This is a genomic window from Bartonella quintana, assembly GCF_009936175.1.
GTDB lineage: Bacteria > Pseudomonadota > Alphaproteobacteria > Rhizobiales > Rhizobiaceae > Bartonella > Bartonella quintana.
The window spans coordinates 519043-576713 of the sequence record NZ_AP019773.1 but is presented as its reverse complement, the minus strand read 5'-3'; the positions used below and the strand labels follow the sequence as shown (position 1 = coordinate 576713).

Sequence of the window (57671 nt, the reverse complement as noted above, 5' to 3'; positions counted from 1 at the left end):
ACCAGCGGTATTCAGTTTTAAAGGAAGATGTGACATATCACCTTGAAATATCTGGTTACCAACCTGACGTTTGGGATACTGAATAAGGATGCGCCGTTGTGCACGTTCTACAAAGACAATAACTGCGATAACAGAAATCGCAATAAGAACGATTATTGTTAACAAAAAAGTTGATAAATCAGCTTGGCTATGAGCAGTCAAAAGTTGAGCAAAAGTAGAAGGAAGATTAGCCACAATACCTGTAAAAATAATAAGAGAAACCCCATTACCAACACCGCGTGACGTGATTTGTTCGCCAAGCCACATTAAAAACATCGTCCCACCAACAAGTGTAATAACAGAAGAAATACGGAACATGAAACCGGGCTCTACAACAATTTTAAGCCCTATTCCTATACCCGTTTCAAGAGCAACCGCGATACCAAATGCTTGCAAAACCGCCAGTACCACTGTTACGTAGCGAGTATACTGATTAATAATTTTACGACCTAATTCACCCTCTTTTTTGAGAGATTCCAACGAAGGGATAATTGAAGTTAGCAATTGTACAATAATTGACGCAGATATATAAGGCATAATCCCTAGTGCGAAAATTGCCATGCGCCCAACAGCACCTCCAGCAAACATATTAAATAACCCTAAAACACCAGATGCATGATGTTCAAATGTTTGCCGTAAAGCATCGATATTAATACCAGGAAGAGAGATATATGTACCAAAACGATACACAAGAAGTGCTCCTAGAGTAAACCAAATGCGCTTCTTTAATTCAGTTGCACGCGAAAAAGTACCGAAGCTCATATTGGAAGCAAATTGCTCTGCCGCTGATGCCATAAAACGTCTCCAGTTCTTTAACTCACAGAAGTATAACTCTAAAAATTGATACTATCATACATAATAAATTGCAAAACTTAAACACTTCTCCAAAAAAAGATATCTTCGAACGAAGCCCATCCCCTTAGATTATCATACAGCTTCAGGAACAATAACGCGACCACCAGCTTTTTCAATCTTAATACGAGCAGCTTTAGAAGTATAAGAAACATTAAACGTAATCTTTGCTTTCAATTCACCATCAGAAAGAAGACGCACTCCATCTTTCAGACGACGAATAATACCAGCCTCTTTCAGTACAATAATATCAACAGGCTTTCCAATATCTAACTTACCTGTATCAACTGCTAACTGAATACGTCCCAGCGAAACTTCGTTATAATTCTTGGCAAAAAAATTCCTAAATCCACGCTTTGGCAAACGACGATAGATAGGCATTTGCCCACCTTCAAAACCATTAAGCGAAACACCAGAACGCGACTTTTGCCCTTTAACACCGCGGCCACTAGTTTTACCAGTACCCGAACCAATACCACGCCCAACACGTTTACGATTTCTTGTTGCGCCTTTACAATTACCCAGTTCATTGAGTTTCATATTTCAACTCCCGCAACCTTTAACCTTCATCTATAACCCGAACAAGATGCCGAACCTTAGCAATCATACCCCGCACACAAAGTGTATCTTTCAAAACACGCCGACGACGCATTTTATTCAACCCAAGCCCCTTCAAGGTCGCATGCTGAATCCGTGAATTCCGAATCGGACTCCCAATTTGCTCTACCATCACAGTTTTCCCATCCTGAGATTTTCTTTGAACCATTTCTTAATTCCTTTTCTGATAATCTCAGAAATTATCCTTCCGCATCAACCAAATACTGACGACGTGCCTGCAAAATTGAATATTTAATACCGCGTTGAACCGCAATATCTCTAGGATGCATTTGATGTTTTAATGCATCAAAAGTTGCACGTACCATATTATAAGGATTGGACGACCCTAGTGATTTTGCAACAACATCCTGCATACCAAGAGTTTCAAAAATAGCACGCATCGGTCCCCCAGCAATAATACCGGTACCAGCAGAAGCTGAACGCAACAAAACACGGCCAGCTCCGTGACGACCTTCAAGATCATGATGCAATGTACGACCAGAGCGAAGTGGAACATAAATCATTCCACGCTTTGCAGCTTCTGTAGCTTTACGAACTGCCTCTGGCACTTCACGCGCTTTACCATGACCAAAACCCACACGCCCCTTTTGATCTCCAACAACAACAAGAGCAGCAAAACCAAAACGCCGACCACCCTTCACAACTTTAGCGACACGATTGATATGAACAAGCCTATCGACAAATTCACCATCACGCTCATCTCGCTCACCACGTTCTTTCTGTGCCATTCCTCATTCCTTCTTCTTTTCCGGAAGCACGTTAACAAAGTTCCATTATTAAACCAAAGGAACCCAAACGAAATACCCTAAATCTCCTTACTCAAATTCCTAAATAAGACGCTTTAGAAGTTTAACCCACCTTCACGAGCAGCTTCAGCTAAAGCTTTTACTCTACCATGGTAAACATATGCGCCACGATCAAAAACCACTTCATTAACACCAGCTTTCTTTGCACGCTCAGCAATTAATTTACCAACAGCAAAAGCAGCCTGTTTATCAGAACCACTTTTTAACGATTTTTTTAAATCCCCTTCAAGAGTAGACGCAGAAACAAGCGTACATCCACGCGAATCATCGATAATCTGAGCATAAATGTTTTGATTCGAACGATAAACACTAAGCCGCGGACGATCATGAGAAACCATTTTGATTCTACGGCGAACACGCAGTGCACGACGTTGGATAATATCCTTAGATGAAACCATGATGCAAAGTCCTTATTTCTTTTTACCTTCTTTACGAAAAATGCACTCATCTGCATGCTTAACGCCTTTGCCTTTGTAAGGCTCAGGCCTACGATATTCGCGAATCTCTGCCGCGACTTGCCCAACTTGCTGCTTATCAATTCCAGAAATAACAATTTCTGTAGGCTTAGGAACTGTTACAGTAATACCCGGTGGGACTTTATAAATCACATCATGTGAAAAACCTAATGACAACTGAACATCCTTACCCTGCAAAGCAGCACGATAACCAACACCGTTGATCTCCAGCTTCTTTTCAAAACCATTTTTCACACCACAAAAAATATTCTCAATCATTGAGCGTGACATACCCCATTTAGAGCGTGCATCTTTTGATTGATCTCGCGGCGAAACCGATATAACATTTCCCTCAAACTTGACTAAGACCTCATCATTGACGATGTAATTCAATTCACCTTTCGGACCTTTTGCCTTAACCAGCTGACCCTCAACAGTCGCAGTAACCCCCGAAGGAACTGAAATGGGCTTTTTTCCAATACGAGACATTGTTCTAACCTATTTTTCTTCTGTTTTCTTGACGTAATTTAGAAAACACGACAAAGGAGCTCTCCACCAACATTCTGTTCACGCGCCTCATGATCCGCCATGATTCCTTTAGGAGTTGATAAAATCGAAACACCAAGACCATTTGCCACTTGAGGAAGCGATTTAGCAGAAACATACACACGACGACCAGGCTTTGAAACACGTGAAAGCTCACGAATAGCAGCCAATCCTTCAAAATATTTCAACTCGATTTCAATTTCAGACTTCCCATCACCTAAATCAACTTGATTATATCCACGAATATAACCTTCCGACTGAAGAACATCAAGAACGCGCGCACGAAGCTTAGAAGCAGGCGTAACTAGTTTACCTTTTTTACGAGCAAGCGCATTACGAATACGCGTTAACATATCACCAAGAGGATCTGACATAGACATTGAGTAATCTCCTCTCACCAACTAGACTTAATAATGCCGGGAATATACCCCACAGAACCAAGTTCACGTAACGCAATCCGGGACATTTTTAATTTACGATAATAAGCCCGCGGACGTCCTGAAACTTCACAACGATTACGAACACGAACTTTTGCAGAATTACGTGGCAACTCCGCTAATTGAACAGAAGCTTTAAAACGTTCTTCAAGCGAAATTTTCTGATCCATAACTATCGCCTTCAAACGTGCACGACGCGCAGCATAACGCGTTACCATCATCTTACGACGCTTATTTTTCTCAACGGCACTTACTTTGGCCATAACCTTACCTCACTACATTTGCCGTTACGAACGAAAAGGAAAATTAAAAGCACGCAACAACTCACGTGCCTCATCATCCGTTTTTGCTGTCGTACAAACGATAATATCCATGCCCCAGATTTGATCAACTTTGTCATAGTTGATCTCGGGAAATACAATGTGCTCTTTAATACCCATAGCAAAATTGCCACGACCATCAAAGCTTTTTGGGTTTAGACCACGAAAGTCACGAACCCGTGGAAGTGCAATCGTAACAAGACGATCCAAAAACTCAAACATACGATCTCTACGCAATGTAACCTTAGCCCCAAGTGGCATCCCTTCACGAACCTTAAAGGTCGCAATAGAATTACGCGCACGAGTAACGACAGCTTTCTGACCTGTTATTAGCCCCAAATCTTCAGCAGCAAGAGATGGTCGCTTGGAATCGATAGTTGCTTCACCAATCCCCATATTAACCACAACTTTATCAACCCGTGGAATTTGCATCGTATTTTTATAATTAAACTTCTCTTGAAGCGTTTTACGAACCACTTCAAAATAATGCGTTTTCATGCGCGGGGTTTGTTTTTCCTCAGCCATTAATCAACTCTCCCGAACGCTTGGCAAAACGAACCTTATTACCATCTACATTCATACGAAACCCCACACGTGTAGGCTTACCATCTTTAGGATCAGCAATCGCCAAATTAGACAAATGAATCGGAGCCTCTTTAGAAACAATTCCGGCTTCTTGCTTTTGCGTCTGACGCTGATGTCGTTTAACCATATTAACGCCACGAACAAAAGCTTTATTTTCCTTTGGATTCACTTTAATCACTTCACCACTACATCCTTTATCCTTACCGGATAAAACAACAACCTTATCACCTTTTCGAATCTTTTGCATTACATCTGCTCCTTACAATACTTCAGGAGCGAGCGAGATGATCTTCATATGATTCCTACCACGAAGTTCGCGAGGAACTGGACCAAAGATACGTGTACCGATCGGCTCTTTCTTATTATCCACTAAAACAGCAGCATTACTATCAAAACGAATGACACTACCGTCTGCGCGACGAATATCCTTAGCAGTACGAACTACTACAGCTTTCATCACATCACCTTTTTTAACACGGCCACGAGGAATAGCATCCTTGACCGAAACAACAATAATGTCGCCGACCGAAGCATATTTACGCTTTGAACCGCCTAACACCTTGATGCACATAACACGACGGGCACCGGAATTATCGGCAACGTCGAGGTTCGTTTGCATCTGAATCATGACTGGCCACCTTCTCTTAACGTTTATATCCGGTCGTGCCTTTAACACACCCGGATTTGCCTGCCAAAAACGATAAAGCTATTGCCTTAAAATCTATTAACGAAAATAAATCCATTGTTAAATTTTACAACAATAAACCTAGTTAACTACGCCACACTGTCTCTAACAACAATCCAACGCTTATCTTTCGAAATGGGTTTAGATTCCTGAATAGAAATCTGATCCCCAATCTTGAACTGGTTGTTCTCATCATGCGCCTTATACTTTTTAGACTGTCTAACAGTTTTCTTGAGAAGTGGATGAGAATAACGACGCTCCACCTTGACAACCACAGTCTTATCGCTTTTGTCGCTCACGACAACACCCTGCAAAATGCGTTTAGGCATCTCTTATTTCCTTAAACTTTACTTTCTTTTATCTTCTGACGAAGAAAAGTTTTAACACGCGCAATATCACGACGAACCTGCCTAACACGTGCAGCCTTTTCCAATTGGCCCGTCGCCTTTTGAAAGCGCAAATTAAACTGCTCTTTCTTTAACTTTGCCAATTCATCTTTCATTTGGTCGAGTGTTTGCGCCCGTAATTCTCTGGCTCTCATCGCTTAACCTCTTTATTCAGCAAGACGCTGGATGAACCGCGTCTTAATAGGCAATTTTGCAGCACCTAATCTCAGTGCTTCACGTGCCACATCTTCAAGAACCCCATCAATTTCAAATATGATTCGCCCAGGTGCAACACGAGCCGCCCAGTACTCCACACCCCCTTTACCTTTACCCATACGAACTTCGGTCGGTTTAGATGTAACCGGAAGATCCGGAAAAATACGAATCCAGACACGACCAGAACGTTTCATATAACGTGTAATCGCACGACGCGCCGCTTCAATTTGGCGAGCAGTAATCCGCTCCGGCTCAACAGCTTTCAAACCATAAGCACCGAAATTTAGATCCGTACCACCTTTCGAAACACCGTGAATACGACCTTTGAATTGTTTACGGAACCTTGTGCGCTTTGGCTGCAACATTGCTCTCTACTCCAAAATTCAGTTCAATCACAAAAACTAAGCATTTTCACGACGACGATTCGATGAAGACCCGGAATGATCAATTTCTACAGAACGACGTTCTGAAGCTATCGGATCGTACTCGAGAATCTCGCCCTTAAAGACCCAAACTTTAACACCACAAATACCATAAGCAGTCTTAGCCTCTGCTGTACCGTAATCGACATCAGAACGCAAGGTATGAAGTGGAACACGACCTTCACGATACCATTCCATACGAGCAATTTCAGCACCACCAAGACGACCAGAACAATTGATACGAATGCCTTCTGCGCCAAGACGCATAGCTGATTGAACTGCACGCTTCATGGCACGCCGAAAAGCAACACGACGTTCTAACTGCTGAGCAATTGACTGCGCAATAATTGTTGCATCAATCTCCGGCTTATGAATTTCCACAATATTCAATGAAGTCTCAGCATTTGTCATTTCCGAAAGCTTACGACGAAGCTTTTCGATATCAGCACCTTTCTTACCAATAATTAGACCAGGACGCGCTGAATAAATCGTTACACGACATTTCTTATGGGGACGCTCAATAATAACTTTAGAAATAGCAGCTTGCTTCAATTCTTCAAGCACATATAAACGGATGCTCAAATCCTCATGAAGAAGACGTCCATACTCACCACTATCAGCATACCAGCGAGAATCCCAGGTCCGATTAACTCCAAGACGAAGTCCTATTGGATTGATCTTCTGACCCATTATGCGGCCTCCACTTTTTCGGTAACTTCACGAACAATAATAGTAAGATGTGAAAATGGACGCTCAATCCGACTAGCACGTCCACGACCACGAACATGAAAACGCTTCATCACTACCGATTTACCAACATAGGCTTCTGCAACAATAAGCGAATCAATATCAAGATCGTGGTTATTCTCTGCATTTGCAATCGCTGATTCAAGAGTTTTTTTTACAGTCCCAGCAATACGTTTACGTGAAAACGCTAAATCAGCAAGTGCCACACCAACTTTTTTACCGCGAATCATTGCAACAACCAAATTAAGTTTTTGCGGACTAACACGAATTGTCCGAGCGACAGCTTTCGCCTCATTATCTTTAAGCTGACGCGGAACTTTAGCTTTTCCCATCCCTATTTCCTCTTCGCTTTCTTATCGGCACCATGCCCATAATAAGTCCGGGTGGGAGCGAACTCACCAAACTTATGTCCAACCATCTCTTCCGAAACAGAAACAGGAATATGCTTATTGCCGTTGTGAACACCAAAAGTCAAACCAACAAATTGTGGTAAAATAGTAGAGCGACGGCTCCATATTTTTATAACTTCATTACGCCCACTTGAACGTACCTTCTCTGCTTTCCCAAGAAGATAGCCGTCAACAAACGGACCTTTCCAAACTGAACGAACCACTTCAGACTACCTTTCTCATTTCTTGCGCTGATGACGCGTATGCATAATAAATTTATCAGTGGCTTTATTAGAGCGCGTACGCTTACCTTTTGTAGACTTACCCCAAGGAGACACTGGATGACGCCCTCCTGATGTACGACCTTCACCACCACCATGTGGATGATCAACTGGATTCATAGCAACACCACGAACGTGCGGACGCTTGCCACGCCAACGTGACCTTCCTGCTTTACCATCATTAATATTTGCATGATCAGGATTTGAAACAGCACCAACAGTTGCAAAACAACTACCAGATACCAACCGCTGTTCACCAGAATTAAGACGAAGAATAACCATTCCCTGACCCCGTCCAACCAACTGCGCATAAGTGCCAGCTGAACGGGCAATTTGACCACCTTTTCCAGGTTTCATTTCAACATTATGAATAATCGTCCCCACTGGCATGTTGCCAAGAGGCATGGCATTTCCTGGCTTAACATCAACATTTGAACCTGCTATAATAGAATCGCCAACATCAAGACGTTGTGGTGCAAGAATATAACTTAATTGCCCATCTTCATAACGAATTAAAGCAATAAAAGCAGTGCGGTTTGGATCATATTCCAAACGCTCAACTTTTGCAAAAACACCACGTTTAAGACGTTTAAAATCAACAAACCGATAACTGCGTTTATGACCACCGCCCTGAAAACGAGCAGTAACACGACCATGATTATTACGTCCACCTTTCGATGACAAACCTGCAGTTAAAGCTTTTACAGACTTCCCCTTATAAAGACAAGAACGATCTACAATAACAAGCTGACGCTGCCCGGGCGTAGTTGGATTAAAGTGCTTAAATGCCATTATTCTTTATCTCCACATCTCTTTAAAGACCTGTAGAAACGTCGATAGACTGACCACTCGCCAGCGTCACGATCGCTTTCTTGACATCACTCTGCCGACCGACAATACCTTTGAAACGCTTCACTTTACCCTTACGGATTATCGTGTTAACTGCCTTAACTTTAACGCTAAAAAGCGCTTCAACAGCAGCCTTAATTTCAGGCTTTGTCGCTTTCGGAGCTACATTAAAAGCAACTTGATTATACTCAGAAATCATAGTCGCCTTTTCAGTAATGACTGGACTGATAATTATATCATAATGACGAAGATCTTTCATTTAAAACGCTCCTCAAGAGCCTCGACAGCTGCTTTTGATAAGACAAGTTTGCTGCGACGTAAAATATCATAAACATTAATTCCTTGAATTGGTAAAATATCAATATTAGGAATATTAGATGCTGCACGAGAAAAATTAATATCAATTTCTTTGCCACCAACTAAGAGAGCATTCTTAAACCCAAGCTTAGAAAAACAAGAAACAAGCATTTTGGTTTTAGCTTCCTTAACATTGAACTCATCAACTATAATTAAATCATTTGCCTTTAATTTTGCTGACAAAGCAAGACGCAAACCAAGCACACGAATCTTCTTAGGGAGATCATGCGCATGACTACGGACAACCGGACCATGGGCCTTACCACCACCTCGAAACTGCGGCGCGCGAGCAGATGAATGCCGAGCACGTCCAGTGCCCTTTTGTTTAAACATCTTTGCCCCTGTACGTGACACATCAGATCGGCCCTGCGAGTGATGGGTCCCCTGTTGATGACGAGCAAGCTGCCAACGAACAACACGTTGTAAAATATCCTCACGCGGAACAAGACCAAAGATACTCTCAGAAACCTTTAATCTACCAGCTTCATTACCATCAAGGGTTCTAATTACAAGATCCATTATTCGGCCCCCTCAGCTTCAGAGGTTTCTGTCACCGGAGTAACCATTTCCGTTTTCTCCTTCGCAAGTTGGCGAATACCAGCAGGCCTCGGTACATTATCAGGAAGCGGTCTCTTTACAGCATCCCGCACCAAAATCCAAGCACCTTTAGAGCCCGAAACAGCGCCACGCACTAAAATCAAACCACGCTCAACATCCGTGGAAACAACTTCAATATTTTGCGTTGTTACACGCACCTGCCCCATATGGCCAGCCATTTTTTTACCTTTAAACACTTTACCGGGATCTTGACACTGTCCTGTCGAACCATGAGCACGATGTGTGATTGAATTACCATGTGAAGCACGATGTCCACCAAAATTATGCCGTTTCATAACCCCAGAAAAACCTTTACCGATACTCGTACCCGTTACATCAACCCTCTGTCCTGGAACAAAATGTTGAGCTGTAATCTCCGTACCGATATCAAGAAGATTATCAGGACTAACACGAAATTCTGCTATTTTAGCTTTTGGCTCCACAGAAACCTTAGCAAAGTGTCCACGAAGAGCTCGCGAAGTATTCTTAACCTTGGCAAAACCTACACCTAATTGAACAGCAGTGTAACCATTTTTTTCAATTGTACGCTGAGCAATGACTTGACAATTCTCCAAACGGAGTACTGTTACTGGCACATGTTCACCAGCATCATTATAAACACGGGTCATGCCCAGCTTCTGTGCTATCACACCTGAACGCATCGGGTTTGTTCCTTCTGTTCTCAAACCTTAGAGCTTAATCTCAACATCCACGCCAGCAGAAAGATCGAGCTTCATAAGCGCATCCACTGTTTGCGGCGTTGGATCAACAATATCAAGAAGACGCTTATGTGTACGCATTTCAAACTGCTCACGGCTCTTCTTATCGATGTGCGGCCCACGATTGACCGTAAACTTCTCAATCCGCGTTGGAAGCGGAATAGGACCACGGACATTGGCGCCAGTACGCTTAGCCGTCGACACAATCTCACGCGTCGATGCATCAAGAATTCTGTGATCAAACGCCTTCAAACGAATGCGGATATTTTGACTGTTCATGCTCTTTATTTCCCTGTTATGCAAAGCGCCTTTAACAACAAAGGCACTCTTCAACAACCATTATTTATTCAATGATCTTAGAAACGATACCTGCACCAACAGTACGCCCCCCTTCACGAATAGCAAAGCGAAGTTTTTCTTCCATTGCAATCGGAACGATCAAAGAGACATCCATAGCGACATTATCGCCAGGCATAACCATCTCTATACCTTCTGGAAGCGTAACAATTCCGGTCACATCCGTGGTACGGAAGTAAAACTGAGGACGATAATTCGTAAAAAATGGAGTATGACGCCCACCTTCATCTTTCGTTAAAATATAAGCCTCTGCTTTAAATCTAGTATGAGGGGTAACCGAACCAGGCTTCGCCAAAACTTGACCACGCTCGATCCCTTCACGATCAACACCACGAAGCAGTGCACCAATGTTATCACCGGCTTGACCTTGATCCAAAAGCTTGCGGAACATCTCAACCCCTGTAACTGTCGTCTTAGACGTTGGACGAATGCCGATAATCTCAATTTCCTCACCAACTTTAATAACACCACGCTCAACACGACCAGTCACAACAGTTCCACGACCGGAAATCGAAAAAACATCTTCAATCGGTAACAAAAACGGTTGATCAACAGGACGCTCAGGCGTCGGTATATAATTATCAACTTCACTCATTAAAAGACGAACCGCATCTTCACCAATGCTTTTATCTTTATCTTCAAGTGCCGCCAACGCAGATCCTTTAACTATTGGGATATCATCTCCTGGAAAATCATATTTTGATAAAAGCTCCCGAATCTCAAGCTCAACAAGCTCCAAAAGTTCAGCATCATCAACTTGATCAACTTTATTAAGAAAAACAACAATTGCCGGAACACCCACCTGACGCGCAAGCAAAATATGCTCACGAGTCTGAGGCATTGGACCATCAGCGGCAGAAACAACCAAAATCGCCCCATCCATCTGTGCCGCTCCCGTAATCATGTTCTTCACATAATCCGCATGCCCAGGACAATCAACATGTGCATAGTGCCGCTTCTCTGTCTCATATTCAACATGCGCCGTAGAAATAGTAATTCCACGTGCACGCTCCTCAGGTGCCGCATCAATTTGGTCATAAGCTTTAAATTCACCAAAATATTTCGTAATCGCTGCTGTCAATGAGGTCTTCCCATGGTCAACGTGACCAATCGTACCAATATTAACATGCGGCTTCGTACGTTCAAATTTGCTCTTTGCCATTTGAGCTCTCCATTTTTCGTCCAAACCAAGGACTAAGTTAAAAATTAATTATGTAATCTAAAATTACGCGTATTTCTTTTGAATCTCCAAAGCAACAGCGGAAGGGACAGGCTCGTAATGATCAAACTGCATTGTATACTGTGCACGTCCCTGACTCATCGAACGAAGACTGTTCACATAACCAAACATATTTGCCAAAGGAACCATTGCATTCACAACTGTTGAAACAGAACGCGCCTCAGTTCCTGAAATTTGACCTCGGCGAGAATTCAAATCACCAATGACATCACCAACATAATCTTCTGGCGTAACAACCTCCACCTTCATGATCGGCTCAAGAAGCTGCGCGCCTGCCTTTTTCGCCCCATCTCGAAAAGCCGCACGGGCAGCAATCTCAAAAGCCAAAACAGAAGAATCGACATCATGATAACCACCATCGACCAATGTAGCTTTTACACCAAGCATAGGAAAACCTGCAAGAGGACCTGACCCCATAACGCTCTCAATCCCCTTCTGAACACCCGGAATATATTCTTTTGGAACAGCTCCACCAACGATTTTTGACTCAAAGATGAAATCATCACCATCATGAGGTTCAAAAATAATTTTCACACGAGCAAATTGCCCTGCACCACCAGATTGCTTCTTATGCGTATAGTCAATCTCTGCAGCTTTTGTAATCGATTCACGATAAGCAACCTGAGGCTGCCCAATATTAGCCTCAACCTTAAACTCACGTCGCATACGATCAACAATAATATCAAGATGAAGCTCACCCATTCCAGCTATAATTGTTTGACCTGATTCCTCATCCGATTTAACACGAAACGAAGGATCTTCTGCTGCTAAACGATTAAGCGCAATACCCATTTTTTCCTGATCCGCCTTTGTTTTTGGCTCAATCGCAATTTCAATAACAGGCTCCGGGAACTCCATCCGTTCTAAAACAACAGGCCTTAAAGGATCACAAAGAGTATCACCTGTTGTCGTCTCTTTAAGTCCTGCGAGAGCAACAATATCACCCGCAAAAGCCTCTTCAATATCTTCACGAGAGTTTGAATGCATTTGAAGCATACGGCCCAAACGCTCCCTCTTCTTCTTCACAGTATTCTCAAGAGAAATACCTTTTTGAACTTTACCAGAATAAATACGACAGAAAGTCAACGACCCAACAAAAGGATCATTCATAATCTTAAAAGCAAGCATAGAAAGTGGAGCATCATCTGAAGATTCACGTGTTACTTCATCCTCAGTCTTCACATCAATACCACTAATTGCAGGAACATCAACCGGAGAAGGAAGATAAGAAATAACAGCATCCAAAAGTGGTTGAACTCCCTTATTTTTAAAAGCTGTACCACAAAGGACTGGATGAAACTGAACCTCTATGGTTCCCTTACGAATGAGAGCAACAAGCTGTTCATCGGTTGGCATCACACCTTCCAAATAAGATTCTGTTGCGGCTTCATCAACCTCAACTGCCATCTCAATTAATTTTTCGCGATATTCTTCAGCCTTCTCCTTCAAATCTGAAGGAATTTCACTAACCGTCGCTGGAGCACCGATAGAACCATCCCATCTTAATGCCCTCATATAAACAAGATCAACGACGCCTTCGAAATCATTTTCAGCACCGATTGGCAATTGCAAAACGAGTGCTTTAGCCCCCAATCGCGAACCAACCATTTCCACGCTACGATAAAAATCAGCACCTATTTTATCCATTTTATTAACAAATACCATGCGCGGCACACGGTATTTTTCAGCTTGTCGCCAAACAGTCTCTGTCTGAGGCTCTACACCAGCATTTGCATCCAGCAATGCTATTGCACCATCAAGAACACGCAAAGAACGCTCAACTTCAATTGTAAAATCAACATGCCCTGGCGTATCAATGATGTTAAAGCGCCGCTTCCGACCATCAGGCCCTTTCCAAAAGGTTGTCGTCGCAGCAGATGTAATGGTAATACCCCGCTCCTGCTCCTGCTCCATCCAGTCCATCGTAGAAGCACCATCATGAGTCTCACCGATTTTATGATTCTTACCAGTATAGAACAAAATACGCTCAGTCATAGTGGTCTTACCGGCATCAATATGCGCCATAATACCAAAATTACGATAATCTTCAATTTTATATTCGCGAGCCATTGCACTTGCCTTAGTTTTCAAACATATCTACCAGCGATAATGAGAGAATGCACGATTAGCCTCAGCCATACGATGAACATCCTCACGCTTCTTCACTGCAGAACCGCGATTATTAGCAGCATCCATCAATTCACCAGCAAGACGATTAATCATTGTCGTCTCATTACGTCCACGTGCCGCCGTAATTAACCAGCGGACAGCAAGAGCTCGACGACGATCAGGACGAACATCAACAGGAACCTGATAAGTGGCACCACCAACGCGACGCGAACGAACCTCGATATGAGGGGCAACATTCTCCAGCGCCTGATGAAACAAAACCACCGGATCTGACTTCACCTTACTTTCTACAACATCAAGCGCACCATAAACAATACGCTCAGCAACGGACTTTTTACCATCAAACATAATGGCATTCATAAATTTCGTAATGACCAAATCACCAAATTTAGGATCTGGATTAATTTCACGTTTTTCTGCTCTATGGCGACGGGACATTGGCTCTGTCTCTCAATATTATTTTGGACGCTTCGCGCCATACTTTGAACGACGCTGTTTACGATTCTTGACACCCTGCGTATCAAGCAACCCACGAATAATGTGATAACGAACCCCTGGCAAATCCTTCACACGACCACCACGAATCACCACAACAGAGTGCTCTTGAAGATTATGCCCCTCCCCAGGAATATACCCAATCACTTCAAATCCGTTTGTCAAACGGACTTTAGCAACTTTACGAAGAGCAGAATTAGGCTTCTTCGGTGTCGTTGTATAGACACGTGTACAGACACCACGTTTTTGCGGATTTGATTGAAGGGCAGGAACCTTATTACGCTTAACTGGCGTAACACGCGGCTTGCGAATCAATTGGTTTACGGTAGGCATGCAACCTTCCTCTTTAGTCTATCTATGTTCGTCTCACCCACTTGGGTTTTTTCTATTTTCATCTTTTCCGACAGAATCGGAATGAGTACCTAAGCTTACACGCAAAATCGGGCATACCTGTTAGAAACAGTTTACCCGACTACACGCAGAGAAGGCAACAGCCTCTTGCACTGGCATTTGTTTGCTTTTAATCTTTCACAACAAACCCTGTTCGAATGACCCTTTGGATTAAACACTCCCAAAGCACGCACATCACTCTTACACAGCTGTAATAGTCTCTATTAGCGAGAACACATACATTCGTCAAGAACTAAACATCAGAAAGTTTTTAAAAATGAAAATAAATTAAATTGTAATATGTCAAATTTAGCTTTTAGTAGGAGCTCTTGATAAATCAGATTACCATAGTAATATCCCCCCTACATAATAACAAAGAGCCGCGATATATCGGGGCATTTATAGAACACTTTAACGTAGTTATTTGAAGAAACTGTACATGTGGCATTAAACGCACACGTAATATTTAAGATAAGCGCCATGAAAATAGTAACGTGGAATATTGCTGGAATAAAAGCACGACATGAAATATTATATCAATGGCTACAGCAAAATCAGCCTGATATAGTCTGTCTACAAGAAATTAAAAGTACCGATGAGAATTTTCCATGCGATGCGATTGAAAGTCTAGGCTATCACATAGAAACACACGGACAAAAAAGTTTCAATGGTGTTGCGATTCTCTCTAAAAAAACACCCGATGAAGTTATCCGCCGATTACCAGGTAATAACAATGATGAACAAACACGTTACATTGAAGCCGTTTATTCAACAAATAAAGGTGTTATCCGTGTTGTATCCCTCTATTTGCCGAATGGAAACCCTGTCAAAAGTGAAAAATATTCTTATAAAATGGAATGGATGGAGAGGTTGTACGCACATGCAAAATCATTGCTCGCATATGAAGAACCCCTTGTCCTAGCTGGTGATTATAATGTCATCCCTACCCCATTAGATGCAAAGAATCCTCAAAAATGGAGTAATGACGCCTTATTTCTTCCACAAACAAGAAACGCATTCCAACGCATTGTTCATTTAGGTTTTTATGACGCTATTCGGAATGTGACAGATACCCCCTCATTCAGCTTCTGGGATTTTCAAGCCGGTGCATGGCACAAAAACAATGGCATTCGCATTGATCACTTGCTCTTATCACCAGAAGCGGTCGATCAGCTTATCTGCGCTTATAGCCAAACAGAGGTAAGAGGATACCCAAAATCATCAGATCATGCTCCCGTTTGGATTGATCTTAATTTCAATTAACAAGCTATAATACCTGTTTCATTGGGATAACAAAAAAAATATCCCACCTAGAATAATAAATATGTTACATAGCCTATGGAAATCTTAAATAAAGAATAAAAAATTGTAAATGCATCGAGGAAATAATGAAAAAATCACTTTCAATATTCACTGCAGTAACTGTAACCGTTATGGGACTGATAGGTATTGCAAAAGCCGAAAATGATACACTTGAAAAAATTAAAAAAACAGGAGAAATTACTCTAGGTGTTCGCGAATCATCGGGTTTAGCTTATGCTCTTGGAAATGGGAAATATGTGGGATTCCACACAGAAATGGCAGAGCGTATCATTGATGACATTTCAAAAAAAATTGGTAAACCCATTAAAATTCATTATCTCCCCATTACATCACAAAATAGAATTCCTCTTTTGAAAAACAGCACTTATGATTTTGAATGTGGCTCAACAACAAATGATGTTTCCAGCAGTAAAGAAGCAGCATTTGCTTATACCACTTACGTCGAAGACGTTCGAATTGCCGTAAAGAAGAATTCTAATATTAAATCCTTTGACGATCTAAATGGAAAAACAGTCGCAACCACAACCGGTACGACATCTGTTCAGATTATCCGTAAAAATCAACGTTCAAAAAACATTAACTTTAATGTTGTGAAGGGAAAAGATCATGGAGATAGCTTCTTATTATTAGAATCTGGCCGTGCAGACGCATTTATTATGGACGCTTCAATTCTTGCTGGGCATATTGCCAAATCAAAAAATCCATCTGATTATATCATTCTTGATACTGTGCTTTCAGTCGAGCCCATCGCTTGCATGCTCAGATTAAATGACAAAAACCTCAAACAAGCAATCAACGATAGTATAGTACGTCAAATTAAAGATGAATCGCTTAAAAAGCTTCATGATAAGTGGTTTATGAAACCAACTCCGCCTGCTAATATTATTATTAATCTTCCTTTATCTGAAGCAACAAAATACGCTTGGGAGCACCCAAACGATAAACCTCGCGAAAACTACACAGAAAATAATTTGTAGAATTTGAAAAAAAGAATAACTACACTCTTTGAAAATTGAGTGTGGTTATGTTTTAGTTCATGTCTTCATAAATTCAGCATGTGTAAATATAGCCATTTATTATTCTGTTTTGCGGATGGCTAAATTTAGGAAATATCAATTAATGGACTTTTCTTTTCTTTGTACAGATGATCTTACCCAAACACTCGTAACTGGGTGCTTTGGAACCCCTGGTGTCAGTCATACCTATTTAGATACACTGATTGATGGCTTTAAAAATACAGTTATATTATCCGTCTCTTCACTAATCTTAGCTGTATTTTTTGGTATCATTATAGGAACAATGCGCACTTTACCAAATACTTCCATAATCCGTTGCTTACTTCGTGCTATTGGCGGTATATGGGTGGAGATCATGCGGAATATCCCTCTTCTTGTACAGGTGTTTTTGTGGTATTTTGTTGTGCCTAAGGTTTATCCACTAGCGATGAACTTTTCACCCATTCTTTTAGTAACATGTGCCCTAGGTTTCTTTACATCTGCTCGCATTGCAGAACAGGTACGCTCAGGTATTGAAGCTATTCCTTCTGGACAGCGTTATGCAGCAATGGCAATGGGATTTACAACCTATCAAACTTATCGCTATATCATATTACCACGTGCTCTACGTATGATCATGCCTCCACTTACTTCAGAAGCAATGGGCATTGTGAAAAATTCATCTATAGCATTCGCTGTTTCCATCTATGAACTGATGCAATTTCAATACCAAACAATTGAAGAAGTAAGTCATGTTTATGAAAATTATCTAATTGTTACTATTCTTTATATTTTTATAGCTTTATGCATATTCATCATTATGACAATAATTGAGAAAATGCTCAAAATTCCTAATTTCCAAACAGAGGGACACTGAAGATGATAAATTTCATAACCTCCCAGTTTGGATTTTCTTCTCTTTTCAATTTTTTAGACTTTGATTTTTCATTTTTTACTTTTGATATATTTTGTTCTTACATTCTTTCAGGTTTACTCTTTAGCGTTTTTCTAACTCTTTTTGCAACGATATTGGGACTTATTTTTGGCACGCTTTTAGCGATGATGCGGCTTTCTTCTATGAAACTACTCTCTTGGCTTGCAGTAATTTATATAATTGCCATGCGCTCAATACCGCTTGTTATGGTTATTTTATGGTTTTTTGTGCTTTTACCTTTCCTGACTGGCACGTCAATCGGTGTAAATAAATCAGCACTCATTACCTTTACTGCATTTGAAGCTGCTTATTTTGCTGAAATTATGCGTGCTGGCATTAATTCTGTTTCACAAGGACAAAAACATGCGGGACAAGCTCTTGGAATGACATATTGGCAAAATATGTACATTGTAATTCTTCCCCAAGCTTTTAGAGACATGTTGCCAGTTTTTTTAACCCAAGTTATTATCCTCTTTCAGGATACAACGCTTGTTTATGCAATCAGTGGGAATAGCCTTTTGAATGGTTTTGATATTGTTGCTAACAATTTTGGTGTGAAGCAAGAAGCCTACATCTTGGCAGCTATTTTTTATTTTGTTATTTGTTTTACACTATCGCAGATAGTTTTATATCTACAGAAAAAAATATCCATTATTCGTTAAAAAATATCCGTTATTCTAATCGCTAACAGGAAAAAAATGTCTACTAATATGATTGAAATAAAAAATGTCTCAAACTGGTATGGCGAAATTAATATTCTTAAAAACTGTACAACCAATATCAATAAAGGAGAAGTTGTTGTAGTTTGTGGGCCATCAGGTTCAGGTAAATCAACGCTCATTAAAACTATTAACGCTTTAGTACCTTTCCAAAAAGGTGAAATTTGGATTGATGGAGTACCGGTTCATTCGAAAAAGACAAATCTGTCTAAATTGCGTAGCCACGTAGGGATGGTATTTCAACATTTCGAGCTTTTCCCTCATTTATCTGTCACAGAAAATTTAACAATTGCACAAATCAAAGTTCTAAAACGTAGCAAGAAAGAAGCACTTGAACGCGGCTTGTTATATCTTGAACGCGTTGGACTTACTGAACATAAAAATAAATATCCCGGCCAACTTTCCGGAGGTCAACAACAACGTGTTGCGATTGCACGCGCCTTAACTATGGATCCACTCGTTATGCTTTTTGATGAGCCAACATCTGCTCTAGATCCTGAAATGGTAGGTGAAGTACTAGATGTCATGATCAGCTTAGCAGAAGAAGGTATGACAATGATTTGTGTCACGCATGAAATGGGATTTGCTCAAAAAGTCTCGGAGCGTGTTATTTTCATGGATCAAGGAAGAATTCTCGAAGACTGTTCATCCAAAGAATTCTTTTCTGTCCCACAAGCCAGAACACCACGTGCCCAAGAATTTTTGTCTAAAATCCTCAACCATTAATTATGACAAAAAGCTCTCTTTATTGCAGGACTATAAAAGTTCATGAGATTTGGACGCCAAAAGAAATGCTGTAGTAAAATATTTAAAAACTATTATTTTTAAATATCATCGACCAGCGACATTATCGTTCATCGCTCAAATTCATTACAAATGGTAAAAAGCATGCTCTTGCATAGAACCAATCTAATCTCGATCTTTTACGTTAGCTTTTTTATAGATCGCATTTAACATCGCTACACTGCAAACTGTTTTTCCTGCCTAAAAAGCATATTTCCAAGCATCGCTTGAGCAACAGAATTCCCTTTTTTGCTGAAAGCTGAAACCATCGTGCTGCCTGTACAAAATTTTTTTCTCTCCCCTCTGCCTTTAAAAATATTTTTTCCAGATGGTATTTGAGCTTTAGGAGTTCATAATTCACCACAGCCTGCTAAAAACTAGCAGAAAAAAATTAGGTTTTACAGGTGAAAGAGGGAGGCCTTTTTTATATACTGTGCAAGTTCAACTAACGCATCAGAAACATAGCTTTCATTCTCTTAACCAAGATCAGCACCTTTTTCAACGATATATGCGAAAAAGTTCTACGCTTTATAATCATCTTCAGAAACACCATCATCCTCTGTATAAGATGTTAACAAGTGTCCAATTCGCACCAATATGGCCCATATTGGCTACACAACGGAATGCTAAAATAACCTGATTTATTTGTCCATTTTTATAGACAGTACTACGTTTCAAAAAATAAAATGAATTATCAGAAGCTTTCCACAAGCTATTTACATCTATTCTATAAGCAGTAGAAAGAGATCCTCCCAAAGTAGTAATAATTGCGGCTTTTTTTCCATAGCTTCAGCCTTTTGACTATCTAAAGTTTTCCCTCTTTATTTCAGCTTTAATCGTTTACATCTGCTACAAATTTCTTTGTATGCATTCACAATCTTCTTCTCAGTAAAAACAAGATATTTCAAAACGAGTATTCTAACAGAAAAGGAGAATAAATGGAAATCGTCAAAAATCCTCAACCAAAAGAATCTTTTACTTTTTCGTGCAAAAAATTGATTCTTCAGCATAAATCATTAGTCTACATTTTCGATCAGATTCCTTGATATCATACCTGGTTACTTCAAATATCTTTATTATGAATTCAGCAAAACTGTTCAATAAAGAGACATGTGTATTGAAAAACAGTTTTAGAATGGATAGCTCATGGAATGAGCGAACCACTTAAATGTGAAAACCGTAAGCAATATTAAAGATAGGCAATATACAACAATGGTGTTAATTAACTATTTCGTAAACGTAAAAACACTGGAGCTCAGTGCACTTTTATAGCATTTATGAGCAACCTTAGGAAATGAGATTAGAAGAAAGAGAAAATTCTCTTTAAAAAATCTATAAAATGGTCTGGGATTATCCATGAAAAAAATAGAATGGTCGGCAATTACCCCAACCGCTCTAAAGCAATAGATATTTTCTTCTGTGCAACACGGAATTCTAAAATCTTGTTACGCTCAGCCTCAACAATTTCTGGTTTTGCATTTTCTACAAATTTGGGATTGTTTAGTTTAGCCGATATTTTTTCAATATCTTGTTCAATTTTACTGACATTTTTCACCAAACGAGCACGTTCAGCTTCCAAATCAATCAACTGCCCCAATGGTAAACAAAAAATTGCCTCTCCTAAAACCATTTGTGCCGATAAAGCTAGTACTTTATCAGAGAAATCAATTGTTTCAATACGTGCTAACTTTTTTAAAAGAGCCCCATAACGCTGAATACGTTCTCGCGTTATTTCCCCCGCTTCTACAATAACAAGAGGAGCAAGCTTACCCGCCGGAATATTCATTTCGAAGCGTACAGAACGAATCTCAGTAATAACATCAATAAGCCAATTAATATCGGCAGCAGCTGCCTCATCTAAAAACGTTATTTCTGGCCATTGTGTTAAGGCCAGCATATCTTTACGCTGCATATTCGGTGTTTCTGTGAGGCACCATAACTCTTCTGTCATATGAGGCATAAAAGGATGAAGAAGCTTATAAACTTCATCCAAAACCCAAGCAGTACATGCCTGAGCTTCATTTTTAGCCTCCCCATTGAAACTTTGAAAGACAGGTTTGAGAAGTTCCAGATACCAATCACATAATGTATTCCAAATGAAGCGGTAAAGTGCATCAGCAGACTCATTAAACTTATAGTTTTCAATACCGGTAGTCACTGCCGAAACAGTTTTAGATAATTCTGTTAAAATCCAACGGTTAAGTGCAAGCTTGACTTTTTCTGGCTTAAAAGCCGGATTATGCTTAACGCCGTTTATCTTTGCAAACCGAGTAGCATTCCACAATTTTGTAGCAAAATTACGGTATCCTGCAATACGGGAAGGATCAAGTTTTACATCACGGCCTTGTGCCGCCATAACAGCCAAAGTAAAACGGAGCGAATCTGCGCTATATTGATCAATAAGCTCTAATGGATCAATAATATTGCCCTTCGACTTTGACATCTTTGCCCCTTTTTGATCACGCACAAGAGCATGTACATAAACCGTTGGGAAAGGAACCTCACCCATAAAGTGAAGCCCCATCATCATCATGCGAGCAACCCAAAAGAAAATAATATCAAATCCCGTAACCGATAAAGATGTTGGATAAAAAGTATCTAATTCAGTCGTTTTATTGGGCCAACCCAGCGTTGAAAAAGGCCAAAGAGCTGATGAAAACCACGTATCTAAAACATCCTGATCACGAGTTAATTCAACTTCTTCACCATAATGAGAGAAAGCTACCGCTAAAGCCTCTTCTTCACTTTTTTCAACAAAAACCATACCATCAGGACCATACCAGGCTGGAATCTGATGTCCCCACCATAATTGACGAGAGATACACCAAGGTTGAATATTTTCCATCCAATTAAAATAAGTTTTTTTCCAGCTATCTGGAACAAATTGTGTTCTTCCTTGACGAACCGCCTCTACCGCTGGCTTAGCTAATTGTTCAGCACGAACATACCATTGATCTGTCAAAAACGGCTCAATAGGCACCCCACTACGATCCCCATGAGGAACGGTATGTGGATGATCATCAACGGCTGCTAAATACCCCCCTTCTTCCATCAAAGAAACAATTTGATGACGTGCGACAAAGCGATCAGCTTGATCTAAATTTTCCACTAATTTCTTTAATTCATCGGATAAAGTTAAACCATCAAAAAACGCTTCATTCTTATGCAAAAAAATTTCAGCTTTTTGCGTAAAAATATTGATCAAACGTAAATTGTTGCGCTTTCCAACCTCAAAGTCATTAAAATCATGCGCTGGTGTAATTTTCACTGCCCCGCTTCCTTCGCTAGGGTCAGCATAACTATCAGCAACAATTAATAACCTCCGACCAACAAGCGGCAAAAGAGCACTTTGACCTATAAGATTTTTATAACGATCATCTTCGGGATTAACCGCAATCCCCGTATCACCAAGCATTGTTTCCGGGCGTGTTGTTGCCACTGTTATAAAAGTTGTAGGATCACCAGGATCAAAAACTTTACCTTCAAGAGGATATCTAAAATGCCACAAATGACCTTTAATTTCTCTTTGCTCAACTTCAAGATCAGAAATAGCCGTTAATAATTTGGGATCCCAATTAACGAGACGCTTATCCTTATATATCAACCCTTGCTTATAAAGCGTAACAAAAACCTCACGAACAGCGTGGGACAAGCCTTCATCCATTGTAAACCGTTCGCGTGACCAATCACATGAAACACCAAGGCGCCGTAGTTGATTGGCAATAATTCCACCAGTCTCATGACGCCATTCCCAAATACGCTCAACAAATCTTTCTCTGCCCATTTCTTGACGTGTTGGCTCTTGGCACTCTGCAAGCTGACGCTCAACAACCGTTTGCGTAGCAATCCCTGCATGATCCATGCCAGGCTGCCACAAAACATTCTTGCCACGCATCCGCTCAAACCGGACGACAATGTCTTGAATTGTCGTATTGAGTGCATGCCCCATATGAAGTGAGCCTGTAACATTGGGAGGCGGAAGCATAACACAAAAAGGTTCTGCACCACTTTTTGCGCCCATTCCTGCTTTAAAAGCACCACGAGCTTCCCACCTTTTTGCAATCTTTTGCTCTATGGAAGCAGCATCATAGTTTTTTTCTAACATTCTATTCACCCATAACGCTGCTGCCGGAAAGCGCAATGTACGATCTAAAATTTGATCATATTCCCCGCACCCCCCATTTGTTCACACAGAATCTGCAAAACTGCAAACGAAACTCTTATAAAAAAATGAGAACTACAAGAAAATAATAAAAAACAAAAAGTTAAGATGACTTCTTAATTGCCTTAACGATCTCTTCACGTAAAATATCTTCAAACAAAACAGGTAATTTACACTGTAACCATTCTGCTATAGCTGGACGCAACACGTCCTTTGCAATCTTCTCCGCAGAAGAAATACAATATGCAGGCAGTTCTAGTTCTACATGGCCCGCAGTTATATTTTCTGGCTGTGATATAAATGCCTTATCACCATATTCTTTTGTTTTATGAACAGAGCGCTGTTCTTCAGAAGAAAGCTTTATTTTTTGCATATCTACGCCGACCGTATTGTTTTCTGCCTCTGTATTATCTTTGTCTTGCATTAAAGGAAAATCCTGGTTTTCAGAAGAAAGACCGATACGATCAGCGAGAGCTTTCATCGCATCATCAACTGATAAGGTTGTATCATAAATACCTTCTGAGGGCCCTGTTGAACACTCTGTAGAAGCATTCACCGTAACGCCTTGATTTGAAAAGTTATTAGGATGAACTGCATTCTCCTCGATTATTTCGCGAATAGATGTCAAAATTTCATCCATACTTGGCTCACGTAACACGCTCGAACTCTGTACCATACTTAAAGACCTCTCAAAGACGCAACAACAAACAGAATCATATTCTTAGTGTATGCAAAAGAATCATAAGATCAACATACCTCTTCTATATTTTCAAATATGATTGTCATGAAGATGATTCTACACACAACTTTCTTTATTTATAAAAATAATATTTATACACTCTATTTCCCAACATGCTGATATCGATTTATCGATCTTTTAAAGATTAAACCTAGTTCAGCAGATAGAGAGCTATTTTTATGTTTTATCGGGTATGCTTAACCGTTTTTAAGCCTAAATAATTTGCAGTTAATTTACCAACAGAAGATTGAACACCATAACTTGCAACAACAGCATTACGTTCTGCCATCGCAAGAGCAATTTGAGCATTAATCAACTGCGTACGAGAATTTAAAACATCTAATGTCGTTGCCTGCCCGACACGATTTTCTTGAATACGGCCTTTAAGAGCAAGTTCAGCAGCACGAACACTCTCACGGTAAGCAACTACAGATGCGCGTGCACCCTCTAACTGAAACCAAGCAGAAGTAAGTGCCTGTCTTATATTACTATAAGCCAAATCAAGCTGGAGACGAGCCTGCTCAAGCTGTTCTTTTGATTGGCGAATCTGTGCAGACGTACGCCCACCTTCAAAAATTGGAACACTCAGTGACAATCCAATTGATTTAGAAACTGCATCCTCCCCAGGACCACTATAAATCTGAGTATAAGATGCAGCTGCAGAAAAATCAATTTTAGGAAGTAACGTGCCTTCTTTTGCCTTTACATTATACAAACTAGCATCGACTAAATATTTCGCATAAAGAATTGCTGGATGCATAATAACGCTCATTTGGTAAGCAGCATCAAGATTTACAGGTAAGCCTTTTGCCACTGGCGGATGTTTTAACTTTTCAGGATCAGAACCAATAACTTGTCGATAAACTGCCTCTGCTGCCTTTACATCAGCACGTGCAAGACTAAGCTCTGAAACAGCCAAGGAACGTGCAGCTTGTGCTTGAGAAAGATCAACACGCTCTCCCTCTCCCACATCAAATTTTGCTTTATTCGAACGAACTTGCTCTTCAAGAGCAGCCAGATTTTCTTTACGAAGATCGGCAACACGACGTGCTTGATACACATTAGCATATGCTGTTACAGTATCCAGAAAAATATTTTGCTCAGCATTACGAAGATATTCACGCTGCGCCTGTAGCTTAACCTGAGCTGAAAAAAACATATTTTGCGTGATAAAACCGTCAAATAATCTTTGATTTAATCTTATCCCTAGAGATCCAGAAGTACTATAGGGACCTATAATCGGCTTATTCCGCCCATAATTTCCAATTCCTTCAATTTGTGGCAACAACCCCGACCGTGCAATGACTACATCATCACCTGATATACGCAAAGCCGCACGTTCACTATTCAACTTAGCATTGTGTGTATAAGCTTTAGCAAAAGCATCCATCAACGTCTCAGCACAAGCCGATCCTGATATAAAAACGCTCAACACCAGAAAGAAACATGTCTGAAGTTTCTTTTTCATTTTGAATATAAAACACACAACAGAAAACCCCAAGTTAAACATAAAACCATCTTTTCTTCACAAACAAACAAGCACTAAAATATAAAATCTGGTGCTTTTAAAAAACCAGGAAGACGTTTTACAGCAAGATTAAAAGCACGACGCGCCGAAATAATTCCATCTTCTTTCACATAAATTCTTGCAACACCGGCATTACCGTGTCCTTCAACCACCACAAGCCGTCCACCATCTTTCATTTGATTAAAGATACCCTCCGGGATAAAATCTACAGAACCCTCGATAAAAATCATATCATAAGGTCCCTCAACAACATAGCCCTTCTCCAATGCTCCATGAACCACAACCACATTGTTACATTGATTAAGCTTTAAAGTCGAAGTAGCTCGTTCGAAAAGAACTTTATTATCTTCTAACGCAATCACAAACCCTGCAAGCTTTGAAAGTAACGCTGCACAATAACCACTATTGGTACCAATATCTAACACGATATCTGATGATTTTACAGCCGCAAGCTGTAGTAATTTTGCTAAAGACGCAGGCCTCATCAAATAGCATCCAGGTAACTGATTTTTGGCTGGATATACAAGAATATCGGTATCAAGATAACTAAAAGCTTTCATATCTTCCGGTACAAAATCTTCACGGGATACCGTTAAAAATGCTTCAAGAACTGATAAATCCGTCACATCTACTGTACGAATTTGATTGTCGACCATTTTGCGGCGAAGCTCTGCAAAATCTGCAACCATAATGACTCTTCTCTACTACATACAACAAAAACCACAAAAAACAGGAACAATGAGGATCTAAAACCTTTTACTGTAGCTGTTACAAAAAAGTACGCGACAGTCAACAATTAGATTCTAACCGCACTATTTTTCATGTAAAAGCGTCGTTTTTACCATAGAAGGAAGCAATTTACTTGCTTATATTATCTCTAAAGACCATTCTGTTTAAAATTGGTTGGAGGCCTCGCCCGGAATCGAACCGGGATACAAGGATTTGCAGTCCTCTGCGTAACCATTCCGCCACGAGGCCTCGTTAACAAACATAAAATGTCAATAAGGGAAGGTAACGCATCCGTCAAGGTATAGAAATTTTCTCTAACCTTTTTTCCTCTTCATCATGTAATTTCTGACATTTTTTTAAAAAAAGCAATTTTACCCTTTGCAAATCAGTATTGCTTTGCTATAGCCCTTGCAGTTGGGTAATTGGGCGCTGTTCCCCGGTAGCTCAGTGGTAGAGCAACCGGCTGTTAACCGGTTGGTCGCTGGTTCGAATCCGGCCCGGGGAGCCATCTTTTTCTTACAAATCTATTGTTTTTATTAATCTTTTTTAAGGTGAGAGATTTGTAAATTAAGGGATGCATAAATAAAGATCAGAGCATAAGATTCTTACAGTAAGGCAAAGTGAAACATTCCATATCAGATTGTTTTTCGCAATGAAAACAGAGAATCATCATCCTTGTTCAGCCACTATACAAGATTTTTCCTTTCTGATTAATTGTTAAGAAACGCAAAAGTTATATCATTCTTTATCAAGGTATGATGCTACCAGATAGTAGTATGATTGTTTCAAATTGCGAATCATAACTTCTTTTTGAGAAAAAGTTATTTATGCACCAATAACCCAAAAAATTTCTTACCACTTTACTTTGTACAGCTCGGTACAGCTCGAAAAAAATTATTTCTACTAAATAAAGCTTAAACTCAACGAACTGCTCCCGAAACAATCATTTAGAAATATTAAAGAACAAGGAGCCAAGGTCGTATCATCAGATCTTATTTCTCATACGACCAAAATAACAAAAAATTTCTGTAGCTAAAAAACTATTGATATAAATTGAAGCTTTAAGCATAATCTTTATCTCAATTTCAAAAACCTAAAAATATAAACCACATCGCATTCCAGTGCGCTCTTAAGATCGCAAGGAGCGTAAAACTTCATTATCTTATTGCTAGACACGCAACAAATGACTTCAGCTCAATTTGCAAGGTTACTAGAAAATCTTACCAGCCAAAACGTTTTTTCTCTTATAAATCAACATATCAGAGACAAAACATATCCTTTGTTATTTTATTTTTTATTCACATCTTTAAAGATGGAAGGGGGGGTAAGCAAATAAATATAAGGAGACGGAATTTTCAAAGTTGCTTCCACAAACTATCACCAATGATAACTTCTTTTCAAAATATTTTTTTAACGACACAAGAAATCCAAAATGTTTCCACTTCTAAAAATTGAAACTTTTGAAAAGACCCTTCTTTATCTTTATAGTAAGATCATTGTTTTTTTCTCTTGCTCTCATTCAAACTAACAAGAAATCGAAAAGAGAAACATATTCTAAGCGCACAATCTTATCTGAATATTTTACTCAAGCTGCCTTCTTTGCTGATCTGCAGGAACAAAAAGACTTGACACTCTTTGCTGCTGCTTTTGCTTTTTTATATCTTTCATTTGAAGACGAAGAATTTCTACCCTGTGACTGTGCAGCATTATCTTTGTGATCCCTAAACCGTTTTTGACCTTTCGATTTTCTAAAATATAGTTCCTGAGCATTTCAGCCATTTTAGAACAAACATGATTCTCAGGAACCGTAATGATAGAATCTGGTGAAAATTACTTTAGCATCGTGTAATTTAACGCACCAATTTCAGCTACAGCAGCACCATCTACAAATGTATTAATATTTTCAAGTTTGACATGTTTTCCACTCTTCAAACAAGTGAGCAAGCTTGCAGCTCAACAAAACGAAATCCCCTTTTCCGCCCATATTCACGTGAAAATTTGCTCACACCACTGGCCAGCCCACCTCCACCGACAGGGATAATCAAGTCTAGCTCACTCTCTCCATTAAGTTTTTTCCATTGCAAAACAGTCTCGCACAGGATTGTCGCCTGCCCCGTAATAATTAATGCGAAGGTGCCATCAGACCGACCAGCACCCTGTATAATGAAAGATTGTGCAGCCGCATGACATTGATCAAACGTTTCACAAACTAAACTGGATAATCAATAATCTATACCAAAAATGCGTGTCTTATCAATTTTCTGTTTCGGGGGTCATCACAGGTATAAAATCACACCTCTCCGTTTAAAATAGCGATAAACAAAAAACCCCTTGCGTGTAATCCCCCCCCTGACACACAAACGAATGCAGCATCTTGAGATATCTCACCAAGCATTTCATGCTTCGTTAATATTATAGAGACTCCTTCCAGCTATAAAAGCAAGCATTGTCAGTCAAAAATTGAACAAAGAATAAAAAGTTTTTCTCTTATCATTAATTCTTGATTCAATAAAAGATATAGCTTATGAGAGAACTCTTATCGCGGACGTGATGAAATCGGTAAACATAGCAGACTTAAAATCTGCCGGTCTAAGACCTTGCGGGTTCAAGTCCCGCCGTCCGCACCAACTTCTGTAAATTTTCCTTTATTTTACAATAAGTTTTTAAAACCATAAATAAACCACCTCTCAAACTCCCTTTCATAATGCTGTTATGACGTTATCAGGCGAAGCTAAATTATTAAAAATTACGAATCAAAACTTCTTTTGAACAAATGTTTTAGCTGCGCTCATGATCCTAAAAACTTTTATTTTTAAAAATCGGCATCTAAGGCAATTCTTCTTCATCTTATAATAATCAAAATTAATGATCTCTTCTTCACCATAAAACAGTATTTTGTACAAAATAAAAAAGCAAAGGTCCTATCAAGGATAGGACCTCTTACGCTAATTTAATTTTGCAAAAATTAGAATTTGTAAGCTACACCCACACGGAAGTCATTGGTCTTATAATTAAGCTCAATCTGTTCGTGCCCTTTTTGAAATTTCTTTTTACCAAAATCTGAGTAACGATATTCCGCGCGCACAATAAAATGATCTGTCATTGCAAAGTCAACACCACCACCAAGAGTGTAACCAATCATCGTCTTTGTATCATCTAATGTAGTAGAAGCGGCATCTTCTCCAGTAATTGACATGGAGAAAATATTTTGAAACTGCCCATAAGCAATACCACCAGAGACATAAGGCATCATACGTTCAACAGGAAAACCAACTCGCACCCGTGTGGCACCAGTCCATTTTTGTTTCAAAGTACGACTAAAAGTTAGAAAATTTCCTTCTACTTGTTTCAATCGAGAAACTCCACTGAACTGATCTAGACTATCCTCCTCTGTACGCCCATCAGTTTCCCCTTTCGTACCCTCTAAAGTTATCTTTTGATCAGATTTATCGGAAAAGACGACAGTCTTTGTATCCTTTCGTCTAGACAGCAGTATATCCGTATCAACCCCCAAGATAAAACCATTACTAAGTTCGAGATTAGCACCTGCATACACCCCCCCTATAAAACCAGAGAGCTTAGGCATATATTTTTTGTCAACCGAAACCCATTTTTTATTCTTACTTTCCTCATCAGGAAAGAAAAGATTATCAACATAAGGCGAGGTGATGTCAGGAATCGTTGCAGAAATTTTACTCGAAAAACCACCAATTTGTCCTCCAAAATAAAAGCCCGTCCAAGAAAAAGAAGGAGAAGCAATAACTGGTGGAATAACCCGTTCTGACTGCTGAGGAACTATTACATCTGCAGCCTGTGCCACAGAGGCTGGAATGAAAGCAAAAACGGATCCTATTATAAATTTCATGTTCATAAAATTATACCCCTCATATTCATAAAATTATACCCCATTGCTATTGTTTAAATTAATGTTTAAATAAAGAATAACATTTTTAAAAAAACAAAGTACTGCAAATTTTATGCTTAAAAACTAACTATATTTTTTATAATAATAAAATTTAATTTTAGCAAATAAATTTTAATTATTTTTCTTCCATAAACCATAAACAAGCTTTTATCAATCATAAATAATTGAAAATATGAAATTTTACGAAAAATAACGGTATTTTTACTTTAAAAGAATGAAACTTTAATACTCGTCTCATCCAAACTCTCTCATCAAATTCCAAAACTGGATTATGCAGCAACCTATTTATGTGAAGCATTCTCTGAAAAAGAATACAGATTATTCTAGCATATCGACATTTATTATATAATAAATAAATGATATGAAATATTGGATGATAAATTAATATCAAATAATATATTAATAATTTTATTCATAATATCTTATAATTCACTAAATTATTTAATAAAAATAAATTAAACAATAAAAATTAAAAGAATATAAAATGAAAATAAATTTTTATTCGGAAAATTCTTATCATATTATTTAATTTTATTTAACTATATGTAATAAAAATTTGATAAACTTCTTCTTTTAAAGACGTTTTATTCTTCCAGAAATTTCATTCAAAAATCGGAATATATCATTGAATTAAAACAAAATAATATCATCTATAAACCACTTTAATTACAGCTCTTCGAAAAGAAGAAAACTTCTATACGTATTTTCAATAAAATTCATAAAGAAAAAAATAATCGAAGTTTACCTTAATTAATTAACTTTGATATTACAGAACTCAGATCTTACAAAAATATTTAAGGATCATTATACTGAAAACATGTATTTTAGATTCTGCATACTTTCAGAAAAATCTCGCTTAACTTTACTAACTGAATACTCAATCTCACACTGAAGTTACACCTTTTCATCAGCTACTCTTTAATAATTGATCTTATTAAAGAAGGCAAAGATGATATTTCGTTCTGCAAAATTTTTATCTCATAAAAAAAATCTGAAACCATTTTATTTAAAAATCGCTCTACCCTCGCTGATTTTTATATTATCTTCTGCCTTTACTGCAAAACGGTCTTTATTAGGAAAAGTAACAAAACAGCCCTTCATACAAATTGTAACTGTTTGATGAGGATTTAAAGAAACATTTGAAATCGCACTCCCTTCAACGATGGTGAGAGATTGTATCTTTAAATCAGTATTCTGCACAGTTGCTGCAAAAGCTGTTATAGTCAAAATATTCAATAGCATAACTGCAAAAAAAACGTGAACATATTTTAGCATTCCAAAATCCCTTCTTCAACAAAACGTTTATACAATACAAAGCGAAGAGCATTGGTCACCTTAGAAGGTGAGGTGATGTTAGGCACATAAATAGCCAAAGTAAATGAAAATTTTTTACTATCAAACGCAGTGAAACTCACCTGCGGGACAGGATTTTTTAAAACCCCCTCTGTCGCAGAAGCAATCTCTAGCAAAATTTCAACAACACGCTCTGGAGCAATGTTAGAGGAAACAACAACAGGGACATCAACCCGCCCCATTTTGCTCCCTCGAGTCCAATTACTGACATTATTATTAATGAGGCTTGAATTAGGAATAATAATCGTCTTGCGCTGAAATGTTTCAAGTTCAGTTGCACGCACACTGATACGTTTAACAATACCAGCTACTGATCCAGATTCTATATAATCTCCCAATTTAAATGGTCTCCCAACCAAAATAATAAGCCCAGATACAAAATTTTGAACAATATTTTGCAATCCAAAACCTATACCAAGCGAAAGCCCACCAGCGATGAGCGCAAAATTTTTGAGATCCAAACCTGCAGTTGAGAATCCTATCAAAGCAGATACAACAATACCACCATAATTTATGATTGTTTTGATAGAATTACGGACACCAAAATCAAATTCCCCATGCCCCAACACTGTGCCATCCAGCCAACCGATAAATCGGCGGATAAGAAACCAACAAGCAAAGAAAGCAATAGTTCCTGTTGCAATAGAAATCAAAGAAATAGACACATTGCCAATTTGAAAACCAGTCACCAGTTGCCATAACATTGCTTGCAAATCAGAATACGAAAATCCAAATTGCCCGGCAATTGGCATAGCACAAAATATGATCACAACCAAATTGAGGAAAACACCTATAATAATCCCCAATTGATTCATCGTTTTCTCTTCTAAATGTAACCATTGCATCAAACTATAACCAACGCTCGTTTTCATAAATTGGCCTTTAGATCCAAGTGCTTGAGCGCTTTGTATCCCTAAATACATGAGAACCAAAAATGCACCACCAACCACAATTTGCTGCATAATAAAACGCGCCAAACCAACATACCCTAAAAAATCCATCACAATGAGCAATAATCCCAAGATAATAAGGGAAATGCGTATATAAAGTGGACAAAATACCCGCTCTCCTTCTTCATTTTGAGAACGCCTACCTTTAAACCGCAAAGGCACAAATGAAATTATGAACAACAATATCGCTACCAGAAAAACAGCAATAAAACTTTTCGCGATTGTCAAAGAAAGAGAGGCTAAAACAACTTGATAAACACTATCAAGAACTGCATCAAATGCCAAAACGCTCCCTAAAAAAGTAATCAAAATTACCAATTGGTATGCTGCCGACGGCGCAATATTGAAAAGGCGCCCATGGAGTATATTCGATGTTAAAAGAACAACGGCTAAACGATTTATCAAAAAAACTAAGATAATTTGATGCCCGATCGTATAAAATATCGTTGTAAGCTTCCCAGAATCCAAACCAAAACTACGAAACAAAAAAAACACGAAATAAACGCAAACAATACACCCAAGCAAAGGCAGAAGAATTGAAATAAAAGCAACCAATAAACGCTGTAAATAAGATATTTCCTCATTCAGCTTGGCAAAACGGCACTGTAATTGCGCAAGAACCCTACGAGAAAAATAAAGAAGTCCAAAAGCAACAAAAAGTGGAATTAAAAAGGAAAGAAAAAGCTGTAATGACTTGTAATTAAATACAAATTTCCACCAAGAACTGAACAACAAAAGAAAATCAGAGGAAGCCTCTTTTGTTTGCTCAACGAGATGTTTGACCATCGGTATCGAAAATTCAAGCCTGTGCGTAAGTGTATTTTTAAAAAGCTCTCGAGACTGAGAGAGAGAAAGTTCGGCTATTCTATTTGTAGCCAAAAAGATTTCTTCAAACCGAAGCACTACATCATTAATCTGAGCTCTTTTTTCTATCAGACGAGAACGTTCCCTACTTTGGCTTTTAAAGTTTTTGGGATCATCATAGAGTTCTGTCAACTGATCAAGAAGCACGTTAATATCATTAAGAGGAGCACGCAAAACAAATGCTGCTTCTAGGGCACGTTCACTAATATCTCGCGCCCGCAACCGCAGCTCTGCCAAAACACGTTCGTCGTTTGATTCTCTTGTAAAGTCTTTTTCTAAAGTTTCTGTTTTTTGTCCAAGTATTTTAATAATTTGCTGTTGTTTTTGAATAATTTCATTAATTGAGTGAGAAATTATCGACTGTTCGATTATTACATTTTGTGATTCCAAATGCCCCCATACACAAGAGATCGATACAACGATAATCCCAACAATGGAAAAAAGAATGCATAATTTTTTTTGAAAAAATGAACACATATCGACCTTAGGTATCAAGATGAAGAATCACCCCCTTTAAAATATGACATGAGACAAATATTTTCAACTTGTGTAGAATAAGCTTATAAAAGCTTCCCCTCATTCTATAATACTGATAAAAGAGTGAATATAGCAAGTTGAAATCAAATAAGACAAAGAGAGCATCCTAATATGTTTTTTTTGCACCTCCATCGCAAAAAAGAAAAATTTTTCCCTTTTACGGCCTCGCTTCTTCTTTCCAGTTTTGGCATATTATTAATGAATAGTTTTCTAGGAGTTTACGCTTATTTTATTGCCCAATCACATATTAATAATGTCATTACATTTAATCCACTTGATTCAGAAAATAAGTATGATCAATTGAATGTTACAAAAGCTGCAAATAAAAAATTTATAACACTCCATAGAGATTATGTTTTACCTTTCATCAGTGCTTTTCAAAACATCCCAGCACTGAATGTCTCTTTAATAGCTCCCGTAGTAATTGTTTGCATACGGCTTTATAATTTTCAAACACAATGTTTTGCAAACAAACGCGCCCCCCCTCTTGCTTGAACTATGAAACCATCATCCTATCTTACTCCTGCGTTTAACTCTAATAACCATTAGATTAGCCTATTAGCGGAATATATTCATGCGCACACCCGGTTGGTTGACTACTCTTTATTGTTTTATCCTTTTAAGCAGCATTTACATTGCCTTGCCCAATTTATTTTCGCAAGAACAAGTTAAAAATTCAAGATTCTTAACTGATACCCGTGTGACACTTGGACTTGACCTTCAAGGAGGATCTTCTCTCCTCCTCGAGGTCGAGGCCAAAACACTAAAAAGGGATCAACTACACATGCTTCTAAGCAATGTGCGTAACACACTGCGTGAAAAGCAAATCCGTACATCGAGCATTCGTGTCCTCGAAGATAGCGTAGTTGCTCTTATTTCCGATCCAAAAGAAAGTGAAAAAGCACTCTCTGCTTTGAAGACATTGATCACACCTATACACAACAGCTTTGGAAGTAAAGCCAATGATATCACGATCAGTGCTCAAGATAACACTCTCCGTATAATGTTAACCGAAGCTGGTATGAAAGAACGTATCAGTAATGCTATTGAGCAAAGCTTGGAAATCATCCGTCGCCGTATAGATCAGGTTGGTGTTACTGAACCAGCCATCCAAAAAGTAGGAACTGATCGTATTATGGTTCAATTGCCTGGTCTACAAGACCCAAAGCAGTTACGCGATCTTTTAGGAACAACCGCTAAGATGACCTTTCATCTTGTGCCCTCCAACGTGGATATAAATAACTTACCCGCAGGTGTTTCAATCCTTCCTGGATACACTGATAAGACACAACGTTATGCAATTTATGACCAAATCGCCTTGGATGGCAATGTCCTAAAAGATGCCCGTGCAGGTTTTGATCCGCAAATGCCAGGACGTTCTATTATTTCATTCACCATGAATTCTATTGGTTCAAAAATATTTGCGGATATAACACGACAAAATATTAACCGTCCTTTTGCAATCGTTCTTGATAACAAAGTTTTGACTGCTCCTATCATCAACAGTGTTATTCCCAACGGACAAGGCCAAATTACAGGAAATTTTGATCCCAAAGAAGCATCAACTCTGGCTGCTCTCCTGCGCGCTGGTTCCTTGCCCGCCCCACTCACGGTGATTGAAGAGAGAACTGTAGGTCCAAATCTTGGTGCTGATGCTATTCAAATGGGACTTTACACAGGCATTATTGGCTTTGTTCTTGTTACAGTTTTTATTTTTCTTCTCTATGGAATTTGGGGTATCATTGCGAATATAGCGCTAGCATTACACACTATTTTAACATTTGCCGCGCTAAGTCTTCTCGGTGCTACACTCACACTACCGGGTATTGCTGGTATTATTTTAGGTATCGGTATCGCCGTTGATGCCAATATTCTAATCAATGAGCGTATCCGTGAAGAAAGCCGTAAAGGTATCAGCGCCTTTGCTGCCTTAGATCGTGGATTCAAACAGGCTTTCGCGACCATTGTTGATGCTAATATTACTGCAATTATTGCAACTATTTTATTGTTTTGGTTTGGCACCGGTCCTGTTCGCGGTTTTGCTGTAACAATGTTACTTGGTATTATCATCTCCATGTTCACGAATATTACCATTGTGCGCATCATGATGATTTGGGTCGTTCGTAAATGGAAAATTAAAACTCTGCATTTTCGCTCTATTTTCAATATTACCCCACAAAATACAACTTTCCGCTTTATGAAAGCGCGCTTCATTGGTATTAGCGTCTCAATTATTTTATCACTTGTTTCAGTTTTTCTGTTTTTAAAACCTGGCTTGAATTTCGGAATTGATTTCATTGGCGGCAGCCAAATGAGTATCACCACGAAAGCTCCAGCAAATTTAGCAACCTTACGTTCAAAGCTTTCTACCCTTAACATAGGTGAAGTTACGCTACAAAATATAGATAATGCAAACACCGTGCTGATCCGCATTCAGAAACAAAGTGGTGGTGCAACACAACAAACCGCTGCCATTGACAAGGTCAAAACAGCAGTACAAAACATTTATCCCAATACTACATTCGATCAAATAGAGGTTGTTGGCCCCAAAATTTCAGGCGAACTTGCTACAGCTGCCTTTACTGCTGTTATTCTCGCAGCAATTGCCATGTCCCTCTATATATGGTTACGCTTCGAATGGTTTTTTGCAGTTGGAGCAATTGTAACGCTCATCTTAGACACCACAAAAATGATTGGTTTTTTTGCTTTGTTTCAATTTGATTTCAATTTAACTGCCATTGCCGCTCTTTTAACGATTGTTGGTTATTCCATAAACGATAAGGTTGTAGTCTATGATCGAATGCGCGAAAATATGCGCCTTTATAAAAACATGCCCTTGCGTGAACTGATTGATTTCTCAATTAATCAAGTCCTTATACGCTGTCTCTTTACATCAGCAACCACAGTTCTCGCTATGCTCCCTATGGCGATATGGGGCGGAAGTGCTGTCCATAATTTTGCAGTTCCTATGGTCTTTGGAATTATTATTGCAACATCATCTTCGATCTTTATCGCCGCTCCTATTTTACTATTACTCGGAAATTGGTGGCGTAAACGAAACAACCGTACAAACACTAAACTAAAATGAAAATGCCATGTTAATTCATATGACGTACCAATCCTATCTTCTCATAAAAAAATTATAAGCTCTTAAACTCATTCATTTTTTTGAAAAAATTGTAAATATTATGCTCCATGATACACCACTTATTACAACAATTGTAGCAGGTTTATGCTTAGCATTTCTTTTGGGAATGGTTGCGAGTCGTTTGCGTATCTCACCCCTCGTGGGATACTTGTTAGCTGGTGTTCTTGTAGGACCGAACACAGGCGGTTTTAGGATAGATTCCAGTATTATTAACCAACTCGCAGAAATTGGTGTCATTTTGCTGATGTTTGGTGTTGGACTGCATTTTTCATTAAAAGATCTCTTATCCGTCAAAGCTATTGCTATCCCTGCTGCCCTTGCACAAATGGCATTTTCTACTTTTCTGGGCCTATGCCTCGGACTGATTATGGGATGGGGATTCAGTAGTAGTTTAGTCTTCGGTTTAGCTTTATCAACAGCAAGTACTGTTATTCTGCTGCGTGCTTTGCAAGAACGCCATCTTATTGAAACAGAAAAAGGACGTATTGCTGTTGGTTGGTTGATTATTGAAGATTTAGCGATGGTTCTTATACTTGTTCTCATACCATCATTGGCAAATATCCTTGGCAATACGAAAAAAGAAGCGATTGATCCTGTTATTAAATGGTTGGACCCAAGTATTTGGGGAGTTTTTGGTCTCACCATCCTAAAAGTTATTGTATTTATCATCCTCATGCTCGTGATTGGCCGACGCATTATCCCGTGGTTATTAAAAGTGAGTGCACAGTCAGGATCACGTGAATTATTTCGTCTGAGTGTCTTTGCTACTGCATTAGGAGTAGCTTTCGGAGCTGCTCATTTATTTGGTGTTTCTCTTTCTCTTGGTGCCTTTTTTGCAGGTATGGTTATGAGCGAATCAGAATTGAGCCATCGTGCAGCGGAAGAATCCTTACCTCTGCGAGATGCATTTTCTGTTCTCTTTTTTGTTTCTGTAGGCATGTTATTTGACCCAGGGAAAATACTGAGTCATTTTTTTCCTCTCTTAGCAACATTATTAATTATTATAATAGGAAAATCTGCTGTTGCCTTTTTTATCGTTAAAGCTCTTCGCCACTCTAATGCGATAGCTTGCACCATTTCTGCCAGCCTTGCCCAAATCGGAGAATTCTCTTTTATCCTTGCAAGTTTAAGTTTAAACCTTGGATTCTTAAATAACGATGCTCATGACCTTATCCTTGGAGGTGCAATTCTTTCCATTTTACTCAATCCCCTCGTTTTTATTGCCTTTGACAAAATTAAAAAGCATCTAGAAAATTTTCTTACAAACCCACAAGACGTACAAACAATCATTGATATTGATCTGAAGGATCCTGACCAAGAGTTTTTACCAATTACCTCAAAAACAAACCATATTGTAATTATCGGTTACGGCCGTATTGGTAAATGTGTTGCATTATCTTTAATAAACAAAGGTGAACTTGTAGTGATCGTGGAAGAATCAAAACGCCTTGCTGATAAAGCAATTGCAGATGGTTTAGAGGTAATTTGCGGCAATATCATTAAACAAGATATCATGAGTGCCGCAAATATTAGCAATGCCTACAAAGTTGTTATTACAATGCGGAGCACTATTGAAGTAGGAGAATGTATAGTGAATATACGGAATATGAAGAAGGATATCCAGATAATCACGCATGCATTATCCGATGTAGAAACGGCTTATCTCATTGATTTAGGTGCAGATATTGTAGTAACTGATGATGAAGAAATCGCAAATGGTATTATCGAGTATATAACTGGACAGAAATCTGTAAAAAATATGCACAATTATGAATTAAATTTACAGAAAACATAAATGAAAACAAAAAAACGGATACAACAGCATGAAAATGAAGCAATTGATATGGCCATTTATCGGTATCTTAGCAATGCTAGTATCTATCCGCATTCTTTATATAAAGCTCTCTGCCATTTCTTTCGGTGATGTACTGGAGCGCCTAAGCAATTTAAATGCACAACATTGGCTATTAGCCTGTTTGTGCTCTCTTTTAGCTTATGCTGCTCTTGCTGGATATGACCGAATTGCCTTGCAGCATCTAGGTCATAAGATCTCTTGGTTTTTTATTGCTCTATGTTCGTTTACTACCTATGCACTTTCCCACAATATTGGTGCTTCCATTTTTTCTGGTGCAGTCGTACGCTATCGCGCTTATAAAATGAAAGGATTAAGTGGAACAGAAATCGCGATATTAGTCGGTTTTTGCTCTTTTACTTTTGTAATAGGCACAATCTTACTCTTTGGGATCGTTTTGATTTTACAACCCGAAATCATCACTCTCATTCATGACGAGCTTCCTGAATGGCTTGGAACAATAATTGGTGCAATTTTACTCAGCTGTACAGCACTTTACATTTTTGGCAGCTGGCTTCAGTTAAAACCCTTACGCTTGGGAAAAAAAATTCAACTTTCCTATCCCCGGTTGAAAATTGTCATTCAACAGCTTCTCATCGGCCCCTTAGAGCTTTTAGGAGCAGCAGGAATTATATACGCTGTGCTCCCGCATAACACAGACGTTCACTTTATTTCTGTGCTTGGTGTTTTCCTGGCATCTTTCACTCTCACCCTTCTCTCCAATGCCCCAGCTGGAGGAGTTGGAGTTCTTGAAGCTTTATTCATAACAGGCATGTCCAGTATAAATCCAACCGATGTTGTTGCAGCACTTATTGTGTTTAGAATGCTTTATTTGATCATACCACTCATCGTTTCGCTATTTGTTGTAGCAATTTTTGAAGCTCACCAATATTGCAAAAGAGTACAAAAGACACCACCTGAATAAATAAAAGAAAAATAAACACCCTCTCCTTTTTGCAGGGGCGTAAACAACGATAACCATATTGAATCAGACTTCATATGTAAATCAATCAACCATTTTGTCTTCATTTATCTTTTTTAGCTTGAGTGTTGAAGTACTTCTCTTTCCATACCGATGCCTCTAATAAAAATACATGGAAATATTTGATACTTCAATTTACTTTCAGAGAAGCGGCTTGAGCAGCTCTCCGAATGAATTCTGTAGTGAAAAATAAATTTCTCTCGCCTTCAATTGATTTTAAATATTGAAATGGGGCTGCTATTTTGTAGCATAGTACCCTCCCCTACCTTTATTAAAGGAAAGAATAAAAGGGGTTCCCATAAATCACTATATAAAAATACAAGCAAAAATTTCACATAATTTTCGTCTTTAAAAAATACAGAAATAATGCATATGTAATCACTATTTCTGAGATTAATAGCCATTTACAAATCAGTGTGCACATTGTCCCCCTCGCAGAACCAATCATCCTTGAAGGCTATCTTTTAACATGAGGATTCCTCTTTTAAACATAAAAAACTCATTAAAAATTTAATTTTTGTCTATCCATCAGTCCATGCTTTAAAAGCTATGAATAATGAAAACACAATCGGACAATTAATCTCCGTATCTTTTTCACTCTCTTATAATAAGAAGGTATTTTCCTATCACTTTTATTTAACTAAGTAATTAGCTTTTTTCCGGCAACACAAGTGAAGAGATAAGGATTTTAGATACATTTCGACGATCCATTTCAATAACTTTAAAGCGCAGACCATCAGCTTCAAAGCTTTCACCCTCATTCGGTAAATGCCCAAATCGCCAAAGCATAAACCCTGCCAGGGTAGTATAACGGTCTGCCTCGTCTACAAGATTACGCTCAAGATAACCGCTTAAACGGCGAATATCAGCATATCCCTCAACAAGAAGGCTTCCATCTTCAAGCTGTTCTGCTATAACCGGTTCTTCATCATCATCAGGAAAATCACCTGCAATAGCTTCAAGAATATCAGTTGGTGTTGCAATCCCTTCAAAAGATCCATGCTCATCAACAATAATTGCAAGCTGAATCGAAGAATGACGTAATTGCTCCATCAATCGCAAAACACTTGTATTTTCATGAACGACGAGTGGTTCTCGCATAGCTTTTTTCCAATTAATCTTTTTTCCCTCAGCCAAATTTAACAGAAGATCTTTGGTCAAAGCAACACCAACAAATTCGTCTACTTTTTCACGTGCAAGAATTAAGCGGCTATGTTTAACCTGTTGTAACTCCTCACGCATCTTATTCTCGTCACCATTTAAATCCAACCACTCAATCTCATTACGCGGCGACATAATGGAGCGGACAGGACGATCAGCTAAATCGAGAACACCACGAATCATTTCTTTTTCTTCTGGACGAAACAGCTCAGAAGCTGCCGCCTGCTCAGCAATGACATCTACAGTCTCACCAAGATTACCGTCTTTGTTTCCACCTCCCAAGAGCCTTAAAACAGCATCAGCTGTTCGACCACGTAGATCATTTGTTGTAATCATCTTTTCACGATTACGACGTCCAATTTGGTTAAAAGCTTCAATGAGAACAGAAAAACCAATAGCAGCATATAAATACCCTTTTGGAATATGAAAGCCAAATCCTTCAACAATGAGAGTAAAACCGATCATCATCAAAAAACCAAGACAAAGAATCACAATAGTGGGATGGCGATTAATAAAACGCATAAGAGCGCCCGATCCACACATCATCACACCCATAGCAATAATTACTGCTATATACATAACTGCTGCCTGCTCTTTTGCAATCATACCTGTCGCAGTAATAATACTATCTAGGGAAAACACAGCATCAAGCACCACGATTTGAACAATCACCTGCCAAAAAACGACATAAGCAACGCCTGTTTTTCTTTCATGCGAGATACCTTCTAATCTTTCATGTAACTCTAACGTTCCCTTTGCAAGCAAAAAAGCCCCACCACTAATCAAGATGAGGCTATGCCAACTAAACACAAAGGATGAGAATGAAAAAAGCATCGTATCGAGATTTAACACCCATCCAATAACCGTAAGAAGAAAAAGTCGCATCACTAATGCTAAAGTAAGACCTATCAAGCGTGCACGATCACGCAAATGTAACGGCAATTTTTCGGCTAAAATTGCAATAAAAACAAGGTTATCTATTCCTAAAACAATTTCGAGAAAAATCAACGTGATCAAGCCAAACCACGCATGGGGATCAACGATCCACTCCATCATAGATCACCCTTTAAAAACATCTTTAAAAGCTTAAAAGCGCCCGGTTGACAAAACAAACTCATGAGTTTTCATTCTCACACTTGATCAAGAATATTAAATGCAAACAGATTGCATCCAAAGCAAACAATGACAAAACATTGCTTAAACACACATGACTATTGATAAAGTTTATAAAACAGAACGACAGTCCACCCCACTTGCAACCACAAGAAGGTTCCTCTGAATTTTGTTCGGGCATTACGCTCGACGATCCTCCAACGACAGTTCCGAATGATAATCAGGACATTTATTTATAGAGCTATTTATAATGGGCCTATTTTGAGATAAGATCAAGGGGGTGTACAATGAATTTAACTATAGAGACTTTACTATTTTCATATAAAAAACAACAAAACCCTAGACATACTGCTTTAGGAGCGTTATAGAACCGCTCATTCTCATCTTTTGAAGAGCCGTGGGTGATTAGCTCAGTCGGTAGAGCAGCTGACTCTTAATCAGCGGGTCGTGGGTTCGATTCCCTCATCACCCACCAGTTCCAGTTACTCGATCAATGAGGTAACAAAAACGTGATGAAAAATCTGCACGAAAGATAAGGCTTTTTTCGCTGTTTTTGCCTCCTGTATCAGAAATCGCAATCGCTTGCAGTTTTTCAGCGACTCGTTCAAGTGCATCCGCAACACGGTTTTTGGCATTGTCAACCTGACCTGCACTATAAATAAGCCGGAGCCAATAAAATCCTAGTCTCCACCCCTCAATGACCACATGCATGCGCAAGGCATGCACACCAGTTAAGGCAGCATTTGATCCTACTATTTTGGCTTGTGTGGTCAGTAATTTGGAGTTTCTCTTCCGCCTGTACAAGGATAATTTTTGCTTCTATGCCCTGTGCACACACAGCGTTAATGACATCAATAGCTGCTGTATCTTTTTTCCCAAGCTTTTTGATTTTATCTGTCTCGTGCGTAAAAGGACGGGTTTATTAAGGGAATAAACTTGCCTATCAACATCAGGAATGTTATAATTACGCCAAACGCTTTCATGCCAAAAATTGAGATTCCTTGCCATTTTTAATAAAGCGGATACTAAGATTAAATTCTATTGTCATTTTTCTCTCCAAAGCAATGAAGAAACAATAACCAAAAATACATAGGTGTCATAAGTCTGACGCTGTCAGTCAAAAAGGGCTTTTAAAAACCTTTCAGAACTTTCTCTCATTTTTGGTATCAAATTTTGATTTTTGCAATTTTTTACTCTTTTTCTGATTTTTTTCTGTAAAATCCTATTTGATAAACAGAGCATTTAATGTTTAAAAAACATAGAATTATCACATATTCTTCTAATTATGTCCTTTCCTACTAAGTACAAAACCTCATGTCAAACTACACTGTGTATACTGGGGCATACTGGCTTAAAAGGAAAAGTGCAGTAGCCATGCCGCATATACATGACAAAACAACCATTCATAAAAAGGGCTGTTATCTAATATAGGCTTGTTTTGATCTCAAAAGTGACATATCAAAACATATTAACAAAAAGTATATGTTAAAAGTTATAGTCAAAATTAGTGAATTATTATTTTCTCTTTCATCCCAACTAAAACAGATTTTTGCCAATCTCTACAAAAGAGAAAAACCTATAGATACATCTCATTTCTCTGCCCTATCTTAAGACCTTCTGTATAATCAATACGAAATTTTCGTAAGATTTTACAAAATGGGGTGAGCATCTGAACAGAATTCTTATTCACAACTTTAGAATAAAAAAACTCTATAATATCTCTCACTTCTTTTATGCAAAAGAAAATAGCTTTCTTCCGTTTATGCTACAAAATAAAATGATTGTAGAAACTATAACATCTCTGGGTGAAACATCCGTAAAACTCATCCTTCAGTAAATAAGATAAATAACCGTAGACTAATCCTATACCACTAATTAACAACATTGCTATCATTGAAATCAATAATATCTTTTAAAAAAATGAAGATCAGGATTTGCTTTTTTATTTTTGATCTTTCTATCGTAATGGCAATTACCCATGAAATCATTTAAAATTTTCTGCCATTGGAGATTTTTCCTTAAGTAAGATCACAACTCTATAGTCTGTTCAACCGAAAATCAAAACCCCTCTTCACTATGACATCAACTATTGTACTTATGATACAGGCAGAATTAGTGATAACCTATAAGTAGTTCCTTACAAACTATTTGAAACAACTTAAGAGTAATTGTCATAATAACACTCAGTCTTTTTATCAGCCATTGATCAATTATCTCAGCTACCACTTAAAACTCTGTACTCAAATATCTGTTGCGTTATTTTGAGATAAAATATTATACCCCTGTCAATTCCATATGCTTTTTCTTTATCCACATGAAATCATAAAAAACGTTTTTCTCCTTTACTCCTCACTTATATCATGCTTCGATGAAAAAAATTATCTTTTTCAGTGTAATTTTAATCTTAAATAATTAAAGGGAACTTCCTAAAAATGAACTGTAAACAAAATTTAGAAGAAAATCTTCAGAATAAACTGCAACGTGGCCTCGATAACCGCCATGTACAACTTATAGCTATTGGTGGTACTATTGGGACAGGACTCTTCATGGGATCAGGAAAAACAATCAGTGTAGCAGGCCCTTCCATCATACTCGTTTATGCTATTATCGGTTGTGCTCTATACTTTGTAATGCGCGCTATGGGAGAATTATTGCTTTCCAACTCACAATACCGGTCACTTATTGATTTTTCAACCGATATACTAGGACCAGGAATTGCTTTTTTTGCCGGCTGGAGCTATTGGTTGAGCTGGGTTGTGACTGGAGCTGCAGATATTATTGCTATCATCACTTATATGCACTTTTGGTGGCCCACACTTAATCCATGGATCATCGTTTTCGCTTGCGTTACCTTCTTTTTAACCCTTAATCTCCTTGCTGTAAAAATGTTCGGTGAACTTGAGTTTTGGTTTGGTCTCATCAAAGTCGTAGCAATTTTAGCATTAATCATTGTTGGATTTTATATGATCGCTACTGGCTTTACCTCCCCAAATGGTACTGTTGCCTCTCTCAGGCACATATGGAACGATGGAAATATCTTTCCTCGTGGAATTACAGGTTTTTTTGCTGGATTTCAAATAGCCATTTTTTCTTTTGTTGGTATAGAAATTGCTGGAACAGCTGCAGCTGAAGTCAAAGAACCTAAAAAAGTTCTACCAAAAGCAATTAATGCAATACCTATTCGTATTGTACTCTTTTATATTTTTTCTCTCGTTGTGATTATGTCAGTCACACCTTGGGATCAAGTTATCCCAGATAAAAGTTCCTTTGTCACAATGTTCTGGCTTGCTGGCATTCCGACAGCTGCTGGTTTGGTGAATTTTGTTGTTCTCACATCGGCTGCCTCTTCAGCAAATAGTGGTATTTTTTCTACCAGCCGCATGATATATGGGCTTGCAACGCAAAAAGGTGCTCCTCGCCTTTTGGGAAAACTTTCAAACCATCATGTTCCAGCCAACGCCCTATTCTTTTCTTGCTTATGTATTTTATTAGGGTACACAATTGCATCACTCTCTCCGAACATCATAAATGCTTTTACAATTGTTACCAGCATTTCAGCTATCTCATTTATATTCGTATGGTCTGTAATTTTGGTTAGCTATATTGTGTATCGTCGCAATCGCCCTCAGCTACATATTGAATCCATCTACAAAATGCCAGGAGGTGTTATCATGTGCTGGATTATTTTAGCCTTCTTTGCCTTCATTCTCTATTTGCTAACATTAGAACCTGATACTCTAATAGCTTTTAAATACAGTCTATTATGGTTTATTTTTTTAGGCGTAACGTATTTCATTATGTTTGTAAGAAAAAAAACAGCTCAACATACAAAATAAAGCCTATACATAAAAAACATATCAAAAAGGGTAACCAAAGTTACCCTTTTTGTACATGAACCTATAGTTTTACAGAGAGTTCTCTACGAACTTCAATTACGCTCCTTATCAACCAAAGCATTAGATTTTATCCAAGGCATCATAGAACGGAGTTTTTTACCAACTTCTTCAATAGGATGACTATCATTTAAACGCCGCATGCTCTTAAAATGAATAGCACCGGCTTTACATTCCTGAATCCAATTTGACGTAAATTTACCCGTCTGAATATCCTTCAAAATACGCCTCATTTCCGCTTTTGTTTTATCAGTAATAACACGTGGACCAGAGATATATTCGCCCCATTCAGCTGTATTGGAAATCGAATAATTCATATTTGCAATACCACCTTCATACAGAAGATCAACAATCAGTTTAACCTCATGTAAACACTCAAAATAAGCCATTTCCGGTGCATAACCTGCTTCCGTTAGTGTTTCATACCCTGCTCGAATCAGCTCCACAAGACCACCACAGAGAACAGCTTGTTCACCAAAAAGATCAGTTTCGCACTCTTCTTTAAATGTTGTCTCCATTACTCCAGCACGTCCACCACCAATACCACATGCATAAGATAATGCTATATCATGAGCATGCCCTGAGACATCTTGTGCAACCGCAATTAAGCAAGGAACACCGCAACCACGTTGATACTCATTACGAACTTTATGACCTGGACCTTTAGGAGCAATCATCACAACATCAACTGTTTTTTTGGGTTCAATTAAGCCAAAATGAATACTCAAACCATGAGCAAAAGCAATCACTGCCCCATCACGTAAATCATCATGCATATGCTCTTTATAAATATCAGCTTGCAATTCATCTGGTGTTGCCATCATAATAAGATCTGCCCATTTTGCTGCTTCAGCAACACGAACAACCTCAAAACCGTCTGCGATAGCCTTTTTAGCTGTTGCTGATCTCGAATGCAAAGCAATTCGCACATCTTGAACACCCGAATCTTTCAGATTTAAAGCATGCGCATGTCCTTGTGAACCATAACCAACAATGGCCACTTTTTTCCCTTTAATTAAATTAACGTTTGCGTCATGATCATAATAAACATGCATGAAAATACTTCCTTATATTTGCATTTAAACTGAATTTTAGATTTTTCATTGAATAAAAAACCAGATTTCCCCCTCAGTGCTTCACACACTGTGAATAACAAATCATTATTCATAATAATATAGCAACTGAATAACCTTTTAAATTTATATATTTATACAAAAAACTATGGCCAAACCTTCCCAAAATACATTGAGACCCAAAAAGAAATTTCAATGAATGCTCTACAAAAAATGATCCATTATATAAAACAATACTCCTAAAAAAATACATACTCTAAATTGTATTTTTCTCCTGCATAATGAATATTGTATCCTTAAACTTAAGATGCATGATGCGATCCTTGACCATGAAATAAATTAAAATGAATAGCAATAAAAATTATAAAATGAGCGTCGTGATTTTATACTTTAGGTTCTTTGCCTCTGACGCTCTAAGCCCCAGAAGACGGTTGAAACTTAAAGCAACAATCTCATAAAACGAAAAGCTTTCTCACCTAATCACCAGAAAATATGTTTGAAGCATTTGAATTTACTAAAGAAGCCTTCGATAAAGTAAAGTTCTTTATAAAGGGTGTTCACCATCGTTTTGCGCTATTTTCTTATTTGATAAAGAGGCATTTTTCGTCCTCCTCATTCCTTCTCTTTGGGCCTCTACACAGAACCATTATTAGCAAGAACTTGTATATTTTTTCCCCTTCAACAAGCTAAACTGATTGGATAATATCATTGTACTCTCTGGGGCTAGAAGAAAACATAAAACTTGCCTCAAAACATTGATTACAGTATGAACTCTTCAGAGATTAAATCTTGAGCTTATTTTTCTTCCAACACTAACATTTTTTATAATTCTGCTGCACAATCCATAATTATTCTAGCACAGAGATAAACACGAACAAAGGTAGCATCAATTCTAAGGATTCACTACCAATCCCCATAGTCCATAGATAATTGTTGGTAAGTTTCTTCAAAAACGAACGCTTCCCGTTTCTGATACTAGAAATTCATCCCGTTTAAGGATACTCCATCCTTGCCATAAATGCATGAATGATACGCCACTTTCCTGAAGATAAGGAAAAACTCTCGCCATTGATATCCCCCATTGATATCCCGTCTTAAACGACATGAACTTCTTCAATAAAATGATAGATAAAATCATCGGTCCTCACCCGCCTCTAAGAAACTTATCTTCCAGAAACGATGAGTCTTTTTCCAATCTCTAAACTTGATGAGAGACTAGCCTCTTTAGTAAAATGCCTAATCTTTTATAGATGCAACAACTGCCACTTGAACTTTATTCTCAAATCTTAAATTAAGGTACAGAACCTAATGTTAAAGGATCAATTTTCCCTCTTTCACATTAAAAACATCTCTTAAATAAAGAGATACAATTTTCTCAATAAAAACAATATATTAAAGAATACTTTTGTTTCTACTGAAAAATTATATGGGAGGATGTTACCTAAAAATATCTTCAAAACTGATAGAATCAAAAATATTGAACGCGCTAAAAAATACAAAGTTACAAAACCAATATATCTCTAGCAGCAAAATGCTGTTCTCGATCTAAGCATGTAAAAAATTATTCTTTTGGAACAGAATTTGCAGAGTTTTAGAAAACTTTACCGCAAAATTGAATAAAAGAAAAAAGGATTATGACAATAACCGAATGAAACGCTGAACAGTCTTATGCATTCCATATTCTAATGCATCAGCAATAAGCCCATGACCAATGGAAACTTCATCAAGCCAAGAAATACGCTTGATAAGAGCGGGAAGATTACTAATCGTCAAATCATGACCTGCATTAACACCTAATTGCAATTCTTTAGCTCTTTTCGCTGCTAAAGTAAGTTTATCCAACTCTTGGCCTTGTTTTGTCTTCTCTTGGCACGCATTACCATAAAGTCCAGTATAAAATTCCACGCGGTCTGCACCAATAGTTTTAGCAATGTCAAGACCATCTACAAGAGGATTAGCAAATAACGACACACGAATTTTTTTGTCTTTCAAACGCTGAATAATGGGCGCTAAAAATTCTGCATCATGAGCAAAATCCCAACCATGATCGGAGGTAGACTGAGTTGGGTGATCAGGGACAAGGGTAATCTGATCAGCATATTTTTCTGCCAAATCCAAAAATCTATCGCTTGGATAACCTTCAATATTAAACTCTGCAGCAGGAAAAGTACTGTTAATTAAACAACGGATATCTCGCAGATCAGCGAAACGAATATGTCTTTCATCTGGTCGCGGATGAACGGTCAAACCTGCGGCACCAGCTGTAAGTGCTATATGCCCAATATTTTTGATATTTGGCCATGGAAGATTACGTCGATTACGCAAAACAGCAACAGCATTAAGATTAACTGAAAGTTTTACTGCCATCCACACTCCTATTTTCATATATAATTTAAAAAGACAGAAAAAAAGAGACATTCCTCAGCATAAGCCCAGACAATAAAAATAATTTTCTCTACCGAACAATGGTCAAACGCTCTGCCGCACGGGTAATTCCGGTATAAAGCCAACGCGCATACATATCACGAAATGCAAAACTTTCATCAAATAAAACCACATTATCCCATTGAGACCCTTGTGCTTTATGAACAGTTAATGCATATCCATAATCAAAATCATCATGTCTTTTTTTTAATTGCCATGAAATCTCATTATCAGGATCCTGAAACACTGCTTTTAAAAGCTTAATCTTCACCACTCCACGCTCACTCTCTTCTGGCTTAACGAGAAGATTAATAGCCGGTTTAACAGTTTCTTTCTGTGAAGTCAGAACTTTCCATAACGAGCCATTCAACAAGCCTTTCGCGGGATCATTGCGCAAACACACAAGCTTGTCTCCTGCTTGTGGAAAATTTTCCGTAAAGCCCTTCAATTCACGCAAACGTTTATTATAAAGATAACGTGTTCGGTTAATCCCTACCAAAAGCTGATCAGCATCCAAAACCAATTGTTTATTGACCTCTTTACGTGTAACAACGCGCGCTGCCCCATAATCGCCATAAGCTATACTGCGTCCTTCACGCACGTCCATAGCTAAACGAACGATAGGATTATCCCGTGCTTGTCGATGAATTTCTGAGAGAAGAAAATCTGGCGCACTATTGGAAAAAAAACTGCCTCCTGAGATAGGAGGCAACTGACCTGGATCACCAAGGACAAGAATTGGCGTCCGAAAGCTCATTAAATCACGCGCTAATTGTTCATCTACCATCGAACACTCATCTACAATAATAAGCTTAGCTCGTGCAGCAGCACTTCTCCGATTTAATGCAAATGTCGGTGCAAGAGACTTCTTTCCCGTAGCTTCATCGGAAACTTCTTCCTCCCCACGCGGACAATAAATCAGCGAATGAATAGTACAAGCATTGCTCGCACCTTTAGAACGCAAAACCTGAGCAGCCTTACCTGTAAACGCAGCAAATTGGACAGAGCCATCAACTGTTTCTGCAAAATAGCGAGCAAGTGTCGTCTTCCCTGTTCCTGCATAGCCAAAGAGACGAAAAAGTGGAGAATGCCCATCCTTCAACCATGCAGCAACCGCCTTCAATGCATTATCCTGTTCCGGTGAAAACTGCATAATTTATCAAAATAAGATTCGTATAAAAAGAGCAAGAACTTTGAAAAAAAACATTATCGAGAAAAATCTCATTCCCAAAAAAATCTTTGTCGTTAGGGATTTTTGATACATGAACATCCTCCCACTTTCACAGCAAAATCATCAACACTCCTACCAATGAAACTTTCTCACAACACGCTTTCACAATTTCAATCTTGCACCTACACAAACTTGTATCAGACACCTCAATAAAAACTCATGCTTCTTGAGCAAAACACCTTACAGAAAAACAATACGAACAGCAAAATCACTATCTACAATAAACTTAAAATAATCTACTTATATAGCTTCTGCTGAGTCATATTTAAAATGAAGAAAGTAACTAAAGCAAAAGTTTAAATCCATACCATCGTATTACAAACTCCTTATACAAAATTATTGCCCTTCAACAGGAATAGCATTTGCAACTGTTTTATCATGAGCCTCATCAGGCAACAACCATATCATTATGTGCACATCCAGATTGGATCATTAGAAACAATTTTCTAAATTATCAACACAGAAATCGAAGAGAACTGGCTTATCACAGTCAATTATTTCCTATATTTTACCATCAAGTTCATCAGATTTGGAACAATGAATACCAATCCCTCCCCATAAGCTTGTGCCTATTTCACAAAGTCAGGCATCGATTCTGTATAAGAATGAGAAAGATGATTACCATGCAACAACTGCTGCCACTTGTGAACCATGCCCATCTACTGATTATTTAAAATAAAAATTTTTACAGGTCCATTGTGCTGCATTGCCGTCACGAATTCTTGAATATTCATCTGAATTGAAGCATCACTAGAAATACATAAAATTAAGTGCATCAGGATGTGCGATTTGAACACCAATAGCAGCAGGCAAATCATAATCCATAGTTCCAAGACCACAAGAAGTCATTCAATGGTTTTATTCGTCAAAGTAATAATATTGTGCAATCCACATTTGATGCTGTCCAACATCAGTTGTCATAGAAGCATTGACATCTTTAGTAAGAACATAAAGTCGTTCAAGAGCATATTGTGGCATAATAATGTCTTTTTTCTTAGGATATTCTAATGAATTACGATCTCTCCAGTGATCAATTTGCGTCCACCACATATCATGGCTCTCACTCTTAAATGGTTACTGTCTATACTAAACATTGCATTATATATCCTAAAATAGAAGCCACATCACCAATAAATGGAATTGCTACTTTTACGATCTTATTGATACAAGAATGATAAATATCAATATGGATAACGCGCGCATGAGGTGCAAACGCATCAAGCCGCCCCAGTGATATACGATCATCAAACCGCGCACCAACAGCCAACATAACATCACAATCACAGCTAAATTCGCTTCATAAATTCCATGCATCTCAAGCATTCCAAGCCAATCTTTGTCAGAAGCTGGATAAGCACCAAGTCCCATGAGTGTTGAAGTAATCGGAAAATCCCCCAATCGAACCAAATCGCGCAAGAGCTTTGCAGCTTCAAGACCTGATGAAATAACACCACCACCAGAATAAATAACAGGACATTTTTCTTCTGCTAAGCGAGAAACAGCATGTTCGATAGCTGTTGTATCCTCTTTTAGTTTTGGATAAGAACGCATAAATGTCAACTCTTGATGTGCTCTATAAATACCCGAAGCAAATTGAATATCTTTAGGAATATCAACCAAAACTGATCCTGGACATCCTGATTGAGCAGGAGTGAAGGCTAATAATCTTTGCAAGATCATTTACATCTTCAACCAAACAATTGTATTTAGTATAGAGCTTTGTAATACTTAACTGTATCAGCCTCTTGAAAACCATTTGCTCCAATCACAGTTGTAGGTACCTGACCAGAGGAACAAATAGGAGGAATAGAATCCATAGTGCTGTAAAGGTGTCACAGCATTCGTTGCAACCGAACAAGAAGTCACAAGCATAACGCCTACCTTTCTCGTACTGCAGCAGCATGGCCTGTTGAGTGTTCATGATGCACTAAAATATGCCGGAGTGTATCTTGTTGATAAAAGAACATCAAAAATAGGAAGGATAGCTCCACCAAGATAACCGAAGAGATGTTTAATCCCTTGATCAATAAGAACTCGAACCCACCATTTCAGTCCCCGACATCATTTTTCCGTCTGCACTCTCATTCGTTTTTGGATAATCTGTTATTCTCCCACTTACTACATTTTACGGCACAATAAAAAAGGCTCCTCCAGGAGCCTATTACACACGAAAACATCTAGGATTAATCATCCTCTTCTTTTTTAATGCACGACATTATAAGAAAGACATTCTTTGCTAAGAGAAATTTTAATTGCATCAATGTCGTTCGTCAATTACAGACTACCCCTTTAAAAACTTTCTCTCCTTCATGAAATATTTTTAAATTTTCTACACCTCTTCACATGAAGAAATGAGCGTCCATTCTTCATCAAATTGATTACGAAACCAGGTCATTTGCCTTTTTGCATATCTCCTCGTTTGCGTTTTCGCCGTTTCAAGAGCATCCTCAAAACTTTTATATCCATCAAAATAAGCTGTAAATTCAGGCATGCCAATAGCCTTCATCGCTGGTAAAAAAGGGGAAAGCATAAGCTTCTTCATAGCAAACACCTCCTCTAAAGCTCCTCTTTCAATCATATTGTCCAACCGCTTATGAATACGCTCATAAAGCCATTGACGTGGTGGAATAAGAAGAATTTTTTCTGAACAATTTGGCGAAATCAGCGGAGGTGTTTTTTTCTTCTGCCACCAGCTTAACTTCTTACCTGTGACATCATAAACTTCCAGAGCACGTATAATACGCTGGCCATCTTGTGAAGAAATTTTCTCAGCAAAAACAGCATCAATCCGCAATAACTGGCGATAAAGGTTTTCAGCTCCTTCTTTATCAAGCCGAAGTCGCCATTTCTGCCGCACAGCATCTGAAATATGAGGGATTTCCGAAAGCCCTTCCAAAAGAGCACGAAAATAAAGCCCTGTTCCGCCAACAAAAATAAGTGATTTTGAGGTGAATGTCGTTAAAAGCTTCCTAACATCACATAACCACTGTCCCACTGAATAGTGAAGAGCCGGACTCACATAACCGTAGAGATAGTGTGGAACAATGGCAGTATCAGCTGCCGTCGGCCGTGCCGTTAAAATATTTAAAACATCATAAACCTGCATTGAATCAGTGTTAATGATAAGAGCATTTTTTTTTTGAGCCATTTGCAAAGCAAGCGCTGACTTCCCACTTACAGTTGGCCCAGCTATCAATGTAATCGTTCTCTGTGTCATGAATGGAAATTCCCTCTATCCATCAATTAACGACGTATTTCAACACGCATAACTAACCCCAAAGACTCTGTATTTCATCTACATTGTCATAGAGTGCGCTCTTCAAACAAAAATACGAGCAGAACCTCTATACTTAACGCAAAAAAGCGCCCCTGATGATTCTCAAACCTCTGAAAAATAAAAAATGAACACAACAATAATACCAAAAGAAATTCAAAGCATTTCTTTTGGCTCTCATCATTTAATAAAAAAACACAGCCACAAAAATTCTTTTAGAGAGACTATCATAAACGCACCTACTCTTTGCAATCATCTGCTAAAATATATTTAGGCTTAACGCACATAAATTAAACAGCTGATCTTTTTATAAAAAATGAAAGATATTCTGATTTATAATAAAAGGCCAACGACTTTCTTCAAGCTTCCCCTTTTTCCTGCAACTATTTCTTTTCTATCAAACACAAAACAAGACATTGCATGCCTATAAATTACTAACTCTGATGTGATCTTTCCCTCTCTAATTGCTCTCTTGAAAATTAAAGAGAATAAACTCTTATTTACCGCACACTTTAAGAGCAATAACAAAAAAATAAATGGTTAAACACGTATTCAAAAAAGCAATCCCCCCCAAATTAATCCATTGAGAGCGTTACAAACCGTAATTCTCCATCTGAACGAGCAACAATGAATAAAGCATTTTTGTGTCCGGCTTCACGTAATTTATGAACACGTTTTTTAGCCTCATAAATTGTTGTGACAGCACTTTGATTGATATCAACAATCACTTCACCAGTACGAATACGCTTTTTATCTGCCGCACTATTTTTTGCAACAGATGTCACTACCAATCCCTGAAGTTTATCAGTAATTGAATAACGTTGACGTAAATCGGCTGTAAGTTCAGATAATGTCATTCCCATAAATTGCATTGTTACACTTTTCGATCCAGCACCATTTTTTTCATCATCGGATTCTTCTACTATATTTTCATTTGCATCTGTCTCAATTAAACGTCCAAGCTTAACCTTGACTGTTTTTTCTTGCCCATTCCGAAAAACAGTAATATCCACCACTTTTCCTGCCGGACTTTCTGCTACTAAACGCGGCAAATCACGTGCATGCTTAATTTTGGTCTTCCCAAAGCAAAGAATGATATCCCCAATCTGCAACTGGCTATTATCTACACCGGTCTGTTCCATTTTACCTGCAACCAACGCCCCCACAGCGTTTTCTAGTTTTAAACTTTTTGCAATATCCTCTGTCACTGGTTGAATACGAATAGCCAACCAACCACGTCTGATTTCTCCAAAACTACGCAACTGATTGATAACAGAAAGAGCCATGTCCGATGGTATAGCAAAACCAATACCAATAGACCCTCCAGAGGGCGAAATAATTGCTGTATTAATTCCAATCACCTCACCATTTCTATCAAATAAAGGACCACCAGAATTGCCTCGGTTAATCGCTGCATCCGTCTGAATAAAATTATCATAAGGACCAGCATTAAGATCACGATTGCGTGCAGAAATAATACCAACTGTTACACTTCCACCAAAACCATAAGGGTTACCAATAGCCATAACCCAATCACCAATACGCGCCTTTTCCGAGTCACCAAAACGTACGGCTTTTAACTTTTTACTTCCTGCATCCACTTGAAGCAGTGCCAGATCAGTCTTGCTATCCTTTCCAAGTAATCTTGCCTCTAGCTTTGTACCATCGGTGAAATTAACTTCAATCTCATCAGCATCAACGATAACATGATAATTTGTAACGATCAGCCCTCTTAGCGCATCAATCACAAATCCAGATCCTAAAGAACGGACCTTTTGAAACTGTCTATCTTTTTGACCATCTTTTGGTGTAAAAAAATCACTAAAATATTCTTTTAGCAAAGAATCTTCTGGGATGACGGGTACTAAAATATGCTCGTCCTGTTCGGTTCCATCAACTGTCTGTGCTGTGGAAATATTCACAACTGTCTCCAAAAGCTCAGCAGCTAAATCAGGAATCGAAAGTGGTGTATTGTTTTCTTTTCCCGCCCAAGAAAAACTGATTGATCCTGATAAAAACAGAACAAAACAGATAAAAATTCTTATGAAAAAGCATTTGACAGATGTATTTTTATCTATGACATCCCTACCCATGACATGCCTCTAAAACCAAATGCTGCAAGGAGCCTCACTAAATTCATCTATGCAAAATCAGTATGGCTCACATTGACTGACTTTCATCATAAAAGAAAGCGACTACAGATTATACTTTTCATACAAAATTTTCATACAAAAGCTCGTATTCGCAATCGATTGTTTCATCTATTCTCCCCCGAATTTTGGAACAGTTTTACTTACTCGAGTATTCTCAGTATTATTCATTGTGGGTGGGAACTTTCCATTCGCCCGCGGCAGATTACGAAAATAGAGAAAGAAATCCTGATGGGGTGAAATCACCATCGGAGTGTGCTCTAAATTCTTATATTGCTCCATCGCTAACCAAAAATCATAAAAGGACGGATTAGCTTCCCGTGCATTCAATAAAAGGCGAATACTTTTAGCCTGACCTTCACCACGCGTAATTTCAGCATCACGCTTTGCAGCTGCTACGATTTCTTCATATTCACGATTAGCTTCTGCCACAATACGATCCCGTTCCTGTTGACCACGAGCACGAATGTTTTCCGCAGCAGCCTCACGCTCAGCTGCCATTTGTCGATAGACATCTTCTGAAACTGCATCGGTCAAATCGGTCTTGCGAATACGCACATCAACAATGGTAATACCTAACGAACCTGCATCTACCGAAAACTGCCGCTGTACTTCAGCCATCATCGCTCCCCGTTCATCCGATAAAGCCGCTTTAAATTCCCGCTTACCATAAACAGCACGCAAAGCATCAATAAAACGCGGTGCAAGATTTTCACGCGCAGCAATTTGCGGACGCCCCGAAGCAATACGCTGTAAAAACAACTTAGGATCTGTAATACGATAAATAAAGAACGCATCCACTTCATAATAGGCACCACCACGAACCTGTACAGATTGTGTAGGGACATCGTAGCGCAACAATCGGTTATCAACAACAATCATCTTATCCACAAAGGGCATTTTCAAATAGA

Annotated in this window: 51 protein-coding genes, 4 tRNA genes and 3 pseudogenes (2 of these 58 only partly in view); 13 read left to right on the top strand and 45 right to left on the bottom strand. The window is 38.5% G+C overall.

Translation table 11 applies throughout. The features are described 5' to 3' along the window. The 26 genes from secY to rpsL form a co-directional block, all read right to left on the bottom strand. Window positions 1-834 carry the 5' portion of a preprotein translocase subunit SecY gene (gene secY / locus MF1_RS02290; RefSeq protein WP_014924218.1) on the bottom strand. It extends 513 nt beyond the left edge of the window, so 834 of the gene's 1347 nt are visible here — the first part of the coding sequence; it begins with the start codon at window positions 832-834; the stop codon falls past the left edge of the window. 132 nt (window positions 835-966) lie between these two features. Next, the gene (gene rplO / locus MF1_RS02285) at window positions 967-1431 is read right to left on the bottom strand and encodes a 50S ribosomal protein L15 (protein WP_011179534.1); all 465 of its coding nucleotides are present in this window, start codon (window positions 1429-1431) and stop codon (window positions 967-969) included. Window positions 1432-1450: 19 nt separating this feature from the next. After that, window positions 1451-1657: a 50S ribosomal protein L30 gene (rpmD, locus tag MF1_RS02280; protein ID WP_014924219.1), complete on the bottom strand. Its 207-nt coding sequence runs from the start codon at window positions 1655-1657 to the stop codon at window positions 1451-1453. A gap of 31 nt (window positions 1658-1688) precedes the next feature. Continuing rightward, window positions 1689-2237: a 30S ribosomal protein S5 gene (gene rpsE / locus MF1_RS02275; RefSeq protein ID WP_161510365.1), complete on the bottom strand. Its 549-nt coding sequence runs from the start codon at window positions 2235-2237 to the stop codon at window positions 1689-1691. A 113-nt stretch (window positions 2238-2350) separates the two neighbouring features. Then, on the bottom strand, window positions 2351-2713 hold the full coding sequence (rplR, locus tag MF1_RS02270) for a 50S ribosomal protein L18 (RefSeq protein WP_011179537.1): 363 nt from the start codon (window positions 2711-2713) through the stop codon (window positions 2351-2353). Window positions 2714-2725: 12 nt separating this feature from the next. Beyond that, a complete protein-coding gene (gene rplF, locus MF1_RS02265) occupies window positions 2726-3259 on the bottom strand; it encodes a 50S ribosomal protein L6 (RefSeq protein ID WP_014924220.1) in 534 nt (177 codons plus the stop codon). Window positions 3260-3297: 38 nt separating this feature from the next. Beyond that, window positions 3298-3696, bottom strand: a complete 399-nt coding sequence (gene rpsH, locus MF1_RS02260; protein ID WP_034449391.1) for a 30S ribosomal protein S8 — start codon at window positions 3694-3696, stop codon at window positions 3298-3300. Window positions 3697-3710: 14 nt separating this feature from the next. Continuing rightward, window positions 3711-4016, bottom strand: coding sequence for a 30S ribosomal protein S14 (rpsN, locus tag MF1_RS02255; RefSeq protein ID WP_014924222.1), 306 nt, complete (start codon window positions 4014-4016; stop codon window positions 3711-3713). A gap of 24 nt (window positions 4017-4040) precedes the next feature. Continuing rightward, a complete protein-coding gene (rplE, locus tag MF1_RS02250) occupies window positions 4041-4598 on the bottom strand; it encodes a 50S ribosomal protein L5 (RefSeq protein ID WP_161510364.1) in 558 nt (185 codons plus the stop codon). Next, window positions 4591-4905, bottom strand: coding sequence for a 50S ribosomal protein L24 (rplX, locus tag MF1_RS02245; protein WP_011179542.1), 315 nt, complete (start codon window positions 4903-4905; stop codon window positions 4591-4593). The genes rplE and rplX overlap by 8 nt, the downstream gene beginning before the upstream one ends. Window positions 4906-4917: 12 nt before the next feature. Next, window positions 4918-5286 (bottom strand): 50S ribosomal protein L14, encoded by a 369-nt coding sequence (rplN, locus tag MF1_RS02240; protein WP_004855715.1) that lies wholly within the window; start codon window positions 5284-5286, stop codon window positions 4918-4920. Window positions 5287-5432: 146 nt separating this feature from the next. Beyond that, window positions 5433-5672, bottom strand: a complete 240-nt coding sequence (rpsQ, locus tag MF1_RS02235) for a 30S ribosomal protein S17 (protein WP_034449396.1) — start codon at window positions 5670-5672, stop codon at window positions 5433-5435. A gap of 11 nt (window positions 5673-5683) precedes the next feature. Next, on the bottom strand, window positions 5684-5884 hold the full coding sequence (rpmC, locus tag MF1_RS02230) for a 50S ribosomal protein L29 (RefSeq protein WP_011179544.1): 201 nt from the start codon (window positions 5882-5884) through the stop codon (window positions 5684-5686). A gap of 12 nt (window positions 5885-5896) precedes the next feature. Then, window positions 5897-6310 carry a 50S ribosomal protein L16 gene (gene rplP, locus MF1_RS02225; protein ID WP_011179545.1) on the bottom strand — a complete coding sequence of 138 codons (414 nt, stop codon included), beginning with the start codon at window positions 6308-6310 and terminating at the stop codon, window positions 5897-5899. Between the two features lie 36 nt (window positions 6311-6346). Beyond that, window positions 6347-7057 (bottom strand): 30S ribosomal protein S3, encoded by a 711-nt coding sequence (gene rpsC / locus MF1_RS02220; RefSeq protein WP_011179546.1) that lies wholly within the window; start codon window positions 7055-7057, stop codon window positions 6347-6349. Continuing rightward, entirely contained in the window at window positions 7057-7446 is a 390-nt protein-coding gene (gene rplV / locus MF1_RS02215) for a 50S ribosomal protein L22 (RefSeq protein WP_014924224.1), read from the bottom strand. Before rplV ends, rpsC begins: the two co-directional genes overlap by 1 nt. A gap of 2 nt (window positions 7447-7448) precedes the next feature. Continuing rightward, window positions 7449-7727 (bottom strand): 30S ribosomal protein S19, encoded by a 279-nt coding sequence (gene rpsS, locus MF1_RS02210; protein ID WP_011179548.1) that lies wholly within the window; start codon window positions 7725-7727, stop codon window positions 7449-7451. Window positions 7728-7742: 15 nt separating this feature from the next. Beyond that, window positions 7743-8576: a 50S ribosomal protein L2 gene (rplB, locus tag MF1_RS02205; protein WP_011179549.1), complete on the bottom strand. Its 834-nt coding sequence runs from the start codon at window positions 8574-8576 to the stop codon at window positions 7743-7745. A gap of 22 nt (window positions 8577-8598) precedes the next feature. Then, window positions 8599-8892: a 50S ribosomal protein L23 gene (locus tag MF1_RS02200; protein ID WP_011179550.1), complete on the bottom strand. Its 294-nt coding sequence runs from the start codon at window positions 8890-8892 to the stop codon at window positions 8599-8601. After that, complete coding sequence (gene rplD, locus MF1_RS02195) at window positions 8889-9509, bottom strand: 50S ribosomal protein L4 (protein ID WP_161510363.1); 621 nt, start codon at window positions 9507-9509, stop codon at window positions 8889-8891. Before rplD ends, MF1_RS02200 begins: the two co-directional genes overlap by 4 nt. After that, complete coding sequence (gene rplC, locus MF1_RS02190; RefSeq protein WP_014924227.1) at window positions 9509-10249, bottom strand: 50S ribosomal protein L3; 741 nt, start codon at window positions 10247-10249, stop codon at window positions 9509-9511. The genes rplD and rplC overlap by 1 nt, the downstream gene beginning before the upstream one ends. A gap of 27 nt (window positions 10250-10276) precedes the next feature. Further along, complete coding sequence (gene rpsJ, locus MF1_RS02185; protein WP_004855744.1) at window positions 10277-10585, bottom strand: 30S ribosomal protein S10; 309 nt, start codon at window positions 10583-10585, stop codon at window positions 10277-10279. Window positions 10586-10649: 64 nt separating this feature from the next. Next, complete coding sequence (gene tuf, locus MF1_RS02180) at window positions 10650-11825, bottom strand: elongation factor Tu (RefSeq protein ID WP_011179553.1); 1176 nt, start codon at window positions 11823-11825, stop codon at window positions 10650-10652. Window positions 11826-11888: 63 nt separating this feature from the next. Then, window positions 11889-13973 (bottom strand): elongation factor G, encoded by a 2085-nt coding sequence (gene fusA / locus MF1_RS02175; RefSeq protein WP_014924230.1) that lies wholly within the window; start codon window positions 13971-13973, stop codon window positions 11889-11891. Window positions 13974-14000: 27 nt separating this feature from the next. Further along, window positions 14001-14471 carry a 30S ribosomal protein S7 gene (gene rpsG / locus MF1_RS02170; protein ID WP_011179555.1) on the bottom strand — a complete coding sequence of 157 codons (471 nt, stop codon included), beginning with the start codon at window positions 14469-14471 and terminating at the stop codon, window positions 14001-14003. Between the two features lie 18 nt (window positions 14472-14489). Further along, window positions 14490-14861, bottom strand: coding sequence for a 30S ribosomal protein S12 (rpsL, locus tag MF1_RS02165; RefSeq protein WP_014924231.1), 372 nt, complete (start codon window positions 14859-14861; stop codon window positions 14490-14492). A 537-nt stretch (window positions 14862-15398) separates the two neighbouring features. Here rpsL and xth point away from each other — a divergent pair. The 5 genes from xth (at window position 15399) to MF1_RS02140 (ending at window position 19615) form a co-directional block, all read left to right on the top strand. Further along, on the top strand, window positions 15399-16181 hold the full coding sequence (gene xth, locus MF1_RS02160) for an exodeoxyribonuclease III (protein ID WP_014924232.1): 783 nt from the start codon (window positions 15399-15401) through the stop codon (window positions 16179-16181). Window positions 16182-16306: 125 nt separating this feature from the next. After that, entirely contained in the window at window positions 16307-17218 is a 912-nt protein-coding gene (locus tag MF1_RS02155; protein ID WP_014924233.1) for a transporter substrate-binding domain-containing protein, read from the top strand. Between the two features lie 142 nt (window positions 17219-17360). Then, window positions 17361-18113: an amino acid ABC transporter permease gene (locus MF1_RS02150; protein ID WP_014924234.1), complete on the top strand. Its 753-nt coding sequence runs from the start codon at window positions 17361-17363 to the stop codon at window positions 18111-18113. A 2-nt stretch (window positions 18114-18115) separates the two neighbouring features. Continuing rightward, the gene (locus tag MF1_RS02145) at window positions 18116-18832 is read left to right on the top strand and encodes an amino acid ABC transporter permease (protein WP_014924235.1); all 717 of its coding nucleotides are present in this window, start codon (window positions 18116-18118) and stop codon (window positions 18830-18832) included. 36 nt (window positions 18833-18868) lie between these two features. Beyond that, window positions 18869-19615, top strand: a complete 747-nt coding sequence (locus MF1_RS02140) for an amino acid ABC transporter ATP-binding protein (RefSeq protein ID WP_011179561.1) — start codon at window positions 18869-18871, stop codon at window positions 19613-19615. 128 nt (window positions 19616-19743) lie between these two features. On the opposite strand, the pseudogene MF1_RS06785 reads toward MF1_RS02140, so the two are convergent. The 6 genes and pseudogenes from MF1_RS06785 to MF1_RS02115 form a co-directional block, all read right to left on the bottom strand. Beyond that, window positions 19744-20477, bottom strand: a pseudogene (locus tag MF1_RS06785) (tetratricopeptide repeat protein). Between the two features lie 576 nt (window positions 20478-21053). Further along, the gene (locus tag MF1_RS02135; RefSeq protein ID WP_161510362.1) at window positions 21054-23777 is read right to left on the bottom strand and encodes a valine--tRNA ligase; all 2724 of its coding nucleotides are present in this window, start codon (window positions 23775-23777) and stop codon (window positions 21054-21056) included. 160 nt (window positions 23778-23937) lie between these two features. Continuing rightward, complete coding sequence (locus MF1_RS02130) at window positions 23938-24510, bottom strand: DUF2497 domain-containing protein (protein WP_042995406.1); 573 nt, start codon at window positions 24508-24510, stop codon at window positions 23938-23940. A gap of 247 nt (window positions 24511-24757) precedes the next feature. Beyond that, window positions 24758-26083, bottom strand: a complete 1326-nt coding sequence (locus MF1_RS02125) for a TolC family outer membrane protein (RefSeq protein ID WP_161510361.1) — start codon at window positions 26081-26083, stop codon at window positions 24758-24760. Between the two features lie 32 nt (window positions 26084-26115). Further along, window positions 26116-26790, bottom strand: a complete 675-nt coding sequence (locus MF1_RS02120; protein WP_161510360.1) for a protein-L-isoaspartate O-methyltransferase family protein — start codon at window positions 26788-26790, stop codon at window positions 26116-26118. A gap of 215 nt (window positions 26791-27005) precedes the next feature. Continuing rightward, window positions 27006-27079: transfer RNA gene (locus tag MF1_RS02115), tRNA-Cys, on the bottom strand. 184 nt (window positions 27080-27263) lie between these two features. Here MF1_RS02115 and MF1_RS02110 point away from each other — a divergent pair. Beyond that, a tRNA-Asn gene (locus MF1_RS02110) sits at window positions 27264-27338 on the top strand. 1256 nt (window positions 27339-28594) lie between these two features. Here MF1_RS02110 and MF1_RS06780 read toward each other — a convergent pair. After that, window positions 28595-29228: pseudogene (locus tag MF1_RS06780) on the bottom strand (pyridoxal-phosphate dependent enzyme); the annotation flags it as partial. A gap of 143 nt (window positions 29229-29371) precedes the next feature. On the opposite strand from MF1_RS06780, the gene MF1_RS02100 reads away from it, so the two are divergent. Beyond that, window positions 29372-29457, top strand: a tRNA-Leu gene (locus MF1_RS02100). Window positions 29458-29795: 338 nt separating this feature from the next. Here the strand turns inward: MF1_RS02100 and MF1_RS02095 are convergent. From MF1_RS02095 to MF1_RS02085, 3 genes are all read right to left on the bottom strand, one after another. Then, entirely contained in the window at window positions 29796-30701 is a 906-nt protein-coding gene (locus MF1_RS02095) for an outer membrane protein (protein WP_161510359.1), read from the bottom strand. 1056 nt (window positions 30702-31757) lie between these two features. Further along, window positions 31758-32030 carry a hypothetical protein gene (locus MF1_RS02090; RefSeq protein WP_014924243.1) on the bottom strand — a complete coding sequence of 91 codons (273 nt, stop codon included), beginning with the start codon at window positions 32028-32030 and terminating at the stop codon, window positions 31758-31760. Continuing rightward, window positions 32024-34399, bottom strand: a complete 2376-nt coding sequence (locus MF1_RS02085) for a mechanosensitive ion channel family protein (RefSeq protein WP_161510754.1) — start codon at window positions 34397-34399, stop codon at window positions 32024-32026. The genes MF1_RS02090 and MF1_RS02085 overlap by 7 nt, the downstream gene beginning before the upstream one ends. Before the next feature lie 171 nt (window positions 34400-34570). Between MF1_RS02085 and MF1_RS02080 the strand changes: the two genes are divergently transcribed. The 4 genes from MF1_RS02080 to MF1_RS02065 all read left to right on the top strand — a co-directional run bounded on the left by MF1_RS02080 (window position 34571) and on the right by MF1_RS02065 (window position 40384). Further along, window positions 34571-34954 carry a hypothetical protein gene (locus MF1_RS02080; protein ID WP_161510358.1) on the top strand — a complete coding sequence of 128 codons (384 nt, stop codon included), beginning with the start codon at window positions 34571-34573 and terminating at the stop codon, window positions 34952-34954. Between the two features lie 79 nt (window positions 34955-35033). Then, complete coding sequence (gene secD / locus MF1_RS02075) at window positions 35034-37547, top strand: protein translocase subunit SecD (protein WP_014924246.1); 2514 nt, start codon at window positions 35034-35036, stop codon at window positions 37545-37547. Between the two features lie 100 nt (window positions 37548-37647). Then, window positions 37648-39402, top strand: coding sequence for a cation:proton antiporter domain-containing protein (locus tag MF1_RS02070; RefSeq protein ID WP_161510357.1), 1755 nt, complete (start codon window positions 37648-37650; stop codon window positions 39400-39402). A gap of 28 nt (window positions 39403-39430) precedes the next feature. Further along, window positions 39431-40384 carry a lysylphosphatidylglycerol synthase transmembrane domain-containing protein gene (locus tag MF1_RS02065; RefSeq protein ID WP_011179572.1) on the top strand — a complete coding sequence of 318 codons (954 nt, stop codon included), beginning with the start codon at window positions 39431-39433 and terminating at the stop codon, window positions 40382-40384. Between the two features lie 705 nt (window positions 40385-41089). Here MF1_RS02065 and MF1_RS02060 read toward each other — a convergent pair. Continuing rightward, window positions 41090-42658 carry a TerC family protein gene (locus MF1_RS02060; protein WP_014924248.1) on the bottom strand — a complete coding sequence of 523 codons (1569 nt, stop codon included), beginning with the start codon at window positions 42656-42658 and terminating at the stop codon, window positions 41090-41092. A 456-nt stretch (window positions 42659-43114) separates the two neighbouring features. Between MF1_RS02060 and MF1_RS02055 the strand changes: the two genes are divergently transcribed. After that, window positions 43115-43190: transfer RNA gene (locus MF1_RS02055), tRNA-Lys, on the top strand. Here MF1_RS02055 and MF1_RS02050 read toward each other — a convergent pair. Next, entirely contained in the window at window positions 43181-43432 is a 252-nt protein-coding gene (locus tag MF1_RS02050) for a hypothetical protein (RefSeq protein ID WP_161510356.1), read from the bottom strand. The two genes, MF1_RS02055 and MF1_RS02050, sit on opposite strands and share 10 nt — an antisense overlap. A 1715-nt stretch (window positions 43433-45147) precedes the next feature. Here MF1_RS02050 and MF1_RS02045 point away from each other — a divergent pair. After that, the gene (locus MF1_RS02045) at window positions 45148-46551 is read left to right on the top strand and encodes an amino acid permease (protein WP_161510355.1); all 1404 of its coding nucleotides are present in this window, start codon (window positions 45148-45150) and stop codon (window positions 46549-46551) included. 92 nt (window positions 46552-46643) lie between these two features. Here the strand turns inward: MF1_RS02045 and ilvC are convergent, their stop codons facing one another. From ilvC to hflC, 7 genes and pseudogenes are all read right to left on the bottom strand, one after another. After that, window positions 46644-47663 (bottom strand): ketol-acid reductoisomerase, encoded by a 1020-nt coding sequence (gene ilvC, locus MF1_RS02040; RefSeq protein WP_014924251.1) that lies wholly within the window; start codon window positions 47661-47663, stop codon window positions 46644-46646. A gap of 1650 nt (window positions 47664-49313) precedes the next feature. Next, the gene (locus MF1_RS02035) at window positions 49314-50048 is read right to left on the bottom strand and encodes a pyridoxine 5'-phosphate synthase (RefSeq protein WP_011179576.1); all 735 of its coding nucleotides are present in this window, start codon (window positions 50046-50048) and stop codon (window positions 49314-49316) included. An 88-nt stretch (window positions 50049-50136) separates the two neighbouring features. Continuing rightward, window positions 50137-51258, bottom strand: coding sequence for an ATP-dependent DNA helicase (locus MF1_RS02030; RefSeq protein ID WP_161510354.1), 1122 nt, complete (start codon window positions 51256-51258; stop codon window positions 50137-50139). A 414-nt stretch (window positions 51259-51672) separates the two neighbouring features. Beyond that, window positions 51673-53401, bottom strand: a pseudogene (gene ilvB, locus MF1_RS02025) (biosynthetic-type acetolactate synthase large subunit). 264 nt (window positions 53402-53665) lie between these two features. After that, window positions 53666-54553, bottom strand: coding sequence for a tRNA (adenosine(37)-N6)-dimethylallyltransferase MiaA (gene miaA / locus MF1_RS02020; RefSeq protein ID WP_161510353.1), 888 nt, complete (start codon window positions 54551-54553; stop codon window positions 53666-53668). A 632-nt stretch (window positions 54554-55185) separates the two neighbouring features. Beyond that, complete coding sequence (locus tag MF1_RS02015; RefSeq protein WP_161510352.1) at window positions 55186-56703, bottom strand: Do family serine endopeptidase; 1518 nt, start codon at window positions 56701-56703, stop codon at window positions 55186-55188. A gap of 168 nt (window positions 56704-56871) precedes the next feature. Beyond that, window positions 56872-57671, bottom strand: the 3' portion of a protein-coding gene (gene hflC / locus MF1_RS02010) for a protease modulator HflC (protein WP_161510351.1). 148 nt of this gene lie beyond the right edge of the window; the window shows 800 of its 948 coding nt (coding positions 149-948); the start codon falls outside the window, past its right edge; the stop codon is at window positions 56872-56874.

Coding starts and splice junctions, on each gene's coding strand:
- rplO (WP_011179534.1), bottom strand. CDS start 1,431: ATGAAACTCAATGAACTGGGTAATTGTAAAGGCGCAACAAGAAATCGT.
- rpmD (WP_014924219.1), bottom strand. CDS start 1,657: ATGGTTCAAAGAAAATCTCAGGATGGGAAAACTGTGATGGTAGAGCAA.
- rpsE (WP_161510365.1), bottom strand. CDS start 2,237: ATGGCACAGAAAGAACGTGGTGAGCGAGATGAGCGTGATGGTGAATTT.
- rplR (WP_011179537.1), bottom strand. CDS start 2,713: ATGGTTTCATCTAAGGATATTATCCAACGTCGTGCACTGCGTGTTCGC.
- rplF (WP_014924220.1), bottom strand. CDS start 3,259: ATGTCTCGTATTGGAAAAAAGCCCATTTCAGTTCCTTCGGGGGTTACT.
- rpsH (WP_034449391.1), bottom strand. CDS start 3,696: ATGTCTATGTCAGATCCTCTTGGTGATATGTTAACGCGTATTCGTAAT.
- rpsN (WP_014924222.1), bottom strand. CDS start 4,016: ATGGCCAAAGTAAGTGCCGTTGAGAAAAATAAGCGTCGTAAGATGATG.
- rplE (WP_161510364.1), bottom strand. CDS start 4,598: ATGGCTGAGGAAAAACAAACCCCGCGCATGAAAACGCATTATTTTGAA.
- rplX (WP_011179542.1), bottom strand. CDS start 4,905: ATGCAAAAGATTCGAAAAGGTGATAAGGTTGTTGTTTTATCCGGTAAG.
- rplN (WP_004855715.1), bottom strand. CDS start 5,286: ATGATTCAGATGCAAACGAACCTCGACGTTGCCGATAATTCCGGTGCC.
- rpsQ (WP_034449396.1), bottom strand. CDS start 5,672: ATGCCTAAACGCATTTTGCAGGGTGTTGTCGTGAGCGACAAAAGCGAT.
- rpmC (WP_011179544.1), bottom strand. CDS start 5,884: ATGAGAGCCAGAGAATTACGGGCGCAAACACTCGACCAAATGAAAGAT.
- rplP (WP_011179545.1), bottom strand. CDS start 6,310: ATGTTGCAGCCAAAGCGCACAAGGTTCCGTAAACAATTCAAAGGTCGT.
- rpsC (WP_011179546.1), bottom strand. CDS start 7,057: ATGGGTCAGAAGATCAATCCAATAGGACTTCGTCTTGGAGTTAATCGG.
- rplV (WP_014924224.1), bottom strand. CDS start 7,446: ATGGGAAAAGCTAAAGTTCCGCGTCAGCTTAAAGATAATGAGGCGAAA.
- rplB (WP_011179549.1), bottom strand. CDS start 8,576: ATGGCATTTAAGCACTTTAATCCAACTACGCCCGGGCAGCGTCAGCTT.
- MF1_RS02200 (WP_011179550.1), bottom strand. CDS start 8,892: ATGAAAGATCTTCGTCATTATGATATAATTATCAGTCCAGTCATTACT.
- rplD (WP_161510363.1), bottom strand. CDS start 9,509: ATGGATCTTGTAATTAGAACCCTTGATGGTAATGAAGCTGGTAGATTA.
- rplC (WP_014924227.1), bottom strand. CDS start 10,249: ATGCGTTCAGGTGTGATAGCACAGAAGCTGGGCATGACCCGTGTTTAT.
- rpsJ (WP_004855744.1), bottom strand. CDS start 10,585: ATGAACAGTCAAAATATCCGCATTCGTTTGAAGGCGTTTGATCACAGA.
- tuf (WP_011179553.1), bottom strand. CDS start 11,825: ATGGCAAAGAGCAAATTTGAACGTACGAAGCCGCATGTTAATATTGGT.
- fusA (WP_014924230.1), bottom strand. CDS start 13,973: ATGGCTCGCGAATATAAAATTGAAGATTATCGTAATTTTGGTATTATG.
- rpsG (WP_011179555.1), bottom strand. CDS start 14,471: ATGTCCCGTCGCCATAGAGCAGAAAAACGTGAAATTAATCCAGATCCT.
- rpsL (WP_014924231.1), bottom strand. CDS start 14,861: ATGCCTACCGTAAACCAATTGATTCGCAAGCCGCGTGTTACGCCAGTT.
- xth (WP_014924232.1), top strand. CDS start 15,399: ATGAAAATAGTAACGTGGAATATTGCTGGAATAAAAGCACGACATGAA.
- MF1_RS02155 (WP_014924233.1), top strand. CDS start 16,307: ATGAAAAAATCACTTTCAATATTCACTGCAGTAACTGTAACCGTTATG.
- MF1_RS02150 (WP_014924234.1), top strand. CDS start 17,361: ATGGACTTTTCTTTTCTTTGTACAGATGATCTTACCCAAACACTCGTA.
- MF1_RS02145 (WP_014924235.1), top strand. CDS start 18,116: ATGATAAATTTCATAACCTCCCAGTTTGGATTTTCTTCTCTTTTCAAT.
- MF1_RS02140 (WP_011179561.1), top strand. CDS start 18,869: ATGTCTACTAATATGATTGAAATAAAAAATGTCTCAAACTGGTATGGC.
- MF1_RS02135 (WP_161510362.1), bottom strand. CDS start 23,777: ATGTTAGAAAAAAACTATGATGCTGCTTCCATAGAGCAAAAGATTGCA.
- MF1_RS02130 (WP_042995406.1), bottom strand. CDS start 24,510: ATGGTACAGAGTTCGAGCGTGTTACGTGAGCCAAGTATGGATGAAATT.
- MF1_RS02125 (WP_161510361.1), bottom strand. CDS start 26,083: ATGTTTAACTTGGGGTTTTCTGTTGTGTGTTTTATATTCAAAATGAAA.
- MF1_RS02120 (WP_161510360.1), bottom strand. CDS start 26,790: ATGGTTGCAGATTTTGCAGAGCTTCGCCGCAAAATGGTCGACAATCAA.
- MF1_RS02095 (WP_161510359.1), bottom strand. CDS start 30,701: ATGAACATGAAATTTATAATAGGATCCGTTTTTGCTTTCATTCCAGCC.
- MF1_RS02090 (WP_014924243.1), bottom strand. CDS start 32,030: ATGCTAAAATATGTTCACGTTTTTTTTGCAGTTATGCTATTGAATATT.
- MF1_RS02085 (WP_161510754.1), bottom strand. CDS start 34,399: ATGTGTTCATTTTTTCAAAAAAAATTATGCATTCTTTTTTCCATTGTT.
- MF1_RS02080 (WP_161510358.1), top strand. CDS start 34,571: ATGTTTTTTTTGCACCTCCATCGCAAAAAAGAAAAATTTTTCCCTTTT.
- secD (WP_014924246.1), top strand. CDS start 35,034: ATGCGCACACCCGGTTGGTTGACTACTCTTTATTGTTTTATCCTTTTA.
- MF1_RS02070 (WP_161510357.1), top strand. CDS start 37,648: ATGCTCCATGATACACCACTTATTACAACAATTGTAGCAGGTTTATGC.
- MF1_RS02065 (WP_011179572.1), top strand. CDS start 39,431: ATGAAAATGAAGCAATTGATATGGCCATTTATCGGTATCTTAGCAATG.
- MF1_RS02060 (WP_014924248.1), bottom strand. CDS start 42,658: ATGATGGAGTGGATCGTTGATCCCCATGCGTGGTTTGGCTTGATCACG.
- MF1_RS02045 (WP_161510355.1), top strand. CDS start 45,148: ATGAACTGTAAACAAAATTTAGAAGAAAATCTTCAGAATAAACTGCAA.
- ilvC (WP_014924251.1), bottom strand. CDS start 47,663: ATGCATGTTTATTATGATCATGACGCAAACGTTAATTTAATTAAAGGG.
- MF1_RS02035 (WP_011179576.1), bottom strand. CDS start 50,048: ATGGCAGTAAAACTTTCAGTTAATCTTAATGCTGTTGCTGTTTTGCGT.
- MF1_RS02030 (WP_161510354.1), bottom strand. CDS start 51,258: ATGCAGTTTTCACCGGAACAGGATAATGCATTGAAGGCGGTTGCTGCA.
- miaA (WP_161510353.1), bottom strand. CDS start 54,553: ATGACACAGAGAACGATTACATTGATAGCTGGGCCAACTGTAAGTGGG.
- MF1_RS02015 (WP_161510352.1), bottom strand. CDS start 56,703: ATGGGTAGGGATGTCATAGATAAAAATACATCTGTCAAATGCTTTTTC.